The sequence below is a fragment of the Stenotrophomonas sp. 80084_Sma genome, assembly GCF_056481995.1.
In genome coordinates, this window is the sequence record NZ_CM151177.1 from 3,725,307 (window position 1) to 3,782,630 (window position 57,324).

48 protein-coding genes and 2 pseudogenes (1 of these 50 cut by a window edge) are annotated in these 57,324 nt (G+C 65.7%); 23 read left to right on the forward strand and 27 right to left on the reverse strand.

Annotated features, from left to right (window positions below):
* Together ACZK3W_RS17245 and ybaL are read left to right on the forward strand one after the other, a co-directional pair.
* Positions 1 to 1,850, forward strand: partial view of a TonB-dependent receptor plug domain-containing protein gene (locus tag ACZK3W_RS17245; RefSeq protein WP_197615804.1) — the 3' portion only. 538 nt of this gene lie to the left of the window's left edge; the window shows 1,850 of its 2,388 coding nt (coding positions 539-2,388); the start codon falls outside the window, past its left edge; the stop codon is at positions 1,848 to 1,850.
* 256 nt (positions 1,851 to 2,106) lie between these two features.
* Positions 2,107 to 3,804, forward strand: a complete 1,698-nt coding sequence (gene ybaL, locus ACZK3W_RS17250; protein ID WP_049461518.1) for a YbaL family putative K(+) efflux transporter — start codon at positions 2,107 to 2,109, stop codon at positions 3,802 to 3,804.
* Positions 3,805 to 4,207: 403 nt separating this feature from the next.
* Here ybaL and ACZK3W_RS17255 read toward each other — a convergent pair whose 3' ends face one another.
* The gene (locus ACZK3W_RS17255; RefSeq protein ID WP_032128543.1) at positions 4,208 to 5,494 is read right to left on the reverse strand and encodes an O-acetylhomoserine aminocarboxypropyltransferase/cysteine synthase family protein; all 1,287 of its coding nucleotides are present in this window, start codon (positions 5,492 to 5,494) and stop codon (positions 4,208 to 4,210) included.
* Between the two features lie 181 nt (positions 5,495 to 5,675).
* Between ACZK3W_RS17255 and ACZK3W_RS17260 the strand changes: the two genes are divergently transcribed.
* From ACZK3W_RS17260 to ACZK3W_RS17270, 3 genes are all read left to right on the forward strand, one after another.
* Entirely contained in the window at positions 5,676 to 6,413 is a 738-nt protein-coding gene (locus ACZK3W_RS17260; RefSeq protein ID WP_032128544.1) for a winged helix-turn-helix domain-containing protein, read from the forward strand.
* Complete coding sequence (locus ACZK3W_RS17265; RefSeq protein WP_049461521.1) at positions 6,410 to 7,705, forward strand: ATP-binding protein; 1,296 nt, start codon at positions 6,410 to 6,412, stop codon at positions 7,703 to 7,705. The genes ACZK3W_RS17260 and ACZK3W_RS17265 overlap by 4 nt, the downstream gene beginning before the upstream one ends.
* Positions 7,706 to 7,845: 140 nt before the next feature.
* Entirely contained in the window at positions 7,846 to 8,646 is an 801-nt protein-coding gene (locus ACZK3W_RS17270; protein ID WP_197631835.1) for a MipA/OmpV family protein, read from the forward strand.
* Between the two features lie 72 nt (positions 8,647 to 8,718).
* On the opposite strand, the gene clpB is transcribed toward ACZK3W_RS17270, so the two are convergent.
* Together clpB and ACZK3W_RS17280 are read right to left on the reverse strand one after the other, a co-directional pair.
* A complete protein-coding gene (clpB, locus tag ACZK3W_RS17275; protein ID WP_197615806.1) occupies positions 8,719 to 11,304 on the reverse strand; it encodes an ATP-dependent chaperone ClpB in 2,586 nt (861 codons plus the stop codon).
* Between the two features lie 181 nt (positions 11,305 to 11,485).
* Entirely contained in the window at positions 11,486 to 12,307 is an 822-nt protein-coding gene (locus ACZK3W_RS17280) for a DUF3014 domain-containing protein (RefSeq protein ID WP_100443391.1), read from the reverse strand.
* Between the two features lie 154 nt (positions 12,308 to 12,461).
* Between ACZK3W_RS17280 and ACZK3W_RS17285 the strand changes: the two genes are divergently transcribed.
* Entirely contained in the window at positions 12,462 to 12,953 is a 492-nt protein-coding gene (locus tag ACZK3W_RS17285) for a hypothetical protein (protein WP_032128549.1), read from the forward strand.
* 95 nt (positions 12,954 to 13,048) lie between these two features.
* Positions 13,049 to 13,759 carry a glutathione S-transferase gene (locus ACZK3W_RS17290; RefSeq protein WP_032128550.1) on the forward strand — a complete coding sequence of 237 codons (711 nt, stop codon included), beginning with the start codon at positions 13,049 to 13,051 and terminating at the stop codon, positions 13,757 to 13,759.
* Between the two features lie 79 nt (positions 13,760 to 13,838).
* On the opposite strand, the gene ACZK3W_RS17295 is transcribed toward ACZK3W_RS17290, so the two are convergent.
* The 4 genes from ACZK3W_RS17295 to ACZK3W_RS17310 form a co-directional block, all read right to left on the reverse strand.
* Entirely contained in the window at positions 13,839 to 15,443 is a 1,605-nt protein-coding gene (locus tag ACZK3W_RS17295) for a hypothetical protein (RefSeq protein ID WP_197615807.1), read from the reverse strand.
* Positions 15,444 to 16,120: 677 nt separating this feature from the next.
* Entirely contained in the window at positions 16,121 to 17,839 is a 1,719-nt protein-coding gene (locus ACZK3W_RS17300; RefSeq protein ID WP_197615808.1) for a thiamine pyrophosphate-dependent enzyme, read from the reverse strand.
* A 134-nt stretch (positions 17,840 to 17,973) separates the two neighbouring features.
* Entirely contained in the window at positions 17,974 to 18,831 is an 858-nt protein-coding gene (locus tag ACZK3W_RS17305) for an XAC2610-related protein (protein WP_197615809.1), read from the reverse strand.
* A 36-nt stretch (positions 18,832 to 18,867) separates the two neighbouring features.
* Complete coding sequence (locus ACZK3W_RS17310; RefSeq protein WP_197615810.1) at positions 18,868 to 19,350, reverse strand: DUF3574 domain-containing protein; 483 nt, start codon at positions 19,348 to 19,350, stop codon at positions 18,868 to 18,870.
* Positions 19,351 to 19,566: 216 nt separating this feature from the next.
* Here ACZK3W_RS17310 and ACZK3W_RS17315 point away from each other — a divergent pair, with 216 nt between their 5' ends.
* The 4 genes from ACZK3W_RS17315 (at position 19,567) to otsA (ending at position 26,181) form a co-directional block, all read left to right on the forward strand.
* A complete protein-coding gene (locus ACZK3W_RS17315) occupies positions 19,567 to 22,002 on the forward strand; it encodes a TonB-dependent receptor domain-containing protein (protein WP_197615811.1) in 2,436 nt (811 codons plus the stop codon).
* Positions 22,003 to 22,238: 236 nt separating this feature from the next.
* Positions 22,239 to 22,997 carry a trehalose-phosphatase gene (gene otsB / locus ACZK3W_RS17320; protein ID WP_005410783.1) on the forward strand — a complete coding sequence of 253 codons (759 nt, stop codon included), beginning with the start codon at positions 22,239 to 22,241 and terminating at the stop codon, positions 22,995 to 22,997.
* Positions 22,998 to 23,038: 41 nt separating this feature from the next.
* Positions 23,039 to 24,820: a glycoside hydrolase family 15 protein gene (locus ACZK3W_RS17325; RefSeq protein WP_197615812.1), complete on the forward strand. Its 1,782-nt coding sequence runs from the start codon at positions 23,039 to 23,041 to the stop codon at positions 24,818 to 24,820.
* Positions 24,817 to 26,181 carry an alpha,alpha-trehalose-phosphate synthase (UDP-forming) gene (gene otsA, locus ACZK3W_RS17330; protein ID WP_005410785.1) on the forward strand — a complete coding sequence of 455 codons (1,365 nt, stop codon included), beginning with the start codon at positions 24,817 to 24,819 and terminating at the stop codon, positions 26,179 to 26,181. The genes ACZK3W_RS17325 and otsA overlap by 4 nt, the downstream gene beginning before the upstream one ends.
* A gap of 72 nt (positions 26,182 to 26,253) precedes the next feature.
* Here otsA and ACZK3W_RS17335 read toward each other — a convergent pair whose 3' ends face one another.
* The 4 genes and pseudogenes from ACZK3W_RS17335 to rluD all read right to left on the reverse strand — a co-directional run bounded on the left by ACZK3W_RS17335 (position 26,254) and on the right by rluD (position 28,951).
* Positions 26,254 to 26,691: a thiol-disulfide oxidoreductase DCC family protein gene (locus ACZK3W_RS17335; protein ID WP_005410786.1), complete on the reverse strand. Its 438-nt coding sequence runs from the start codon at positions 26,689 to 26,691 to the stop codon at positions 26,254 to 26,256.
* A pseudogene (locus ACZK3W_RS17340) lies at positions 26,666 to 27,189 on the reverse strand (DUF4166 domain-containing protein). Before ACZK3W_RS17340 ends, ACZK3W_RS17335 begins: the two are co-directional and overlap by 26 nt.
* A 2-nt stretch (positions 27,190 to 27,191) precedes the next feature.
* Complete coding sequence (gene pgeF / locus ACZK3W_RS17345) at positions 27,192 to 27,962, reverse strand: peptidoglycan editing factor PgeF (protein WP_012481092.1); 771 nt, start codon at positions 27,960 to 27,962, stop codon at positions 27,192 to 27,194.
* The gene (gene rluD, locus ACZK3W_RS17350; protein ID WP_197615813.1) at positions 27,962 to 28,951 is read right to left on the reverse strand and encodes a 23S rRNA pseudouridine(1911/1915/1917) synthase RluD; all 990 of its coding nucleotides are present in this window, start codon (positions 28,949 to 28,951) and stop codon (positions 27,962 to 27,964) included. The genes pgeF and rluD overlap by 1 nt, the downstream gene beginning before the upstream one ends.
* Before the next feature lie 113 nt (positions 28,952 to 29,064).
* Here rluD and ACZK3W_RS17355 point away from each other — a divergent pair, with 113 nt between their 5' ends.
* Both ACZK3W_RS17355 and ACZK3W_RS17360 read left to right on the forward strand, forming a co-directional pair.
* Complete coding sequence (locus ACZK3W_RS17355; RefSeq protein ID WP_024956778.1) at positions 29,065 to 29,952, forward strand: outer membrane protein assembly factor BamD; 888 nt, start codon at positions 29,065 to 29,067, stop codon at positions 29,950 to 29,952.
* Between the two features lie 190 nt (positions 29,953 to 30,142).
* A complete protein-coding gene (locus ACZK3W_RS17360) occupies positions 30,143 to 31,345 on the forward strand; it encodes a lipase family protein (protein WP_197615814.1) in 1,203 nt (400 codons plus the stop codon).
* A gap of 485 nt (positions 31,346 to 31,830) precedes the next feature.
* Here the strand turns inward: ACZK3W_RS17360 and ACZK3W_RS17365 are convergent, their stop codons facing one another.
* From ACZK3W_RS17365 to sucC, 3 genes are all read right to left on the reverse strand, one after another.
* Positions 31,831 to 33,465: an NAD+ synthase gene (locus tag ACZK3W_RS17365; protein WP_049403035.1), complete on the reverse strand. Its 1,635-nt coding sequence runs from the start codon at positions 33,463 to 33,465 to the stop codon at positions 31,831 to 31,833.
* A gap of 231 nt (positions 33,466 to 33,696) precedes the next feature.
* Complete coding sequence (sucD, locus tag ACZK3W_RS17370; protein ID WP_005410793.1) at positions 33,697 to 34,572, reverse strand: succinate--CoA ligase subunit alpha; 876 nt, start codon at positions 34,570 to 34,572, stop codon at positions 33,697 to 33,699.
* Positions 34,573 to 34,593: 21 nt separating this feature from the next.
* Positions 34,594 to 35,763, reverse strand: coding sequence for an ADP-forming succinate--CoA ligase subunit beta (sucC, locus tag ACZK3W_RS17375; RefSeq protein WP_004154430.1), 1,170 nt, complete (start codon positions 35,761 to 35,763; stop codon positions 34,594 to 34,596).
* Between the two features lie 405 nt (positions 35,764 to 36,168).
* Here sucC and ACZK3W_RS17380 point away from each other — a divergent pair, with 405 nt between their 5' ends.
* Together ACZK3W_RS17380 and ACZK3W_RS17385 are read left to right on the forward strand one after the other, a co-directional pair.
* Positions 36,169 to 37,782: a sensor histidine kinase gene (locus tag ACZK3W_RS17380; protein ID WP_049401617.1), complete on the forward strand. Its 1,614-nt coding sequence runs from the start codon at positions 36,169 to 36,171 to the stop codon at positions 37,780 to 37,782.
* A 60-nt stretch (positions 37,783 to 37,842) separates the two neighbouring features.
* A complete protein-coding gene (locus ACZK3W_RS17385; protein ID WP_032128822.1) occupies positions 37,843 to 39,216 on the forward strand; it encodes a sigma-54-dependent transcriptional regulator in 1,374 nt (457 codons plus the stop codon).
* Between the two features lie 151 nt (positions 39,217 to 39,367).
* On the opposite strand, the gene pilB is transcribed toward ACZK3W_RS17385, so the two are convergent.
* The 3 genes from pilB to ACZK3W_RS17400 form a co-directional block, all read right to left on the reverse strand.
* A complete protein-coding gene (pilB, locus tag ACZK3W_RS17390; RefSeq protein WP_197616791.1) occupies positions 39,368 to 41,095 on the reverse strand; it encodes a type IV-A pilus assembly ATPase PilB in 1,728 nt (575 codons plus the stop codon).
* 128 nt (positions 41,096 to 41,223) lie between these two features.
* The gene (locus tag ACZK3W_RS17395; protein ID WP_080355120.1) at positions 41,224 to 41,634 is read right to left on the reverse strand and encodes a pilin; all 411 of its coding nucleotides are present in this window, start codon (positions 41,632 to 41,634) and stop codon (positions 41,224 to 41,226) included.
* 232 nt (positions 41,635 to 41,866) lie between these two features.
* Complete coding sequence (locus tag ACZK3W_RS17400; protein WP_049472467.1) at positions 41,867 to 42,349, reverse strand: pilin; 483 nt, start codon at positions 42,347 to 42,349, stop codon at positions 41,867 to 41,869.
* Positions 42,350 to 42,688: 339 nt separating this feature from the next.
* Here ACZK3W_RS17400 and ACZK3W_RS17405 point away from each other — a divergent pair, with 339 nt between their 5' ends.
* The 3 genes from ACZK3W_RS17405 to coaE are packed head-to-tail and all read left to right on the forward strand — an operon-like array spanning position 42,689 to position 45,443.
* On the forward strand, positions 42,689 to 43,948 hold the full coding sequence (locus tag ACZK3W_RS17405; RefSeq protein ID WP_049401613.1) for a type II secretion system F family protein: 1,260 nt from the start codon (positions 42,689 to 42,691) through the stop codon (positions 43,946 to 43,948).
* Between the two features lie 8 nt (positions 43,949 to 43,956).
* Entirely contained in the window at positions 43,957 to 44,820 is an 864-nt protein-coding gene (locus ACZK3W_RS17410) for a prepilin peptidase (protein WP_032128827.1), read from the forward strand.
* 11 nt (positions 44,821 to 44,831) lie between these two features.
* Positions 44,832 to 45,443, forward strand: a complete 612-nt coding sequence (gene coaE, locus ACZK3W_RS17415) for a dephospho-CoA kinase (protein WP_043402827.1) — start codon at positions 44,832 to 44,834, stop codon at positions 45,441 to 45,443.
* Positions 45,444 to 45,580: 137 nt separating this feature from the next.
* Here the strand turns inward: coaE and ACZK3W_RS17420 are convergent, their stop codons facing one another.
* The 5 genes from ACZK3W_RS17420 to rimK all read right to left on the reverse strand — a co-directional run bounded on the left by ACZK3W_RS17420 (position 45,581) and on the right by rimK (position 49,760).
* A complete protein-coding gene (locus ACZK3W_RS17420) occupies positions 45,581 to 46,948 on the reverse strand; it encodes a sensor histidine kinase (RefSeq protein ID WP_032128829.1) in 1,368 nt (455 codons plus the stop codon).
* Positions 46,911 to 47,588: a response regulator transcription factor gene (locus ACZK3W_RS17425; protein WP_005410804.1), complete on the reverse strand. Its 678-nt coding sequence runs from the start codon at positions 47,586 to 47,588 to the stop codon at positions 46,911 to 46,913. The genes ACZK3W_RS17420 and ACZK3W_RS17425 overlap by 38 nt, the downstream gene beginning before the upstream one ends.
* 8 nt (positions 47,589 to 47,596) lie before the next feature.
* Positions 47,597 to 48,070: a hypothetical protein gene (locus ACZK3W_RS17430; protein ID WP_032128830.1), complete on the reverse strand. Its 474-nt coding sequence runs from the start codon at positions 48,068 to 48,070 to the stop codon at positions 47,597 to 47,599.
* A gap of 89 nt (positions 48,071 to 48,159) precedes the next feature.
* Positions 48,160 to 48,636: a hypothetical protein gene (locus ACZK3W_RS17435; RefSeq protein WP_197616790.1), complete on the reverse strand. Its 477-nt coding sequence runs from the start codon at positions 48,634 to 48,636 to the stop codon at positions 48,160 to 48,162.
* 245 nt (positions 48,637 to 48,881) lie between these two features.
* A complete protein-coding gene (gene rimK / locus ACZK3W_RS17440) occupies positions 48,882 to 49,760 on the reverse strand; it encodes a 30S ribosomal protein S6--L-glutamate ligase (RefSeq protein WP_005418651.1) in 879 nt (292 codons plus the stop codon).
* A gap of 167 nt (positions 49,761 to 49,927) precedes the next feature.
* Here rimK and ACZK3W_RS17445 point away from each other — a divergent pair, with 167 nt between their 5' ends.
* Entirely contained in the window at positions 49,928 to 50,293 is a 366-nt protein-coding gene (locus ACZK3W_RS17445) for a hypothetical protein (protein ID WP_223224661.1), read from the forward strand.
* A 79-nt stretch (positions 50,294 to 50,372) separates the two neighbouring features.
* On the forward strand, positions 50,373 to 50,795 hold the full coding sequence (locus tag ACZK3W_RS17450; RefSeq protein ID WP_197616788.1) for an acyl-CoA thioesterase: 423 nt from the start codon (positions 50,373 to 50,375) through the stop codon (positions 50,793 to 50,795).
* Between the two features lie 125 nt (positions 50,796 to 50,920).
* Here ACZK3W_RS17450 and ACZK3W_RS17455 read toward each other — a convergent pair whose 3' ends face one another.
* On the reverse strand, positions 50,921 to 52,102 hold the full coding sequence (locus ACZK3W_RS17455; RefSeq protein ID WP_478450129.1) for a hypothetical protein: 1,182 nt from the start codon (positions 52,100 to 52,102) through the stop codon (positions 50,921 to 50,923).
* A gap of 106 nt (positions 52,103 to 52,208) precedes the next feature.
* Here ACZK3W_RS17455 and ACZK3W_RS17460 point away from each other — a divergent pair, with 106 nt between their 5' ends.
* Positions 52,209 to 53,075 (forward strand): PoNe immunity protein domain-containing protein, encoded by an 867-nt coding sequence (locus tag ACZK3W_RS17460; protein ID WP_478450130.1) that lies wholly within the window; start codon positions 52,209 to 52,211, stop codon positions 53,073 to 53,075.
* A 1-nt stretch (position 53,076) separates the two neighbouring features.
* Here the strand turns inward: ACZK3W_RS17460 and ACZK3W_RS17465 are convergent, their stop codons facing one another.
* Positions 53,077 to 53,481, reverse strand: coding sequence for a DUF805 domain-containing protein (locus tag ACZK3W_RS17465; protein WP_189719949.1), 405 nt, complete (start codon positions 53,479 to 53,481; stop codon positions 53,077 to 53,079).
* 296 nt (positions 53,482 to 53,777) lie between these two features.
* On the opposite strand from ACZK3W_RS17465, the gene ACZK3W_RS17470 reads away from it, so the two are divergent.
* On the forward strand, positions 53,778 to 54,512 hold the full coding sequence (locus ACZK3W_RS17470) for a hypothetical protein (protein ID WP_121504702.1): 735 nt from the start codon (positions 53,778 to 53,780) through the stop codon (positions 54,510 to 54,512).
* Between the two features lie 306 nt (positions 54,513 to 54,818).
* Here ACZK3W_RS17470 and ACZK3W_RS17475 read toward each other — a convergent pair whose 3' ends face one another.
* Together ACZK3W_RS17475 and ACZK3W_RS17480 are read right to left on the reverse strand one after the other, a co-directional pair.
* A complete protein-coding gene (locus ACZK3W_RS17475) occupies positions 54,819 to 55,319 on the reverse strand; it encodes a hypothetical protein (RefSeq protein ID WP_197616784.1) in 501 nt (166 codons plus the stop codon).
* 99 nt (positions 55,320 to 55,418) lie between these two features.
* Positions 55,419 to 55,924 (reverse strand): annotated as a pseudogene (locus ACZK3W_RS17480) (hypothetical protein).
* A gap of 211 nt (positions 55,925 to 56,135) precedes the next feature.
* On the opposite strand from ACZK3W_RS17480, the gene ACZK3W_RS17485 reads away from it, so the two are divergent.
* The gene (locus ACZK3W_RS17485) at positions 56,136 to 56,357 is read left to right on the forward strand and encodes a hypothetical protein (protein WP_164080993.1); all 222 of its coding nucleotides are present in this window, start codon (positions 56,136 to 56,138) and stop codon (positions 56,355 to 56,357) included.
* A 237-nt stretch (positions 56,358 to 56,594) separates the two neighbouring features.
* On the opposite strand, the gene ACZK3W_RS17490 is transcribed toward ACZK3W_RS17485, so the two are convergent.
* A complete protein-coding gene (locus ACZK3W_RS17490) occupies positions 56,595 to 57,116 on the reverse strand; it encodes a hypothetical protein (protein ID WP_478450131.1) in 522 nt (173 codons plus the stop codon).
* Positions 57,117 to 57,324 lie beyond the last annotated feature (208 nt).

The following is a 57,324-nucleotide window of genomic DNA, read 5'->3' on the forward strand; positions in this document are numbered from 1 at the left end:
GCAGTGGCGGCAGCCTGGCGGTGGACTACGGCCAGTACTCGGCCGGTGACGGCAACAAGTACCAGCTCTCCGGCGATACCGGCGTCGAGTTCGGCAACGGCCGTGGCCGCGTGCACGTGGCCGGCCAGATCAGCCAGCAGGACGAAAGCAACCGCGCCGGCCCGTACCGCGGCACCACCCCGAACACCGGCAACTTCCCGAGCATCGGCCAGAAGACCTTCATCGTCGGCGACCCGCGCGTGGATGCGACTGCGGCTTCGGTCAACGCCAGTTTCGATTTCAGTGACCGCGTGACCGGCTACGCCAGCGCGCTGCTCAGCAACCGCGACATCACCTCGTTCGCGTTCTACCGCTCGCGCAACCACAGCGGGCAGAGCGCGCTGCTGGCGCAGACCTACCCGGACGGCTTCGTGCCGGAGATCAACCAGTACTCCAAGGACCGCTCGCTGGTGGCCGGGGTCAAGGGCAACACCGGCAACGGCTGGACCTGGGACCTGAGCCTGAACCACGGCGAGAACACCCTCGACTTCCACACCCGCAACAGCATCAACTACAGCCTCGGCGCAACCAGCCCGCGCTCGTTCTACGACGGCACGCTGAAGTACCAGCAGGACATCTTCAATGCCGACCTGACCAAGTCGCTGGACTGGGGCCTGGCCTACCCGGTCACGCTGTCCTTCGGTGGTGAATACCGCAAGGAGAAGTGGGACCAGAAGCCGGGCGAGCTGAACTCGTACACCGGCAGTGGCGCACAGGGCTTCGGTGGCTTCACCCCGACCAATGAAGTGCATGCCGACCGCCACAACTACGCGGTCTATGCGGGTCTGGAAGCGGACCTGACCGAGAAGTTCTCGGCCGGCATCACCGGCCGCTACGAGGATTACTCGGACTTCGGCGACCGCTTCTCCGGCAAGCTGTCGGCGCGCTACGCGTTCACCGACAAGGTCGCGCTGCGGGCCACCGCGTCCAGCGGCTTCCGTGCGCCGTCGCTGGCGCAGCAGGGCTACCAGGCGGTCACCAGCCAGTTCCTCAACGGCGTGTTCGTCGAGCGCGGCACCTTCCCCACCACCAGCCCGGCTGCGCAGGCGCTGGGCGCCTCGCCGCTGAAGGCCGAGACCTCCACCTCCTACAGCCTGGGCCTGGTGCTGCAGCCGGTCGACCGCCTGTACATCACCGTCGACGCCTACCAGATCGACATCGATGACCGCATCGCATTGTCGTCCAGCATCACCACCAACACCGCCACCAGCGCGCTGCTGGGCACGCTGGGCCTGCCGCAGGTGACCGCGTTCTCGTACTTCACCAACGGCCTGGATACGCGCACCCGCGGTGTCGATTTCGTGTCCAGCTACACGGTGCCCTTCAGCGCCAGCAGCCTGGAACTGACCGCCGCGTACAGCTACAACGACACCGAAGTGCGCCGCGTCGGCGGCACCCCGGCGGTGTTCGGCACGCTGGGCCTGACCCAGTCGCTGATCGGCCGCGATGAGATCGGCCGCATCGAGGACAGCTATCCGCGCGACAAGGCGATCCTGAGCGGCACCTGGCGTTCGGACCACTGGGAGCTGGGCCTGGCCGCGACCCGCTACGGTAAGTTCACCGTGCGCAACTCGGCCACCGCACTGCGCGACCAGACCTATGGCGACGCCTGGGTGGTGGATGCCTCGGCCAGCTACAAGCCGAGCAGCAACTGGACCCTGACCGTGGGCGCCGACAACCTGCTGGACAAGTACCCGGACCGCACCGAAGACCTGCAGAACTCCACCTTCGGCATGCTGCCGTACAGCAACTACTCGCCGTTCGGCTTCAACGGCGCGTACGTATACGGCCGGGTCAAGTACACCTGGTAAGCGGTATTGGTAGCGCCGGGCCATACCCAGCACCGCTCTGGTAGTGCCGGCCGCTGGCCGGCATCCCCTCGCCGCATCTGGAGGAGAGCCCCTTCTTGTTGAAGGGGCGCGCCGAAGGCGCGGGATAGAGGAGAAATGCTCCGGCAAACCCAGGGGGCAGGTGCCTTCCCTGCGGGAAGGGATTTGCCCCTGGGTTTGCCGCATTTGGCGCATTAGGTGAAAATCGGGGCATCCCCCCGATTTCCTGCGAGTGCCGATGCACCATGACACCGACCTGATCAACATCGTTGCCGTTGGCCTCGGGCTCGCCTTCATCTTCGGCGCGCTGGCCAACAAGCTCCGCTTGTCTCCCTTGGTCGGTTACCTGGTTGCTGGCATCTGCGTAGGCCCGTTCACCCCCGGCTTCGTCGCCGACCAGGCGCTGGCCAACCAGCTGGCCGAGCTGGGTGTGATGCTGCTGATGTTCGGCGTCGGCCTGCACTTCTCGCTGAAGGACCTGATGGCGGTCAAGGCCATCGCCATCCCCGGTGCCATCGGCCAGATCGCGGTCGCTACCCTGCTCGGCTGGGGCGTGGCCTCGCTGATGGGCTGGCCAGCCCTGCATGGCGTCATCTTCGGTTTCTCGCTGGCCACCGCCAGTACCGTGGTACTGCTGCGGGCGATGGAGGAACGCCGCCTGCTGGAAACCATGCGCGGCAAGATCGCGGTCGGCTGGCTGATCGTGGAAGACCTGGCCTGTGTGCTGGCGCTGGTGATGATGCCGGTGATGGCCGGTGTGTTCGGCCCCGATGCGGCCAAGGAATCGCACTCGCTGGGCAGCGTGCTGGCCGACATCGGCTGGACCTTCGTGCAGCTGGGCCTGTTCGTGGCGGTGATGCTGGTGGTCGGGCGCCGGGTCATCCCGTGGATCCTCGAACGTATCGCCGGCACCGGTTCGCGCGAACTGTTCACCCTGTCGGTGCTGGCGATCGCGCTGGGCGTGGCGTTCGGCTCGGCCATGTTGTTCGGCGTCTCGTTCGCACTGGGCGCGTTCTTCGCCGGCATGCTGCTCAACGAATCGGAACTGAGCCACAAGGCCGCGCATGATTCGCTGCCGCTGCGCGATGCGTTCGCAGTGCTGTTCTTCGTCTCGGTCGGCATGCTGTTCGACCCGAACATCCTCATCCAGCACCCGTGGCAGGTGCTGGCCACGGTGCTGATCATCATGTTCGGCAAATCGGCCGCCGCGTTCTTCATCGTGCGCGCGTTCGGGCACCCGACCAGCACTGCGCTGACCATCTCGGCCAGCCTGGCGCAGATCGGCGAATTCGCCTTCATCATCGCCGGCCTCGGCGTCGCCCTGCAGATCCTGCCGAAGGAAGGCCAGTCGCTGGTGCTGGCCGGTGCGCTGGTGTCGATCATGCTCAACCCGCTGGTGTTCGGGCTGCTTGACCGTTGGCAGGCCAAGCAGGAGCAGTCGCCCCAGGCCGCCGAGCCGGAAGAGGCCACCGGTCCCTCGCGTGACCTGCATGACCATGCCATCGTCATTGGTTACGGCCGGGTCGGCAGCGAGCTGGCGCAGGTGTTGCGCGATCGCGGCGTGCCGGTGCTGGTGATCGATGACAACAAGGAGCACGTCGAACAGGCGCACGCCAAGGGCTTGGCGGCGATCCGTGGTAGTGCTGCTGCCGACCGCGTGCTGGCCGAAGCGCATCCGGAACGCGCGAAGATTGCGGTGCTGGCGATTCCTCAGCCGCTGGAAGCCGGTGAGGCGCTGGCCAAGCTGCGTGCGATCAATCCGGATCTGACCCTGCTGGCGCGAGCACACAGCGATGCGGAGGTGAAGCACCTGCTGGAGCATGGTGCCGATGGCACAGTGATGGCCGAGCGTGAGCTGGCGTACTCGCTGGCCGAGATGGTGATGGCCACGCCGCCGTATCGCGGGCTGGGACAGCACAGTATTCCGGTGGTGTGAGGAGTGTGGGTGCGGCAGGGCTTGCAGCCCTGCACCTGCTGAATCAACTTCAACTGCAACGGCAAAAGCAAAAGCTGACTCTCCGTGGAATGGCGGGGTGGGTCCGGTTGCGGGGGGCGCTGCAAGTACGTCCATGTAAGCTCGGTCGCCGCATCCATGCGGCTCACGCCCCTGCAACCGGGCCCACCCTGCCTTCGACAATTTCCTGCGGCTGTTGGTAGGTGTCGACCTTGGTCGACACGGCGGTGCATCTGACCCCGGAAACAAAAAAATCCCCGGTCGACCCGCATCGACCGGGGATCTGGATCGCCACGTTGCCATGCCTTGGAGAGGCAGTTCCACCGTAGCGCATCGCGGTGCCGGTGGTGATCGCCTGTGGCGATGACGACCAAGCGTGCGGCTATCAGGCGCCAGCCAGGGCCTGCTCCAGGTCGGCACGCAGGTCGCCGATATGCTCGATGCCGATCGACAGCCGCACGGTGTCTTCGCTGACACCGGCCTTGGCCAGTTCGGCGGCGTCCAGCTGGCGATGGGTAGTCGAGGCGGGATGGGTGGCCAGTGACTTCGCGTCGCCCAGGTTGACCAGGCGGGTGAACAGCTTCAGCGCATCGAGGAAACGTGCGCCGGCTTCACGGCCGCCCGGCAGGCCGAAGGTCAGTACGCCCGAGCCGTGCCCGCCCAGGTAGCGCTGCGCGGCGGCGTGCTCGGGGTCGTCGGCCAACCCGGCGTAGCGCACCCAGGCCACCTTTGCGTGTGACTTCAGAAACTGCGCGACAGCCAGCGCGTTGGCGTTGATGCGCTCCATGCGCAGCGCCAGGGTTTCAATGCCCTGCAGGATCAGGAACGCATTGAACGGCGACAGCGCCGCGCCGGTATTGCGCAGCGGCACCACCCGCGCGCGGCCGATGTAGGCCGCCGGCCCCAGCGCTTCGGTATAGACCACGCCGTGATAGCTGGGGTCGGGCTGGTTGAGCCGTGCGAAGCGCTGGGGTTGTGCAGCCCAGTCGAAGCGGCCGGAATCGACGATCGCGCCGCCGAGGCTGTTGCCGTGGCCGCCGAGGTACTTGGTCAGCGAATGCACCACGATGTCGGCGCCGTGCTCGAACGGGCGCAGCAGGAACGGCGTGGCCACGGTGTTGTCGACAATCAGCGGCACGCCGGCGGCATGCGCGACCTCGGCAATCGCCGCGATGTCGGTGACGTTGCCACGCGGGTTGCCGATCGATTCGACGAACACCGCCTTGGTGCGTTCGTCGATCAGCGCGGCGAAGGCGGACGGATCGGCCGGGTCGGCGAAGCGCGCCTGGATGCCGTACTGCGGCAGCGTGTGCGCCAGCAGGTTGAGGCTGCCGCCATACAGCGCACTGGAGGCAACGATGTTGTCACCGGCCTCGGCAATGGTCTGGATGGCATAGGTGATCGCCGCCTGCCCCGAGGCCAGTGCCAGCGCGCCGATGCCCCCCTCCAGCGCGGCCAGGCGCTGTTCCAGCACGTCGGTGGTGGGGTTCATGATGCGGGTGTAGATGTTGCCGGGCACCTTCAGGTCGAACAGATCGGCGCCGTGCTGGGTGTCATCGAAGGCATACGCCACCGTCTGGTAGATCGGCACCGCCACCGCGCGGGTGGTCGGGTCGGGACGGTAGCCGCCATGCACGGCCAGGGTTTCCAGTTGCCACTGCGGGTCGCTCATTGCGCCAGGCTCCATCCGGGGAAACCGCCACCATAGGCCAGCCAGAACCACGCGTTGAAAGCTGCTGGCGATGACGCCAGTACCACCGGTTATCAGGTTGGCCGCGATTCAGGCAGCCGTCATGGGCCGTTGCTAGGCTTCGCCGCCGGGCGCTCCTGCCCGGGCACGGAGGCCCAAGCGCATGCAGTCATCCCCCTGGACACCCGCCGCCAGCGGCTCGCCGACCCCGGTGCTGCTGGTGGAGGACGACCGCCGCCTGGCCGAACTGGTCAGCGACTACCTGCACGAACATGGCTTCGCCGTGCAGCATGTGGCCCGTGGCGACCTCGCCGGTGCGGCCTGCCGCCAGCACGCGCCGGAACTGGTGGTGCTGGACCTGATGCTGCCCGGCCTTGGCGGCATCGATGTGTGCCGGCAGATCCGCAGCTTCTCCGATGTGCCGATCCTGATGCTGACGGCCTGCGAAGACGACATCGAGCAGGTGCTCGGCCTGGAATCAGGCGCCGACGACTATGTGCACAAGCCGATCGAGCCGCGCCTGCTGCTGGCCCGCCTGCGCGCCCTGCTGCGCCGCCGCCATGGCAGCAGCAACACCGGCAGCCCCTGCCGCCTGATGCACGGCGAGCTGCTGATCGACCGCATGCAGCGCGAGGTGCACCTGCACGGCCAGCCGGTGGACATGGGCACCACCGAATTCGAGATCCTGTGGCTGCTGGCCAGCCAGCCGGGGCAGATTCTCTCGCGTGACCAGATCCTGCAGGCGGTGCGCGGCATCGGCTTCGACGGGCTGGACCGCAGTGTCGATGTCAGCATCGGCAAGCTTCGCCGCAAGCTGGGCGATGACGCGCGCGAACCGCGGCGGATCAAGACGGTGTGGGGCCGCGGCTACCAGTTCAATCCCTCGTCCTGGTCGGCATGAAGCGGCTGTTCCTGCGCCTGTGGCTGGTGGTCGGCGCGAGCTTCCTGATCACCCTGCTGCTGATCAACGTGATCTTCGATCGCATCTACCTGCCGTTCCAGCAGCGTGTGTTCGCAGAGCAGGTGCGTGGCCAGTTGTATGCATTGCGGCAGGGGTTGGACGGAAAGGACTCCGCCGCCCAGCAGGATCAGCTGGCGCAATGGCAACCCCACTATGGCATCGCATTGGCTCTGCTGCCGTCAGCACCGGCCCTCGCGGCCGGCGAACAGGAACAGCTGCAGCGCAACGGGCTCATTTCCCGGCAGAAGTTCGAGATCGTACTGGCGCCGCTTGATCCACTGCATCCCGATGGCCCCTGGCTGCGCCTGCATCTGCCAGGCGAGCCGTCGATGACCCTCTATCTCACCCTGATCGCCTATTCGGTGATGCTGGCCCTGTTCGGGCTGTGCCTGTACGCCTGGGTGCGCCTGCTCTGGCGCGATCTGGACGCGCTGCGCGTGCACGCCGATCGCATCGGTGCCGGCGATCTGCAGGCGCGCGCGCAGGTTTCGCCACGCTCGCAGATACGCGTCATCGTCGACCATTCCAACCGCATGGCCGCACGCGTGGCCGAACTGGTCCAGCGCCAGCGCGACCTCACCCATGCCATATCGCACGAACTGCGCACGCCCATCGCGCGCGTAGCCTTCGGCCTGGACCTGATGCAGGACAGCGACGATCACGAACGCCGTACACGGCTGGCACAGGGGCTGCACGGCGACCTGGCCGAACTCAACCGGCTGGTCAGCGAACTGCTGGCCTATGAGCGTCTGGAGCATCCCGGCGAAGGCGAGCCGATGCAGCGCATTGAAGCCAACGACTGGCTGCAGGCCTGCCTGGCCGATGCACGCCGTGATGCCGAACGAGCCGGCGTGGTCCTGCGCGTGCAGCCCAGTGCGTTGCCGCGGGTGGATGCCGAACCGCGGCTGCTGCAGCTGGCGCTGAGCAATCTGGTAGGCAATGCGCTGCGCCACGCGCGTTCGCAGGTGGAAGTGTCGCTGGTCGGTGTCGGCGGCCGCGCGTGCCTGCGCGTGGATGACGACGGCCCGGGCATCGCCGAGGCCGACCACGAAAAAGTGATGCGCCCGTTCACCCGCCTGGATGACAGCCGCAGCCGCGATACCGGCGGCTTCGGGCTGGGCCTGGCCATCGTCAACCGCATTGCAGCCCGCCACGGTGGCGAGCTGCGCATCAGCCGCGCCACGCTGGGTGGCGCGCGTCTGGAAATGCACTGGCCGCTGGCTGCCAGCTGAACGCCCACGGGCGCCATTACAGTTGATTACAACTCCCGCACAACTGCGGAGGGATCGGTCGCCGGCATATCGCCACGCTGGCGACCCTGCAGCACTCGCCGGATGCGCGCGCTGCTTTCCTCCCATTGTCGAGAGATTCCATGTCCCAGCTTCGCCGTTCCCCCACCCTGCTCTGCCTGGCCCTGCTGCCGCTGTTCGCCGCGCCGATCGCCCACGCCAAGGATGACCACTGGACCTTCGAGCTCGCCGCTGGTGGTGGCGTGACGCCGCGCTACAGCGGCAGCGAGGAATACCGCGCGACGCCGTCGCTGTCGTTCGATGTCACCTCGCCGGGGGGATGGTTTCTGGGCACCAGTGGCATCGGTTGGGGCACGTCCATTGGCGAGCACACCCGCGTGCGTGCCTACATCGGCGCCAGCGGCATCCGCCGCGACAAGGACTCCCTGCTCGGCGGTTCGGACTTCCTGCGCGGCATGGGTGATATCGATACCCGTCCCCTGGTCGGTCTCACCGCTGGTTATACGCTGGGCGAAGCCGTGCTGAGCGGCTCCTGGCACTTCACCCGCAAGGACGAGGACAAGGCCGACAACGGCCTGGCTACCCAGCAGATCCATCTGAATCTGAGCATGCCGCTGTTCGACCTGGCCGGTGGCGTGGTCAGCGGCAGTGTTTCCACCGACTACGGCAACCGTGGCTACATGCAGACCTGGTACGGCGTCAGCCCGGAACAGGCGGCGCGCACCGGCTTTGCCCAGCACACGCCGAAGGCCGGCCTGGTCAGTGCCGGTCTTGGCCTGAAATGGAGCCACCGCGTGGGCCGCAACGGCAACTGGTACATCTCGGCTGAGGGCACGCGACTGCTTGGCGACGCCGCCGACAGCCCGATCGTGCAGAAGCCCAACCAGTTCGGCCTGATGAGCGGCTACACGCACCGCTTCTGAGTGAGCGCCGGGCATGGCCCGGCGTACTCCGCAGGAAACGGGGCGCCGCGATCAAGCAGCGCCCCGTGTGAATCACGCCTTGGCGAACACCAGGTGGCCGCCGTCGTTGCCGACTTCAATGGTGTCGCCGTTGACGAAGGCACCGGACAGGATCTTCTGCGCCAGCGGGTTCTCCAGCTGCGCCTGGATCGCACGCTTCAACGGACGTGCGCCGTACACCGGATCGAAACCAACGTTGCCAAGCAGGTCGAACGCTGCATCGGACACCAGCAGCTTCAAACCACGTTCGGCCAGGCGCTTTTCCAGCCCACGCATCTGGATGCGCGCGATCTGCTTGATCTGCTGCTTGTCCAGCGGGTGGAACACCACGATGTCGTCCAGGCGGTTGATGAACTCCGGACGGAAGTGCGCCTGCACCACGCCCATTACCGCCGCCTTCATCTGCGTGTAGGCCTCCGGGCTGTCATCAGCGCTCATGTCCTGGATCTGGTGCGAGCCCAGGTTCGAGGTCATCACGATGACGGTGTTGCGGAAGTCCACGGTGCGGCCCTGGCCATCGGTCAGGCGGCCATCGTCCAGCACCTGCAGCAGGATGTTGAACACATCCGGATGCGCCTTCTCCACTTCGTCCAGCAGGATCAACGAATACGGACGGCGACGCACGGCCTCGGTCAGGTAGCCACCCTCTTCGTAACCGACGTAGCCCGGGGGCGCACCGATCAGGCGGGCGACGCTGTGCTTCTCCATGAACTCGCTCATGTCGATGCGGATCATCGCGTCGGCACTGTCGAACAGGAACTCGGCCAGCGACTTGCACAGTTCGGTCTTGCCGACACCGGTCGGGCCGAGGAACAGGAACGAACCGGCCGGGCGATTCGGATCGGACAGGCCCGCACGCGAACGGCGCACGGCATCGGAGACGACCTTGATCGCTTCCTCCTGGCCGACCACGCGGTTGTGCAGCACCTCTTCCATGCGCAGCAGCTTGTCGCGCTCACCTTCGAGCATCTTGTTGACCGGGATGCCGGTCCAGCGCGACACGACCTCGGCGATCTCCTCGTCGGTGACCCGGTCCTGCACCAGCTTGAAGTCCCTGTGTTCGGCTTCCTGCGCAGCGGCCAGCTGTTTTTCCAGCTGCGGCAGCAGGCCGTACTGGATCTCGCTCATCTTGGCGAAATCCTGGCGGCGCTGCGCGGCTTCCAGCTCCAGCTTGGCCTGCTCGACCTGCTCCTTGATCTTGGTCGCACCCTGCAGCGCGGCCTTCTCCGACTTCCAGATTTCATTGAGGTCGGAGAACTCGCGCTCCAGCGCCTCGATGTCGTTCTCCAGATCGGCCAGGCGCTGCCGCGAGGCCTCGTCCTTTTCCTTCTTCAGCATCTCGCGCTGGATCTTCAGCTGGATCACCCGGCGTTCCAGGCGGTCCAGCTCCTCCGGCTTGGAGTCGATTTCCATGCGCAGGCGCGAGGCCGCCTCGTCCATCAGATCGATGGCCTTGTCCGGCAGCTGGCGGTCGGTGATGTAGCGGTTGGACAGCGTCGCAGCGGCGACGATGGCCGGGTCGGTGATCTCCACGCCGTGGTGCACCGCGTACTTTTCCTTCAGCCCGCGCAGGATGGCAATGGTGTCTTCCACCGACGGCTCACCCACGAAGACCTTCTGGAAGCGGCGCTCCAGCGCGGCATCCTTTTCGATGTACTTGCGGTACTCATCCAGCGTGGTGGCACCGACGCAGTGCAGCTCGCCGCGTGCCAGCGCCGGCTTGAGCATGTTGCCGGCATCCATCGCGCCATCGGCCTTACCCGCACCGACCATGGTGTGCAGCTCATCGATGAACAGGATGATCTGCCCTTCGCTCTTGGCCAGGTCGTTGAGCACGCCCTTCAGGCGTTCCTCGAATTCGCCACGGAACTTGGCGCCGGCAATCAACGCGCCCATGTCCAGCGACAGCACGCGCTTGCCGCGCAGGCCCTCGGGCACTTCGTCGTTGATGATGCGCTGGGCCAGTCCTTCCACGATCGCGGTCTTGCCCACGCCGGGTTCACCGATCAGCACCGGGTTGTTCTTGGTCCGGCGCTGCAGCACCTGGATGGTGCGGCGGATCTCCTCGTCACGGCCGATCACCGGGTCGAGCTTGCCGCTCTCGGCACGCGCGGTCAGGTCGATGGTGTATTTCTCCAGCGCCTGGCGCTGTTCCTCGGCATTCTCCGACTGCACGTTCTCGCCGCCGCGCAGCTTGTCGATGGCCGCCTGCAGGCGGGTCTTGTCGGCACCGGCGGCGCGCAGCGCCATGCCCAGCGTGCCGCCGTCGTCCAGCGCCGCCAGCACGAACCACTCGCTGGCAATGAAGGCATCCCCGTGCTGCTGGGCCAGCTTGTCGGTCTGGTTCAGCAGGCGCCCCAGGTCGTTGCCCATCGAGACGTTGCCGGCCTGGCCGGACACCTTCGGCAGCGCATCCAGCGCCTCGGTCAGGCGCTCGCGCAGTACCGGCACGTTCACCCCGGCCTGGGCCAGCAGCGGACGCGTGCTGCCGCCCTGCTGGTCCAGCAGCGCGCTGAACAGGTGAACCGGTTCGATGATGCTGTTGTCGCGGCCCACGGCCAGCGACTGTGCGTCTGCCAGCGCCTGCTGGAAACGCGAGGTGAGCTTGTCCATCCGCATTGCGAATCCTCATCGGTCATCAGGGCCGGCCCGCGCCGGCGATGCTGGAAAGATGCGGTTGCCCCACCCGGTTTCAAGGGTGGCTGCGACTGCACCTCGAGGCCAGTCAGGCTTCGGCCAGCATGCCGGAACCGGTGTGGTCGGCGTGTTGATCCCGATCAGTTCCACGCAGTGAACGGGCTCAGCGGGTGATCGCGCTGCGGATCGCCCGCAGCTGCTGCTTGACCGCCCGCGCCTGGGCGGCATCCATCCGCAGCAGCGCCTTCTGCCCGATCGAGCGCGACTGCAGGGTGGGATCGACAAAGCGGTAGCGGCCGCGTTCATCGCGCTGTACCACTGGGGACTGGGCCAGTTCCGGGGTGTCCAGCAGGTGGTCGATCACCGCGACCAGGCGGTCGTTGAAGTACCCGTCGGGCCGGCCCAGGTCCACATAGGCCTGCTGGATCAGCGGATAGAAGCGCTTGTAGGCGGTAGCCGTTGCCGCCGGGTCCAGCGCGGTGAAGGCCTGCACGTAGGGTGCATAGCGCGCCGCGTTGCTGGCGGCGATGCGTTCGCCACCCTCGCCCGGCTCGACCTGCAGGTTGCCCGGCAGCGGCCGCGCGGCCAGCGCAGTCGGCGGCACGCTGGGCTTGTCCAGGTTGTCGACCTGGGTGACCAGGCGCTGGATCAGATGATCGCGCAGCAGCAGGGTCAGTGGCCCCTCGCCCTGGAACAACTGGGTCAATGCACCCCAGGCGGCCGTATCGCTGTCAGCCAGCTTCGGCAGCGCCGGATCGGCCGCGGCCTCGGTATCCAGCGGATGCCTGATCGGCGGCGGTGCTGGCGCGGGTTCTGCGGCCGACTGCGGTTGTGGCGGCGCGCTGGTACTGGCGGGGGTTGATTGCACCGGCACCGAAACACCGTCTGCCAGGCGCTTCAGCTGATCGCGGAACAGCCAACCTCCCGCGCCACCGATTACCACCACGCCCAACACCCAGGGCCAAACTGCTTTTCCACTCTGCATGATGCAGCACCTCGTTTTCACACGCATGGAGAAGGTGTGACCCGGCTGATTTCCGTGGGTTCCCCACCCGTTCCGGTAAGGTTCGGGAAACGCGTTGACAGCGCAGTGCGACGGGCGGCCCAATGAGCAGTCCAGCCCCTTCGACGAACGACCCATGGAGCTTCGCCCGGAACCGGTGCCTTTCCGCATCAGCACGCTCGACCTGACACTGGTGTATCGAGAGCAGAACGCGAGCGCACAGGTGAACGTGGAGGCACAGACGCTGGAGGACTATGCAGCGCAGCCGGGCATGCGTTACCGCTCACTGCAGGTGGATTTCGAACTTGTCCATGAAGCGCGTTGCCGGGGCGGAAATTTTCACGAGATGCGCCACGGCGAGATCTTCGAGGAAACCGGACCAGCCGATGAAACCGCGCACTGGCGGCAAACCGGTCTCTGCCCTTTCCCCGGCTTCTACCGGGTCATCCACGATCCTGGCCTGGCGGCACTGCTCGCGCACTACGATCCCCGCAATGTCCACGACCTGCAGCTTTTCATCCTTGCCGCACATGACAGCTACATTGAAGTCCTGGCCAAGGGATATCGCTACACGCTGGCTGGCAGCGTCAATGAGCACGACATCATCACCGTCGCGCCATCGGCCTGAACACTCCGACATCCAACGCCAGGTAGGCATTGCACTCACGCCCGCTTTGCGCGAGCAGCGCGACGCTATGCATCCTGTCCCGTGGAGACACTGCCATGCAATACGCGCTGTATTACTGGACCGGCATCCAGGGCCGTGGCGAGTTCGTGCGGCTGGCGCTGGAAGATGCCGGTGCCGACTACATCGACATGGCGCGGGTGCACGGCGATGCAGTGATGCAGCCGTTTCTCGATGGCAGCAGTGAAGGTGCGCAGCCCTTCGCGCCGCCGTTCCTGAAGGCCGGTCGCCAGGTCATCGCGCAGGTCGCGGCAATCCTGGATTTCCTGGGCCCGACGCTGGACCTGGTGCCACAGGCAGCCTCGCGGCGGATGCAGGCGCTGCAGTTGCAGCTGACCATCGCCGACCTGGTGGCCGAGGTGCATGACACCCACCATCCGATCGCTGCATCGAAGTACTACGAAGAGCAGAAGACCGAGGCCAAGGCACGTGCCGCGTCGCTGCGCAGCGAACGGCTACCGAAGTTCCTCAGCTACTTCGAGCAGGTGCTGGCCGCCAACGGTGGCCGCCATGCACTGCGCGAGCACTCGTATGTGGATCTGTCGCTGTTCCAGCTGCTGAGCGGGCTGAACTACATGTTCCCACGCCGCATGCAGGCACTGGAACCGACCCTGCCCCTGCTGCGCGCGCTGCAGGAGCGGGTGGCGAAACGACCCAACATTGCCTCCTATCTGGACTCGGAACGGCGGTTGCCGTTCAACACCAACGGCATCTTCCGCCACTACCCGGAACTGGATGGAGAGCGGTAGTGCCGGCCGCTGGCCGGCAGCTGCACACTACGTCCGAGGTCCATGAGGATGCCGGCCAGCGGCCGGCACTACTCTGGGGTCAGCTGTTCTCACCCAGCGGCTTCACCGCCTGCTTCTGCAGTGACAGCAGGCCCAGCAGCAGCGCCAATGCCACATAGGCGCCGGCGAACTGCCAGCTGATGATGCGCGCCAGGCCGTCCAGATCCCACGGCAGGTAGATGCCACCGCGCGGGTCCACCGAGTGGATCAGGCCGAACAGGGTCAGCACCGCCGCCACCAGCAGGAAGCCGCAGGCGCGGCGCAGGCGGCCATCCACCATCGCCGCCACCGCCGAGATCCACAGCATCGAGGTGATGATGAAGCCATTGCCGAGGGTGAAGATCACCGCCAGCTCAGGCAATCCGTGGCCATCGAGCTTGGTCAGCAGCTGCGGCAGCTGGTCCGGTGCGATCCAGCCTGGCGCCTTGATCGCCAGCAGGTACGCTACCGACGGCAGGAAACCGAACACCATCGCGCCGGTATGGTGGCGCGGCGTGGCCTGGAAAGCCTGGGTGGTGATGTCGATAGCCACGTACACGATGATCGGTGCCAGCACCGCCAGCGGCAGCCACTGCACCAGCCCCGAGATGATGCCGAGCATGCCGCCGATGCCGACGAACAGGCCGGTCAACAGCGTGTAGCCGCTGCGCGCGCCCATGTGCTTGTAGGCCGGCTGGCCGATGTACGGCGTGGTCTGCGCCACGCCACCGCAGACACCGGCGACCAGCGTGGCCACCGCTTCCACCAGCAGGATGTCACGGGTGCGGTAGTCGTCACCGGCCGCGCGTGCGCTTTCGGAAACGTTGATGCCACCGACCACCATCAGCAGGCCGAACGGCAGCAGCAGCGGCAGGTAGGTCATCGCGCTGGGCAGGCCGTCGAGGAAGCCCAGCGTCGGCAGCGGCAGCACCACCTGTGGCGGCACCCACGCCGGCACATGGAAGCCCGGCGCGCCCAGCCCGGCCAGGCCCAGCCCGTAATACAGCACGGTGCCGAACACGAAGGCCAGCAGCACGCCCGGGCCACGCACCGGCAGCTTGCCCTTGGCGATCAGCACATACAGCAGCAAGCCCAGCGTGGTGAAGCCGACCAGCGGCGAGCGCAGCGTTTCCAGCAGCGGCAGCAGGCCCATCAGCACCAGCGCGATGCCGGCGATGGAGCCCAGCAGCGCGGCCCGCGGCAGCGCGCGCGTGACCGCTTCGCCAAAGAAGGACAGCACGAACTTGAGCACGCCCATGATGACCAGCGCGGCCATGCCCAGCTGCCAGGTGGCGATGCCCGCCGCGTGCGGATCCATGCCCTGCTGCTTGAAGGCGATGAAGGCCGGGCCGAGCACCAGCAGCGCCATGCCGATGCTGGTCGGTGCATCCAGGCCCAGCGGCATGGCGGTGACATCGTCGCGGCCGGTACGCGCGGCCAGCCGGCGGGCCATCAGGGTGTACAGCAGGTTGCCGACCAGCACGCCGAAGGCTGTGCCGGGGAACATGCGGCCGAACACCACGTCGGCGGGGAACTGGAAGATCCCGACCAGGGCCATGGCGATGAAGCCGAGGATGGAGAGGTTGTCGACGACCAGGCCGAAGAAGCCGTTGAAGTCGCCGGCGACGAACCAGCGACGCGGTGCGGCGGAAGCGGGAGCGGACATGGAAGGGGTGGTGGGGGTGGGGACCGCCGATGGTAGGCCCAGCGGGGCCCGGGCGCCAATTCCGTCGTGGAATGATGGGTTCCAGCCAACGGCGGGGCCCCTCGTGGCTGGGGGTTGGCCTCGGACAGCGGACCTCAGGGGGTCGGCCGGGCGGGTAGGCTGCGCAGGGGTCGCTGCAAGTACATCCATGTAAGCTCGGTCGCCGCATCCATGCGGCTCACGCCCCTGCGCAGCCTACCCGCCCAGCCCCTGACAGTTTCCTGCGCGTGCCAGCCACGGAAGAGAATCAAAAGATCAAAAGCAAAGGCAGGCGCTCGTTGTAGAGCCGAGCCCATGCTCGGCTGCTGTACGCGAAGCCTCTCAGCCGAGCATGGCTCGGCCCTACAAGAACAATTCGATCATTTCCACGCTATCCACGCATGGCGTGGATCTACCGTGTCGACCAAGGTCGACACCTACCAACAGCAGCGAAAAACTGTCGAGGGCGGGGTGGGTCCGGTTGCGGGGGCGTGAGCGCCATGGATGGCGCGACCGAGCTTACATGGATGTACTTGCAGCGTCCCCCGCAACCGGACCCACCCCGCCATCCCTCAGTAAACCAGCTTCTGCTGTTGGTGTTGCCGGCCAGCGGCCGGCACTACCGCGGGTGCAGGGCGCAGCCCTGCATCAACCACCCCCTACTTCTTCAGGAAGTTGTCCACCAGCAGATGCTTCACGTCGTCGAAGCGGCCGTTCAACACCGCCTTGGCCGCATACAGCGCGGTACCAGCCACCTGCTTGGCCTCGATCTGCGGCGGCATCACCAGCTCGGCGCGGCTGGTATGCACGTCCAGCAACGCCGGACCGCGCTGGGACAGGAAATCCTGCACCGCCTCCTCCAGATCCTCGCTGCGGGTCACCGTGCGGCCGTGGAAGCCGATCACCTCGGCCAGGCGGCCGAAGTCCGGGTTCTTCAGGTCGGTGTAGTTGTCCAGCAGCCCCTCCACCTTCTGCTCCAGCTCGACGAAATTCAGCGAACCGTTGTTGAACACCACCACCTTGATCGGCAGATTCTCCTGTACCGCCGTCAGCAGGTCGCCCAGCAGCATCGCCAGGCCACCATCGCCGGACAGCGAGATCACCTGCCGACCCGGGAACGCCTTCTGCAGGCCCAGTGCCTGTGGCATCGCGTTGGCCATCGTGCCGTGCAGCAAGCTGGTCAGAGTGCGGCGGCGGCCGTTGACACGGATGTGGCGCAACACCCACACCATCGGCGAGCCTCCGTCGGCGGTGAACAGTGCATCATCGGTGGCGTACTTCGACAGCAGCGCGGTCAGGTGCTGCGGATGGATCAGCTCGCCCTCACCGGGCTGCTCTTCTTTCTCGCGCTTCTTCAGTGCCTTGTCACGGCGCTCGATGCACTCGTCCAGGAAACTGCTGTCCTCGCGCGGCGGCAGCATCGGCAGCAAGGCGTCCAGCGTCGGCGCGATATCACCGACCACGCCAAGGTTCACCGGATGGCGGCGGCCGAGGTGGCCGCCATCGCGGTCGACCTGGATGATGGTGGCCTTGTCCGGGTAGAACTGGCCCCAGGCGAAGTCGGCGCCGAGCAGCAGCAGCGTGTCGCATTCCATCAGCGTGTGGAAGCCGGATTCGATGCCGAAGATGCCGGTCATGCCCATGTTGTACGGGTTGTCCGGCTCGACGAAATCCTTGGCGCGCGAGGTATGCGCGACCGGCGCCTGCAGGCGTCGTGCCAGTTCCAGCAGCTGCGGGTGTGCGCCCTGGCAGCCGGCGCCGGCATAGATGCCGATGCGCTTGCCCTGCCCCAGCAGCTCGGCGATGCGCTGCAGTTCGGCGTCGGACGGGCGCAGCACCGGCTGGGTGTAGTGCACCGAGAACGGCACATCGTGCTTCACCTCGGCCTCGCTGATGTCAGCCGGCAGGATCACTACGGCGACGCCGCGACGGCTGATCGCGGCCTGGCAGGCCAGCGCCACCACGCGTCGCGCCTGCTCGGCACTGTGCACCTGCTCGCAGAACACCGTGCAGCTGCCATACACCGCCTTGAAGTCCACTTCCTGCGGGAACTCCATGCCCAGTTCGCTGGTGACGATCTGGCTGGCGATCAGCACCATCGGCGCCCGGTTGCGATTGCTCTCGAAGATGCCATTGATGAAATGCAGGCCACCGGGCCCGCAGGAACCGGCGCAGGCGGTCAGTTCGCCACTTACCAGCGAATCGGCACCGGCGGCGAATGCGGCCACTTCCTCATGTCGTACGTGCACCCAGGCGATGTCACTGCCATGCATCGCATCGGTCACATGATTGAGCGTATCGCCCACGATGCCGTAGCAACGGCGGACACCAGCCTGCTGCAGGGCGTCCACCACGATTTCGGCCACGCGCTTGCTCATCGGATACATCCTCGAACGGGGGAACGTCCGAGGCTAGACCTGATGAAGTGATGCTTCCGCAAAAAAAAAGGGGACGGAGGGAATTAAGTCGTTAACGGCACAAACGACTTAATTCCCTCCGTCCCCTTTTTCCTTCAATCGTTGACGTTGATCCAACCTTCCACCGCGCCCAGCTTCGGATTGCGGTAGCGCAGCTTCATCCAGCCATCCTGTTCATCCAGCATTTCCGCACGGTCGCCCTGCACCAGATAACGCTTGGTGCTGGATGCACCGGGTCGGTCGAACAGGAACAGGCGCGCTGGCACCACGGTGGCCTGCTGGCCACGCAGCGGCCCATTCGGCGGTGCGCCCAGGCCATCAGCGATGGCGGTCTCCAGCACACGACCGGCGGGATCATAGGTACGCCAGACCGCCAACGGGCCCTGCTCGTCGCTCTGTTCCCATTGCAACGCGGCGTTCACCGTGTCGCCCAGCATCAGCACGCTTTCGCTGCGGTAGAGATAGAGCTTCGCACCTGCAAACCGGTACTGGTCGGCGTACCACATCGGGCCACTGCGGCAGCTGCTGGTCAGGGTTCGAGTGACAGCATCCACGCTCAACCCCATCAGGTCACCGCAACTGTCCTTGCCGTGGGTGTCGGCCTGCAGCGCGCGGAACCCGGCACTGGCCGGGTCGAAGCGGTACACCGCCACCGCCTCGTTGACCATGCCCACCGATGCACGCGCGACCAGTTCCGGGTATCCATCGAAATCGACGTCTTCCAGCGACCAGCGCGAATTGCCATCGGCATCCGCCGCACCCGCCAGCGTCTGGCGCTTGCCTGACGGTGACAGCTGCACTGCGATGCTGCCGTCCTGCTGGGGATCGGCATGCGCCTGCACATGCGCGGCCACCTGGAAGCGTAGCGTTTCGCTATCGTCCCCACGCGCCTGCGCCGTCGGTGCCAGCACACCTGCCAATACCAGGCCCAGCAGGCATTCCCTGTAGTTCATCATCGCTCCCTGCGGCACCGCGGCGGCACCTTCAACTCAGAACGATACCTCGACCGCCTGCCGCGACCACAGCACCGATTGATGCTTGGTCTGCTGCTTCCACGCCAGGCGGATGGCTTCGATATCAGCACGGCGCTGCGGGGTGTCCTCGTGCAGCACCACCAGCACCTTGGTGCGCAGGCGGTTGGGCGCGGCATCACCGCGGAACAGCCATTGGCCATAGGCATCGAACACGGTCAGGCCATCCGGGAAGCGCGGAGTGACTTCCTTGTCCAGGAAGGTGCGCCACTGCGCCTCGCTGATGGTATCGGCCTGCGGGCGGTTGCCGGCGCCCTGCTCCTCGCCCACGCCGAAATACAGCTCGCTGCGCACCCAGCCGTGGCCGGCGGACGGGCGTGCAGCATCGCCCTTCAGTTCGGCGGTGGTGGCCGTGGCATAGGCGCTGGGCGCCTGCGAGGACAGGCTGGCGCAGCCACTGGTGGCCAGCAGCACGGCGAAGACGAGGCCAAGGTGTTTCATCGGTACAGCTCCGGGGAAGGGGGACAAGGCGAGCCGGCAGCGTACAGCGCCACCGGCCCGGCGTGCTGATGCCAGCAGGGCATCAACTCATGCCGGACCGGCAGGGGCTTGCATCGGCACCGGTCATCACGCGAAGATAATATATCGCTTCATCCGGATGGATGTAAGTGAAACCATCTCTCCCCCTTCCCCGTAGTCGTTGTTGCTGGAGCCCCCATGTCCGTCCGCCTGCCCGCGTCGCCGCTCGGCCTCGCCATCGCCCTCGCGCTGTCCTCCGCCGCCGTCCCGGCCCTGGCCCAGGACGCCACCAACCTGGACACGGTGATCGTCACCGGCACCCGTGCCGCCGACCGCACCGTGCTCGAATCCACCTCGCCGGTGGATGTGCTCACCGCCGAGGACATCCGCAAGGCCGGCGTGGTCAACGGCGAGCTGGGCAGCGCGCTGCAGGCGCTGTTGCCGTCGTTCAACTTCCCGCGCCAGTCCAACTCCGGCGGCGCCGACCATGTGCGCGCCGCACAGTTGCGCGGCCTGTCGCCGGACCAGGTGCTGGTGCTGGTCAATGGCAAGCGCCGCCACCACACCGCGCTGGTCAACACCGACAGCAAGATCGGCAAGGGCACCACCCCGGTTGATTTCAATTCGATCCCGGTCAGCGCGATCAAGCGCATCGAAGTACTGCGTGATGGCGCTGGTGCGCTGTATGGCTCGGATGCGGTGGCCGGTGTGATCAACGTGATCCTCGACAACGGCGGCGACGGTGGCGAGATCGAGGCCAGCTACGGCGCCAACCACACCGACCTCAAGCCGATCGGCCGTACCCTCACCGACGGCCAGACCGGCAACATCAGCGCCAAGGTCGGCACCTCGCTGGGCGAGGACGGCGGCTTCCTGCGCGTCGGTCTGGAATACAAGCACCGCAACGGCACCAACCGCGCCGGCTTCGACCAGATTCCGCCGTGGGACCAGACCCCCGGCAACCTGGCGCTGCAGGGCAAGCGCAACTATGTGCTGGGCGATGGCAAGAGCAAGGACATCAACCTGTGGCTGAACACCGAGATCCCGGTGGGCCAGACCTCGACGTTCTACGCGTTCGGCACCTTCAACCAGCGCGATACCGAAGGCGCGAACTACTTCCGCTACCCCGATGGCGATGCCAACTGGAAGGAGGTCTATCCGAACGGTTACCGGCCGATCTCCGAAGGCGAGAACCGCGACGTGCAGGCCGTAGCCGGCGTGCGTGGGCAGTGGGGCGAATGGAGCTACGACGGCAGCCTGGATTACGGCCAGAACGACTTCACCTACCGCCTGCGTGATTCGCTCAACGCCTCGCTGGGCCCGACCAGCCCGACCCGCTTCAAGACCGCCGACTACGAGTACGCACAGACCGTGGGCAACCTCGACCTGAGCCGCGTGTTCACCCAGAGCGAGAGCATCAGCCACACCCTGGGCCTGGGTGTGGAAGCGCGCCACGAGCGCTACCAGACCCGCCCCGGTGACCCGGCCAGCTACGCGGCCGGCCCGTTCACCGACCGCCCGACCGGTTCGCAGGCCGGTGGCGGCCTGACCCCGCAGGATGCAGCCACCCTGTCGCGTGCTGTGGCCAGCGCCTACGCCAGCCTGTCGAGCCAGTTCGGCGAAAAGTTCTCCACCGATCTGGCCGCGCGCTACGAGCACAACGACGATTTCGGCGGTGAACTGACCGGCAAGCTCGGCCTGCGCTATGAATTCACCCCGGCGTTCGCGCTGCGCGGTGCCATCTCCAACAACTTCCGTGCGCCGTCGCTGGCACAGATCGGCTACGAATCCACCTCCACCGGCTACAACGCTGGCGGCCAGCTGGTGCAGGGCCGCCTGTTGTCGGTCAACAACCCGATCGCGCGTGGCCTCGGTGCGCAGAACCTGAAGCCGGAGAAGTCGATCAATACCTCGCTGGGCTTCACCAGCCGAATTGGCGAGCACTTCGACCTGTCACTGGACTTCTTCCAGATCGACATCGACGATCGCATCGCGCTGTCGGAGAGCATCACCGGCGATGCACTGACCGACTACGTGGCCGCCAACTACGGCGTCAGCGGCCTGCAGAGCGCCAGCTTCTTCGTCAACGCCGCCGATACCCGCACCCGCGGCGCCGAGCTGGTGAGCAACTGGCGCCAGTCGCTGGGCGATGGCCAGCTGCTGCTGACCGGCACCTACGCCTACACCAAGACCACGCTGAAGAACGTGCTGGCCACGCCCGCGCAGCTGCGGGCACTGAATCCGGACTACGTGCTGTTCGGCATCGAAGAGACCAACACGCTCACCGACGCCACGCCGCGCACGCGCGGTAGTTTCTCTGCGGCCTGGAGCAACGACCACTGGTCGCTGAGCAGCCGTGTGAACCGCTACGGCAGCGCCACCCGCGTGTTCAACTTCGGTGACGGCTACATCCCGCGCCAGACCTACCAGGCCGAGTGGCAGCTGGATGCGGAGGTCGAATACCGCATCACTCCGCGCTGGAGCGTGGCCATCGGCGGCCAGAACCTGACCGACAACTACCCGGATCGATCCAACAGCGATATCCACTACTTCGGCAACCTGCCGTATGACGTGCTGTCGCCGATCGGCAGCAACGGCGCGTACTACTACGGCCGCGTCCGCTATACGTTCTGATCGCATTGGGTAGGTGCGGACCGTTGGTCCGCACGACACGGTAGTGCCGGCCGCTGGCCGGCAACTTCGTGATCCGGGTGCGGATCTGCTTTGGGTGGGTGCGGACCGTTGGTCCGCACTGTTTGAGCTGGATGCAGGCTGACCTGCCGTGCCGACCAACGGTCGGCACCCACCGAAGCAGGGCCGTAGCCTGCCCTCGACCCCGCGTACACGCCCACGCTGGCAAGCTGGGCGTCATGGCTGAACCGCTCCCCCTGCGTCCGCCACCGCCATTGCTGGACGACGCCTGTGCGTTGTTCCTCGATGTCGATGGCACCCTGATCGAATTCGCTGCACGCCCGGATGCCGTGCAGCTGCTGCCGGATGTGCGTGAAGCCATCGGCCGCATCAGCGACCGCCTGGAAGGTGCCGTGGCACTGGTCAGTGGTCGCCCGCTTGAACAGCTGGATCAACTGTTCGCCCCCCTGCAACTACCCGCCGCCGGCCTGCACGGCCATGAGCTGCGTGGCGAAGACGGTCGTGTGCTGCGCGACGAACACGACGACGACACCGCCGAATGGCTGCACGCGCTGCACCAGCAGGCGATGCGCTTCGCCCATGGGCATCCTGGCGTGCTGGTGGAAGACAAGGGCGTCGGCCTGGCCTTGCACTGGCGCGGTGCGCCGCACGCCGCCAGCGATGTCCGCGCGTTCGCTGACCGCCACGTGCGTGGCCGCACCAGCTACCGCCTGCAGCCTGGCGACCATGTGGTCGAGTTCGTGCCTGTCGGCACCGACAAGGGCCGTGCCGTGCGCCGGATGATGCAGTACCTGCCATTCCGCGGCCGCCTGCCGGTGTTCCTCGGTGATGACCTCACCGACGAATTCGGCTTCGATGCCGCCAACGGCCAGCATGGCTGGAGCGTGCTGGTGGGTGAACGTGAACCCAGTGCGGCCGTGTTCGCGCTGCCCGACATACGCAGCGTGCACGCCTGGCTGCGTGAGAATGCCTATTGACCCGGCCAACCCCCACGGCCGCAACCGAGATGTACCGCGTGATGACCCAACCCGATCTTGATCTGGGCGTGGTCGGCAACGGCAGCTTCGGCGCCCTGGTCGACAAACATGCCCGCGTTGTCTGGAGCTGCCTGCCCACCTTCGACGGCGACCCCACCTTCTGCGCCCTGCTCGACCCCAACCAGCAGACCGGCGGCGACTTCGCCATCGAGCTGGAGGACTTCGCGAGCAGCGAGCAGGAATACCTCACCAACACTGCGATCCTGCGCACCGTGCTGCGTGACACGCAGGGCGGCGCATTGGAAATCCTCGATTTCGCCCCGCGCTGGCGCCAGAACGACCGCTTCTACCGGCCGGTCAGCCTGATCCGCCAGGTGCGTCCACTGGCCGGCAGCCCGCGCATCACCGTGCGTGCGCGCCCGCTGGCCGACTGGGGCGCACGCGTGCCAGAGTCGACCTGGGGCAGTAACCATGTGCGCTGGATCCTGCCCGAGCACGTGCTGCGGCTGACCACCGATGTGCCGGTGCGCTTCGTGCGCGACGGCCTGCCGTTCGTGCTCAACCATCCGATCCACCTGATCCTGGGCGTGGATGAATCGCTCAATCGGTCGATCAGCGGCTACGTGCAGGAAGCCTTCCAGCGCACCCGCGACTACTGGCGCGAGTGGGTGCGCTACCTGTCCATTCCACTGGAATGGCAGGACGCGGTCATCCGCAGTGCGATCACGTTGAAGCTGTGCCAGTACGAGGACAGCGGCGCGATCATCGCGGCGATGACCACTTCCATTCCGGAAGCACCCGGCAGCGTGCGCAACTGGGACTACCGCTACTGCTGGCTGCGCGACGCGGCCTTCGTGGTGCGGGCGCTGAACCGTCTTGGCGCCACGCGCACGATGGAACAGTTCCTCGGCTACATCTTCAACCTGGCCACCACCGACGGCACGCTGCAGCCGCTGTATGGCATCGGCTTCGAGGCCAAGCTGGACGAGGACGAGGTACCCAGCCTGTCCGGTTATCGCGGCATGGGCCCGGTGCGGCGCGGCAACCTGGCCTGGGTGCAGCGCCAGCACGATGTCTACGGCAGCGTGGTACTGGCCTCCACGCAGCTGTTCTTCGACCGGCGCCTGCAGGACCCGGGTGATGCGCACACCTTTGCCCGCCTGGAACCCCTGGGCGAACAGGCCTTCGCCCTGCACGACGTACCCGATGCCGGCCTGTGGGAATTCCGCGGCCGCACCGAAGTGCACACCTACACCAGCGCGATGTGCTGGGCCGCCTGCGACCGCCTGTGCAAGATCGCCGTGCGCCTGAAGCGTGACGACCGCGCGCATTACTGGCGCGAGCGCGCCGACACCATCCACGCGCGCATCATGGCCGAATCCTGGAACGAGGAGCTGGGCCACTTCACCGATACCTTCGGCGGCCATCGGCTGGATGCCTCGCTGCTGCTGCTGGCCGATATCGGTTTCATCGACGCGCTGGACGCCCGCTTCATCGCCACCGTCGATGCCATCGGCCGCGACCTCAAGCATGGCAATTCGCTGTACCGCTATGTCGCGCCGGATGACTTCGGTGAGCCGGAGACCAGCTTCACCATCTGCACCTTCTGGTACATCGACGCGCTGGCCGCGATCGGGCGCATGGATGAAGCACGTGAGATGTTCGAGCTGCTGCTGAAGCAGCGCAACCACCTGGGCCTGCTGTCGGAGGATCTGGCCTTCGACAGCGGCGAGGCCTGGGGTAATTTCCCGCAGACCTATTCGCACGTCGGCCTGATCACCGCCGCAATGCGCCTGTCGCGGTCCTGGCAGGAGGCATCGTGAGTCGTCTGGTCGTGGTTTCAAACCGTGTGGCCGTGCCCGGCGAGAACCGCGCCGGCGGCCTGGCTGTCGGCCTGCTGGCTGCCCTGAAGGAACGCGGTGGCCTGTGGTTCGGCTGGAGTGGCAAGACGGTGAAGGAAGGCAGCGGCACGCTGCACCGGCAGAAAGACGGTGACATCGACTACGTCACCATGGACCTGAGCAAGCGTGAGGTCGATGGCTACTACAACGGCTTCGCCAACCGCACCTTGTGGCCGCTGCTGCACTTCCGCCTGGATCTGGTCGACTACGACCGCGGCACCCGCGAGACCTACCACAAGGTCAACGCGCTGTTCGCCGACAAGCTCGCGCCACTGCTGCGCGAGGACGACATCGTCTGGATCCACGACTACCACCTGATCCCCCTCGGTGCGCTGCTGCGCGAGCGCGGCATCGGTTGTCGCATAGGCTTCTTCCTGCATATCCCGATGCCGTCTGCCGACCTGCTGCAGGCGATGCCCGACCACCTGCGGCTGTTCTCCGCGCTGTACGCCTACGACCTGGTCGGCTTCCAGACCCAGCGCGACGCTGATCGCTTCCAGACCTACCTGCGCCTGTTCGGCGGCGGCCGCGTGCTCGACAACGGCGAGCTGGAAGCACCGGGCGGGCGCCGCTTCCGTGCCGCCGCCTTCCCGATCGGCATCGACACCGAGCTGATCGCACGCCAGGCCGGCACAGCGGCCACCAAGGCCGCCGTGAAGAACCTGCGCGCCAGCCTGCGCGATCGCCAGCTGGCGATCGGCGTGGATCGCCTGGACTATTCCAAGGGCCTGCCCGAACGCTTCCTTGGCTTCGAGCGCTATCTTGAGCGCCACCCCGACCAGCGCGGCTCGCTGACCTACCTGCAGATCGCCCCGGTCTCGCGCGGCGACGTCACCGAGTACCGGCAGCTGCGCAGCCAGCTGGAACAGATCGCCGGCCACATCAACGGTGGCCACGCCGAACCTGACTGGACGCCGCTGCGCTACGTCAACCAGAACTTCACCCATGCCACCCTCACCGGCTTCTACCGGGCGGCGGCGGTCGGCCTGGTCACGCCGTTGCGCGATGGCATGAACCTGGTGGCCAAGGAATACGTGGCGTCGCAGGACCCGGAAGATCCCGGCGTGCTGGTGTTGTCGCTGCTGGCCGGCGCTGCCGACGAACTCAAGCAGGCATTGCTGGTGAACCCGCACGATCTGGACGGCGTGGCCGACGCCATCGCCACGGCAGCAACGATGTCACTGAGCAGGCGCAAGGAACGCTGGCACGCGATGATGGATCACCTGCGCACCTACGACATCAATCACTGGCGCCGCAGCTATCTGGACGCGCTGGAAGGTTGAGGAAAAAAGGGGACGGAGGGGATCAAGGCAGTTGTGCACAGACGCCTTGATCCCCTCCGTCCCCTTTTTCCTTCAATCCAGGAATCGCGCTGCCTGCTCCGGTGCGGGCAGATGACAGGCGTCGTGCCGTCCGAACCAGCGGTAGCGGTTGCGCGCCAGCACGCGGTACGCGGCATCACGCCAGCCGCGCGGCACTGCCCGTAGTACGCCGGTCAGGCGCCAGGCGCCGCCCAGCCCCGCCAGCACGCGGAGGATCGCATCGGTATCGGTCCAGGCACCCTGCGCGTCCAGCAGCAGGAACGACATCGGGTCCTGCGGGTCCAGCCCGTGCGCGCGCAACATCGCGCTGCCCTGCTGCCCCTGCATCGCCGCAAAGCGGTAGCGCCCGGCGCGGTCGAAACGCAGCAGGAAGCGCACCCAGCGGTTGCACAGCGCGCATACGCCATCGAATACGATCACCGCGCTGCCCGCCTCGGCGGCGGCCTCACTGCGGTTCGAGCCAACCTTCATAGCGGATCAGGGCTCCCGCCCAGGGCAGCGTCACATCGACCAGGAAAGTGTACCGCTCACCCTGCCAGGCTTCGCGGCAACGCACGCCACCAAACCAGCGCCTCGGCAACGGCAGCAGCCCGAACGCCCAGACCCGGCGCACCGACCAGTCGATGCCACCCTCGCGGGCCTGCAGATCAAACTCGAAGCGCACCGCGCCCAACTGCTCGCGCAGGCAGCCCTCGTGCGCCCACAGCCGCGACACCATCGGCCAGCGGCCAAACTGCCGCGCCCACTGCTCGCCCTGCCCATGTGCGCTGAACGCCACTTCGGTGGGCAGCGCGTCACCGTCCTTCGGCAGCCGCGCCAACACAGCCAGCAGCGGCACCAGCCAGTGCCGCCCCCTCACGATGCGCGCCTGCCCCACGTAGCGGCAGGCAACGGCGCGGCATGCAGCGCCTGCACCGGCGCGGCCAGGGTGGCGAAGGCCGGCCCCAGCACGCGCGCGAACAGCGGCAAGGTCAGGGCGCGATCCAGGCCAGCGTCGCCATGCGCCCGGTGCGACGGTCGCGCCGGTGCGAATACAGGTCCGGATCGGCCATGGTCGACACCGTGCCGCCATGAACCTGCGCCGGGTCCATGCCCGCCGCCTGCAACCGCTGCCGCGCCAGCGCGAACAGGTCCACCTTCCAGTGGCCCGCGCGGGTGGCAACGAACGCCGCCTCGGCGGCCGGATCATGGCCGACGAAGGCGTGGTAGACCTCCTCGCCGATCTCGTAGTCGGCCGGTCCGGCGGCCGGGCCCAGCCAGGCCCGCAGCTGCGCCGGCGGCGTCTGCATGGCGGCCACGGTGGCCTCCAGCATGCCGTCGGCCAGGCCACGCCAGCCTGCGTGGGCCGCGCCCACCTCACTGCCATCGGCGGCGGCAAACACCACCGGCAGGCAGTCGGCAGTCAGGATCGCCAGCACCACGCCCGGCACCGAAGTCACTGCGGCATCGGCCACCGGCTCGCTTGCGCCGGGCACCGGCGGCGCGGTGAAGCGCAGCACGGTGCTGCTGTGCACCTGGCGCAGCCAGTGCGGTGTCGAGGGCAGCCCCAGCCCCTGCTGCAGCAGCTGGCGGTTGTGCTCTACGTTGGCTGGGGTATCACCGTCGGCCGCGTGCCGGTTGCCCAGGTTGAACTGCGCGAACGGCGCCGGCGAAATGCCCGCACCGTGCCGACGCGTGGTCAACGCATGGACGCCCGGCGGCGCCAGCCAGTCCGCCTGCAGCACGGGCAGCGCGGCGGCCATCACCAGCGGTCCCGCTCGCGCGCGGCGAAGGCCTCGCTGTCTTCGCGCAGCACCTTCATCAGGTGCAGCATGTCCTCCGGCACCGGCGCGGTGTTGCGCACCAGCTCACCGGTGATCGGATGGGTGAACTCCAAGGTCTCGGCGTGCAGGGCCTGGCGCTTGAAGCCACGCAGCGCGGCCACCAGCTCATCGCTGGCCCCCTTGGGCAGCTTCAGCGCACCGCCGTACAGCGGGTCACCGATGATCGGATGGCGCACATGCGCCATGTGCACGCGGATCTGGTGGGTACGGCCGGTTTCCAGGCGGCACTCCAGCGCGGTGTGCGCACGGAAGCGCTCGCGCAGGCGGTAGTGGGTGATCGCTTCCTTGCCGTCCTCGCGCACCGCCATCTTCAGGCGGTCGCGCGGGTGGCGGTCGATCGGGGCATCGGCGGTACCGCCGGCCACCAGCGCACCCATCACGATGGCCAGGTACTGGCGGTGCACGTCGCGTGCGGCCAGCTGCTCGACCAGCGCGGTCTGCGCTTCCAGGGTCTTGGCCACCACCATCACGCCACTGGTGTCCTTGTCCAGGCGGTGCACGATGCCCGCGCGCGGCAGCACCGCCACCGACGGGTCGCGGAACAGCAGGGCGTTGACCAGGGTGCCGCTGTGGTTGCCCGCGCCCGGGTGCACCACCAGGCCGACCGGCTTGTTGATCACCAGCAGGTGCTCGTCCTCGAACAGCACGTCCAGCGGGATGTCCTCCGGCTGGGCGTCGGTCTGGGTTTCCAGCACCACGTTGAGGGTCACCAGCTCGCCACCGCGCAGCGGATCGCGCGGGCGCACCTGGGCGCCGTCCAGCAGGACCTCCCCGGCCTTGATCCACTCGGTCAGGCGCGAACGCGAGTATTCGGGGAACAGTTCGGCCACCACGGCGTCGAAACGGCGGCCGGCAGCGGTGTCGGGGACGATGGCCTGGCGGGCCGATTCAGAGGGTTGTTCAGACATGGCAGGGGGCATTCTTTGAAATTTTGGGGTCCCGGCGGCCGGTTTCAGTCGCTGGACAGGACACTAGGCTATCATCGACCCTTCGTATTCCAGCCGCGTCCCGCCTCGACCCCATGATCCGACGCTCCTCCATGCTCTCCGCGCCCGTCCGCCTCACCGCCCTGCTGCTGGTGCTGGTCATCGCCGCCACCGGCTGCCACCGTGGCGCCAAGAAGGGCGATCGCCCCGATGAAGGGACGCCGGTCGAACAGTTGTACGAGAAGAGCCACAAGCTGATGCAGGGTGGCAACTGGAGCGGGGCTGAAACCAGCTTCCGCCGCCTCGTGGCCCAGTATCCGTACGGCCCGTATACCGAACAGGCGATGATCGAAACCGCCTACGCGCAGTACAAGGCCGGCAAGCACGACGATGCAGTGTCCAGCATCGACCGCTTCATCCGTACCTACCCGACCCATCGCAACATCGCGTACCTGTACTACCTGCGCGGCCTGGCCAACTCCAACCGCAGTACGGTTTTCCTGCGTCGCGTATGGTCGCTGGATGCCAGCCGCCGCGACCTGTCCACGCCGCACCAGGCGTATTCGGACTTCAACATCGTGGTGGACCGTTACCCGAACAGCCGCTACGCCGCCGATGCGCGCCAGCGCATGCTGGAGCTGCGTGACGTGTTCGCCCAGCATGAGCTGGACAACGCCCTGTACTACATGCGCCGCGGCGCCTGGGTCTCGGCCGCCGGCCGCGCCAACTACCTGCTGGAAACCTATCCGCAGAGCGCGTTCCAGTACGATGCCGTCGCCGTCCTGGCCGATTCCTACACCCACCTGGGCAACAAGACCCTGGCCGACGACGCCCGCCGCGTCCTGCAGCTGAACCAGCCGGACCACCCGTGGCTGGAAGGCAAGTGGCCGAAGTACCCGTGGATGATCCGCAAGCTGAACCCGTTCGCTGGCGAAAAGTCCGCCAGCACCGGCCAGCGCAACGCGCGACTGGAAAAGAAGTAAAAGAAGGCCCCGAAAGGGGCCTTTTCTTTGTCGGCAGATCCACGCCATGCGTGGAGGGTTCGCGCGACCATGGACCACGACACTAGGAATTCTACGAATCCCCGGCGGATGCGACGCCGGTCCCAATCGGCGTAGGCGAGGCCCTCCACACTGCGGCGCAACGGCCATCCCGGCCGTGAAGGAGCGCCCCATGACCCCACCACCCCGTCGTTTCCGCCCCCTCGCCTGCCTCCTCGCCACTGCCCTGCTGGCGCTGTCCTCGGGCCCCGTGGCGGCTGCCCCACCCGCACCGGGCGATCTGCTGTCTGCTGCCCCCTATCGCGCGTCATGGGTGCCGTCCAAGGCCGCGCAGGCCTACAAGCTGCACTACCGCACCCCGGATCATCGCGGCCAGCTGGCCGAAGGCACCGGCCTGCTGTACCTGCCCGCCGGCGCGGCGCCTGCAGGCGGCTGGCCGGTGGTGTCCTGGGCACATGGCACCCAGGGCATCGCGGATCGCTGTGCGCCCTCGGTGTCCGGCCCCTACCAACCCGAACGCGACGGCCGCTTCCTCGATCAGTTCCTGGCACAGGGCTATGCGGTGGTTGCTGCGGACTACCAGGGCCTCGGCAGTCCAGGTGACCATGCCTATCTGCATGTGCGCACTGCCGCGCGCAATGCCATCGACCTCGTCAAAGCCAGCCGCCAGTATCTGGGCACCGCAACGCTGTCGCCGCGCTGGGTCTCGGTCGGCCATTCGCAGGGTGGTGCCGCCGCGCTCACTGCCGGGCATCTGGCACCCACCTATGCTGGCCCGTCGCTGCACTACCGCGGCAGCTTCACCACCGGCACGCCCACCGCCGTCGAGCTGACCGCACTGGTGATGAAGCCGGACAACCGCACCGCCAATCCTGGCGCGCTCAACGCGTATCACGCGTATCTGCTCCACGGTCTGCTGCAGGTTGCGCCGCAGATCGACCGCGTCCTCAGCGACACCGGCCGCACCCGCGTGGCAGTGGCACGCGAGCAGTGCCTGGGCGAACTGGCCACCACGCTGGACGGCGCGGATACCGGCAGCATGTTCACCGCACCGCTGACCAGCGTGCCGGGCATCTGGGCCGTGCTGTACGACTATCTCGGCGTACCGCGCCGCGGTTTCAGCCAACCGCTGATGCTGGGCCACGGCAGCGAGGACCGCGACGTCCCCTATCTGACCACCCTGCTGTATGCCGCAGGCCTGGCGCTGCGCGGCGAGCCGGTCGCGTTCCGGCGCTACCCGGTCGACCATCGCGGCACGCTGGACGCTGCGGCGGCGGATGGCCTGGCATTCGTACGAGCCCGGCTGGGGGACGGCCACTTCAACGACGCTGCGGAAACCGCCGACCTCGAACAGCTGCTCGACGACGCCCGGTAGATCCACGCCATGCGTGGATGCGCGGGATACGGGTTGCCGGCCAGCGGCCGGCACTACCAAAGGCAGTAGATCCGCGCCATGCGTGGATGCGCGGGATACGGCGTTGCCGGCCAGCGGCCGGCACTACCGGATGCGGTAGATCCACGCCATGCATGGATGCGCGGGATACGGATTGCCGGCCAGCGGCCGGCACTACCGGAGGCAGTAGATCCACACCATGCGTGGATGCGCGGGATACGGGTTGCCGGCCAGCGGCCGGCACTACCGGAGGCAGTAGATCCACGCCATGCGTGGATGCGCGGGATACGGCGTTGCCGGCCAGCGGCCGGCACTACCGGATGCGGTAGATCCACGCCATGCGTGGATGCGCGGCATACGGCGTTGCCGGCCAGCGGCCGGCACTACCGGATGCAGTAGATCCACGCGTGGATGCACGGCGCATCGGGCTGCCGGCCAGCGGCCGGCACTACCTGCCAACGGCTACCTCAACCCTTGTAGCCGTTGCTGATCGGGTAGCGACGCTCGCGACCGAAAGCGCGGCGCGACACCTTCGGGCCTGGCGCGGCCTGGTGCCGCTTCCACTCGCTGATGCGCACCAGGCGCAGCACGCGGTCGACCACGGCCGCGTCATAACCGGCGGCAACGATCTCCGTGCGCGACTGCTCCTGGTCGATGTAGCGGTACAGGATGCCGTCCAGCACGTCATAGGCCGGCAGCGAGTCCTGGTCCAGCTGGTTCTCGCGCAGTTCGGCCGACGGCGGGCGGCTGATCACCGCCGGCGGGATCACCGGCGCGCCGCCCACGGTATTGCGCCACTTGGACAGGCCGAACACCTCGGTCTTGTACAGGTCCTTCAACGGCGCATAGCCACCGCACATGTCGCCATAGATGGTGGCATACCCGACGGCGTACTCGCTCTTGTTGCCGGTGGTCAGCAGCAGGCCACCGAACTTGTTGGCCAGTGCCATCAGGATCACGCCACGGCTGCGCGACTGCAGGTTCTCTTCGGTCACGTCCGGCGCAGTACCTTCGAACATGGGCGCCAGCGATTCCATCAGGCCCTTGAACGCCGGCTCGATCGAGACCGCTTCCAGCTTCACGCCCAGTGCCTGGCACTGCTCGGCGGCCAGGTCGTTGGACATGCCGGCGGTGTAGCGCGACGGCAGGCGCACAGCGGTGACGTTCTCGGCGCCGAGCGCGTCGACCGCCAGCGCCAGTACCAGCGCCGAATCGATGCCACCGGACAGGCCCAGCCAGACCTTCTTGAAACCGTTCTTGCGGCAGTAATCCTGGATGCCACGGGTCACCGCGCGCCAGGCCAGCGCGTCCATGCTCTCGTCGCCATCGTCCATCCACACGTGCGGCATGAAGCGGCGCGTTTGGCCGTCGTACTCCACCACCAGCCACTGGTCGACGAAGGCGGCAGCGGCGGGGTGCACCGTGCCGTCACCATCGGCCACCACCGAGGCGCCATCAAACACCAGCGCATCCTGGCCACCAACCACATTGAGATAGGCAATCGCTGCCCCGCTCTCGCGGGTGCGTGCGGCCAGCACCGCATCGCGCTGGGCGTGCTTGCCGCGCTCGTACGGCGAGGCATTGGGTACCACCACCAGCTGCGCGCCGGCGCGCACGGTGTCGGCCAGCGGCTCGGCGAACCACAGGTCCTCGCAGATCAGCAAACCCACCGGAATGCCGTTGACCTCGAAGACGCAGCTGCCACCGTCCGGATCAACATCGAAGTAGCGGCGTTCGTCGAACACGGCGTAATTGGGCAGCTCACGCTTGCGGTAGGTCTGCTCGACCAGCCCGTCGCGCAGCACGCTGGCGGCGTTGTAGACCACCGCGCCAGCCGCCTGCGGCCAGCCGACCACCGCCGTGATGCCGCGGCAGGCTGCGGCAATGCGCGTCATTGCCTGCTCGCACTCGTACAGGAAGCCCGGGCGCAGCAGCAGGTCTTCCGGCGGATAACCGCTCACCGCCAGCTCGGGGAACATCACCAGCTCGGCGCCGTACTCGTCGCGCGCCTGGCCGATCATCTCGATGATGCGCTCGGTGTTGCCGGCGACGTCGCCGACCGGGAAGTCGAACTGCGCCATCGCGATGCGGATCGAAGCCATGGGAATCCAGCCTGTGGTTGCAATGCCGCCATTGTAGCGCTGCGCCATGCGCGCGCCGGGCGCGCTCGCTGCGTGGACAGCCCCGGCTCAGTAGACCCACGCCATGCGTGGATGAGCTTGCCGGGATGGCCAGGGCGCCGGACGCAGAAAGGCCGCCCGGAGGCGGCCTTTCTGTTTCAGCAGCCGGCCAGCGGCCGGCTCTACAGCATCGTCTGCCGGAGGCAGTCGATCTTATTTCACCAGCTTGGCGATGGCAGCGCCCAGGTCGCCCGGCGAGCGGACGGTGACAACACCGGCAGCTTCCATCGCGGCGAACTTGCCTTCAGCAGTGCCCTTGCCGCCCGAGGCGATCGCACCGGCGTGGCCCATGCGCTTGCCGGCCGGAGCCGACGCACCGGCGATGAAACCGACGACCGGCTTCTTCACGTGGTTCTTGATGTACTCGGCGCCGGCTTCTTCAGCGTCGCCGCCGATTTCGCCAACCATGATGATGCCTTCGGTCTGCGGGTCTTCGTTGAACAGCTTCAGGCAGTCGACGAAGTTCAGGCCGTTGATCGGGTCACCACCGATGCCGATGCAGGTGGACTGGCCCAGGCCGACTTCGGTGGTCTGCTTGACCGCTTCATAGGTCAGGGTGCCCGAACGCGACACGATGCCGATCTTGCCCGGCTGATGGATGTGGCCCGGCATGATGCCGATCTTGCACTCACCCGGGGTGATGACGCCCGGGCAGTTCGGCCCGATCAGCACGGTGTCCGGATGCGAACGGGTCAGCACGTTCTTGACGCGCAGCATGTCCAGCACCGGGATGCCTTCGGTGATGCAGACAATGACCTTGATGCCGGCAGCAGCGGCTTCCAGGATCGCGTCAGCCGCGTACGGCGGCGGCACGTAGATGACCGAGGCGTTGGCGCCGGTGCTCTGCACGGCGTCGGCAACGGTGTTGAAGACCGGCAGGTCGATATGGGTGGTGCCACCCTTGCCCGGGGTCACGCCGCCGACAACCTGGGTGCCGTACTCGATCATCTGAGTGGCGTGGAAGGTGCCCTGCTGGCCGGTGAAGCCCTGCACGATCACCTTGGTGTTCTTGTTGATCAAAACAGACATTGGAATTCCTTGGTGTCGGTATCAGGCGGCGTTCTTGACAGCTTCAACGATCTTCTTGGCGCCATCGTTGATGTTGTCAGCCGGGATGATGGCCATGCCGCTGTCACGCAGGAGCTGCTTGCCTTCTTCCACGTTGGTGCCTTCCAGGCGCACCACGACCGGAACCTTGACGCCCACTTCCTTCACGGCGGCGATGATGCCTTCGGCAATCATGTCGCAGCGGACGATGCCGCCGAAGATGTTGACGAAGATGCCTTCGACCTTGTCCGAGGACAGGATCAGCTTGAAGGCTTCGATGACGCGCTGCTTGTTGGCACCGCCGCCCACGTCCAGGAAGTTCGCCGGCTCGCCGCCGTTGAGCTTGATGACGTCCATGGTGGCCATGGCCAGGCCGGCGCCGTTCACCATGCAGCCGATGTTGCCGTCCATGGTGACGTAGTTGATGTCCAGTTCCGAAGCGATCACTTCGGTCGGATCTTCCTGGGTCTTGTCGCGCATGGCGACCAGGGCCTTCTGGCGGAACGCGGCGTTGTCGTCGCTGTCGAACTTGCCGTCCAGCGCGTACAGGTTGCCGTCGTCCAGGATGGCCAGCGGGTTGATTTCAACCAGGGCCAGGTCCTTTTCGTTGAACAGGCGGTACAGGTTCACCATGATGCTGGCGAACTGGCCGGCCTGCTTGGCGGTCAGGCCCAGCTTGAAGCCGAAATCACGGCCGTGGTAACCCTGCACGCCTTCGACGAAGTCGACGTTCAGCGAGTGGATCAGCTCCGGGGTTTCAGCGGCGACCTGCTCGATCTCCACGCCGCCTTCCGAAGAGGCGATGTAGGTGATGGTCTTGGTGCCACGGTCGACCAGCACCGACAGGTACAGTTCCTTGACGATCTCGCCGGCGGTGGTCACCAGCACCAGGTTGACCGGCAGTTCAACGCCAGCGGTCTGGTAGGTGGCCATCTTGGTGCCGAGCATCTTGGCCGCAGCGGCCTTCACGTCGTCGGTGGTCTTGCAGAACTTGACGCCGCCAGCCTTGCCGCGGCCGCCAGCGTGGATCTGCGCCTTGACCATCCAGGGGCCCTGGCCCAGGGAGTTGGCAGCGGCAACCGCTTCGTCCGGGGTCGCAGCGACCTTGCCGGCCGGGACCGGGATGCCGTACTCGGCAAGCAGTTGTTTTGACTGGTATTCGTGGAAATTCATGCGTCACCGTGGGAATAGGAACGACCGCACGCAATTCCTCAGGGCCCCGGCGGGGCGCCGGCATGGACCGCGGCGGGCCCACTATTGTGGCCGAGCCGGCGCCGGGGCGCAAAGAAGTCTGTACAAAACGCCACACCCGGCCAGATTTCCACCGCCATTCAGGCAGTTGCGCCCGGGCCGGCGCTGACCACCGGTATCCACGGCAGGCCAAATGCGCGATCCGGGCGGCTCCGGCGGCGTCCTGCCGGGGGCCCTATACTGGTCAACCAAGGTGTGTAGTGTCGGGCTTGCCCGGCGGCTTCCACCGCGGGCCACATAGAAGCGACGAACCCGCCCGGCTTCAGGGGATGCCGGGCAGGGCCGCCGCAGATTCCAGACCCAGGCAGCCAGAAGGGGAGTTCCGGCGTGTCACCCAGTGCTTCATTGATCGACCGCATCGAATCGATTCCGCGGCGTGAGCTGTACTTCTTCGCGCTGTACCGGGTGCTGATCGCCGCGGTCATCGCCGGCCTGCTCTACAGCCCCCTGTCCGGCATGGTCGGCGAGGCCCATCACCCGCGTCTGGCCGATACCGTCGCGGCGATCTATCTGCTGCTGTCGCTGCTGGCCCTGGCGATCGGCCGCAACGAACGCTGGCTGCGCCCGATCGTGGTCAGCAGCGTGCTGGTGGACATCATCGCCGCCACCCTGCTGGCGCATGCCCTGCCCGGTGCCAGCGCCGGCATTTCGATGTCGCTGCTGTTCAACATCGCCGCCGCCGCCACCCTGCTGCCGCTGAGCTGGGGCCTGGGCCTGGCGGTCGCTGCCAGCCTGGCCACCGGTACCGAATACCTCTGGAAGGTGCTCGAAGGCGGTGACCCCACCCGCACGCTGGCCGAGCTGGCCATGTTCGCCACCAGCTACCTGGCGCTGGCCTTCATCAGCTACCAGGTGGGCAACCGCGCGCGCCGCAACCAGCAGCTGGCCAACCAGCGCGGCGACGAAGTGGCCAACCTGTTCCAGATCAACGAACTGATCATCCGCCGCATGCGCACCGGCGTGCTGGTGGTGGACGCCGACAACCGCATCACCCTGGCCAATGAAGCGGCCTCGATGCTGCTCGGCGACAACGACGGCATCGGTGAGACGGGACGCCTGGATCTGGCCAGTGCCGCGCCGGAACTGGCGCGCCGCCTGCAGCGCTGGCGCAACGGCTGGGCGCAGGACGAACTGCCGCTGCAGCTCAACCCCGACCAGCCGGAAGTGCAACCGCGCTTCGCCCGCCTGCTGGCCGGCAGCGAACTGGCGCTGGTATTCCTGGACGACTCCAGCGTGGTCTCGCGGCGCGCCGAATCGCTCACCCTGTCGGCGATGGGCCGCTTCTCGGCCAGCCTCGCCCATGAAATCCGCAATCCGCTGGCGGCGATCAACTACGCCGTGCAGCTGCTGGAGGAAGGCACCGGTTTCAACGAAAGCGACCGCCGCCTGCTGCAGATCATCCGCCAGCAATGCCAGCGCACCAACGGCATCGTCGAGAGCGTGCTGGGGCTGGCACGGCGCGAGCGCGCCACACCCGAGAACGTCGACCTGGTCGCCTTCGTGCGCCGCTTCGTGCTGGAGTACAAGCAGGGCCAGACGCTGGAAACCGACAGCATCGAACCGATCATCAGCGACACGGCGGTGATGGCGCAGGTCGACAGCAAACACCTGTACCAGGTGCTCACCGTGCTGGTGCACAACGCACTGAAATACGGCCGCATCGGCCAGCAACCGGCGCGCGTGCGCCTGCGCGTGGCGCAGCACGAGCGCAGCGCGGTGATCGACGTGATGGACCGCGGCCCGGGCATTCCCGAGAGCGTGGCCGCACAGCTGTTCCGTCCGTTCTTCACTACCTCCGAGCATGGCACCGGGCTGGGCCTGTATATCGCCCGCGAGTTGTGCCGCGCCAACCAGGCACGGCTCGACTACATCCCGGTGCCGGCAGGAGGCTCGTGCTTCCGCCTGGTGCTGCCCGGCCCGCACACGCTGTTGCCCACCTGATTCCAAATCTGTGCGTCAAACATTTGTCGCTTCCAGCCCCCTCGTTTATCTTTCACGCCCATGAACGAAACCCGCAGCGCCCTCGTCGTCGACGATGAACGCGACATCCGCGAACTGCTGGTACTGACCCTCGGCCGCATGGGGCTGCGCATCAGTACTGCCGCCAACCTGGCCGAAGCGCGCGAGCTGCTGGCCAGCAACCCGTACGACCTGTGCATCACCGACATGCGCCTTCCGGATGGCAACGGCATCGAGCTGGTCAGCGAGATCGCCCAGCACTACCCACGCACACCGGTGGCGATGATCACCGCATTCGGCAGCATGGACCTGGCCGTGGAAGCGCTGAAGGCCGGCGCCTTCGACTTCGTCAGCAAGCCGGTGGACATCTCGGTGCTGCGCGGCCTGGTCAAGCACGCGCTGGAACTCAACAACACCGAACGCCCTGCGCCCGGCCCCGCCACCGAACAGGCTGCACGCCTGCTCGGCGCTTCGCCGGCCATGGACGTTCTGCGCACCACCATCGGCAAGGTCGCGCGCAGCCAGGCACCGGTCTACATCCTCGGTGAATCGGGCGTGGGCAAGGAACTGGTCGCGCGCACCATCCACGCCCAGGGCGCGCGTGCGGCTGGTCCGTTCGTGCCGGTCAACTGCGGTGCCATTCCCGGCGAGCTGATGGAGAGCGAGTTCTTCGGCCATCGCAAAGGCAGCTTCAGCGGCGCCCATGCCGACAAGCCGGGCCTGTTCCAGGCTGCACACGGCGGCACCCTGTTCCTGGACGAAGTGGCCGAGCTGCCGCTGCAGATGCAGGTGAAGCTGCTGCGCGCGATCCAGGAAAAGTCGGTGCGTGCGGTCGGTGCGGCCAACGAAGAACCGGTGGACGTGCGCATTCTCTCGGCCACGCACCGTGACCTGGCCGAACTGGTCGAGGACGGGCGCTTCCGCCACGACCTGTACTACCGCATCAACGTGATCGAACTGAAGGTGCCGCCGCTGCGCGAGCGCCGCCAGGACCTGCCGGAGCTGGCAGCCGCCGTGCTGGCACGCTTGGCCCGCAGCCACGGCCGTGCCACCCCGCTGCTGGCGCCGTCGGCGCTGGAAGCGCTGGCCCACTATGCGTTCCCGGGCAATGTGCGCGAGCTGGAGAACATTCTGGAGCGCGCGCTTGCACTGGCCGAAGAAGACCGCATCGGTGCCGACGACCTGCGCCTGCCGCAGCACGCCCCGCGAGCGCCCGGCGGCGCAGCACCAGCAGAAGCCGTGGCCGACCTGCAGCCGGGCGGTGCCGCCCTGCCCTCGTACATCGAGCAGCTGGAGCGCAGCGCCATCCAGCGCGCGCTGGAAGAGAACCGCTGGAACAAGACCCGCACGGCTGCGCAGCTGGGGATTACCTTCCGCGCGCTGCGCTACAAGCTGAAGAAGCTGGGGATGGAGTAAGGGCCGAACGGCCCTGGTAGGCGCCAACCTTGGTTGGCGTGCGCCGCCGCGCCATCCACGCATGGCGTGGATCTACCCACCAACGTGGTAGTGCCGGCCGCTGGCCGGCAACCTCATGCATCGCGTCATCCACGCATGGCGTGGATCTACCTCAATCCTTGGTAACGCGATTGATCTCGGCCAGGCTGGTCACACCCGCTGCCGCCTTCTTCAACGCCGACTGCCGCAGGTCATTCACCCCGATCTGCTGCGCCGCCTCGGCAATCTGCAGTGCGTTGCCACCGGCCAGCACGATCGTGGCGATCTCATCGGTCATCGGCATCACCTGGTAGATACCGGTTCGGCCCTTGTAGCCCTCGGTGCACTCATCGCAGCCCACCGCCTCGTACAACTGGATGCCCGCATCCAGCTGCGCCTGGGTGAAGCCCTCGGCCAGCAGCGCGTGCTCCGGCAGGTTGGCCGGTCGCTTGCAGTTGCCGCACAACCGGCGTGCCAGGCGCTGGGCGATCACCAGCGTCACCGAGCTGGTGATGTTGTATGGCGCGATGCCCATGTTCATCAGACGCGCGATGGTCTGCGGCGCATCGTTGGTATGCAGCGTGGACAGCACCATGTGGCCGGTCTGCGCCGCCTTGATCGCAATCTCGGCCGTCTCCAGGTCGCGGATTTCGCCGACCATGATGATGTCCGGATCCTGTCGCAGGAACGAGCGAAGCGCTGCAGCGAAGGTCATGCCGCGCTTGTTGTTCTGCTGCACCTGGTTGACGCCGGGCAAGCGGATTTCCACCGGGTCTTCGGCGGTGGAGATGTTGCGCGTCTCATCGTTGAGGATGCCCAGCGCGGTATACAGCGACACGGTTTTGCCCGAGCCGGTCGGGCCGGTCACCAGCACCATGCCGTACGGCTTGTGGATGGCGTCGTGGAACAGCTTCTGCTGGTCCGGCTCGTAGCCCAGCTTGTCGATGCCCAGCTTGGCCGCGCTGCCATCCAGGATACGCAGCACCACCTTTTCACCGAACAGGGTCGGCAGCGTGCTGACGCGGAAATCGATCTGCTTGGTCTTGGACAGATTCAGCTTGATGCGCCCGTCCTGCGGCACGCGCTTCTCGGCGATATCCAGCTGCGCCATCACCTTCAGGCGCGCGGCGATGCGCTGGTTCAACTTCACTGGTGCGCGCGCCACCATCTTCAGCAGGCCGTCGATGCGCAGGCGCACGCGGTAGTCGTCTTCGTAGGGTTCGAAGTGGATGTCCGATGCACCCTTGCGGATCGCATCGACCAGCACCTTGTTGACGAACTTCACCACCGGGGTGTCGTCGCCCTTGGCGTCGATGCCGGAGTCGGTACCCGCGCCATCTTCGTCACCCAGGCCGACATCGAGGTTGGCCATGCCCTCGTCGTCGCCGCCCAGCGCATCGCCGATGGTGTCGTGGCTGGCGTGCCACTGCTCCAGCGTGCGGCGGATCTGGTCTTCATCGACCAGGATCGGTTCCACCACCAGATTGGTGTGGAACTTGATCTCGTCCAGCGCATGGGTCGGATTGCTGGTACCCACGAACAGCTTGCCTCCGCGCTTGAACAGCGGCAGCACATTATGTTTGCGCAGCAGTTCCTCGCTGACCAGGCTCATGGCGTTCTGGCTGGCGTCGAACGTGGACACGTCGAACAGCGGCATGCCGAACTCGACCGCGTTGGCGGCGGCGAGCTGCGAGGCACTGACCAGCTTGTTCTGCGCGAACCACGTGGGCAGTGGCTGACGGGCGGCCGTGGCCTTGGCCATGGCGTCGCGGGCGGAAGCCTCGTCCAGCGCGCCGTCCTGGACCAGGCGGCGGGCCAGGCCGGTGATGCCGACGAGGTTGGCTGTGGCAACTGTGTTCATCGCTTTTACTCCTACTCCCCAGCGGAGGTTACCGGAGCGTCTAGCTGGTTGAAAGCACTCGAACGAATGGATCAAACAATTTAACCAAGATCCCACAGGTGCCAACGGACCATGACACTAGACATGTCTCAACGACACTCCGGCGGGATGTACTTCCTCTCCCCGTCGACTGTGCTACACCGCCAGCGGACCACTTCATTGGGATTGTAGGATGGTGCAAGCTGCAAGGTAATCGCGCCTGCTTTCACGGTGGTTCTAACCGTAAGCACCCCATTGCCTGAGCAGCTCATCGAGGCGACATTCTCTGTCCCAGAAGCAAGCGCATCGACACCGAGACAAGCAGATGAATCCAGCGCGTTCTTGTTGTTTACATTTTCGGTGACGGTGACTTTGGCATACGAGGCGAGAACAATGGCCTCGGAAACCCGTGCCTTAACGGTGTAGTTCTGATAGGCCGGCAATGCAATCGCCGCTAGGATTGCAAGAATTGCGACGACTATCATCAACTCAATGAGGGTAAAGCCGCGTTGAACATTCATACCCTGTGCCTCCCCATGGCACGAAACAGAAAAATACTGCCCCCACCCACTCTCGACTGTGAGCGTCGCTCAGAATTGGGCGAACACGCAGTCAACGAACAGGTAGTAGGAAGGTGCTTTCCCGGCCAAGGAGCTCCCCTGTTGGCCATCTTCCACATTGCGAGCCAAGAAATGAAAATGGGGGGCAGCTGCCCCCCATCTTTTTAGTCAAGCTCTGGCATCAAGGCCGATATCAGCCACCCGAACCGCCACCCGAACCGCCACCCGAACCGCCACCACCAGCAGCGGCAGCGCGGCACTCAGCCGGGTAGTACTTCGCTGCACTACCGCTACCAACACACTTCCAGGTGGTACCAACTGCACCGGCCTGCGCAGTCGGGGTGTAGGTCAGCACAGTGCTCTTGCCCTTGTCTGCGGTCATGGTCACCGCAATGGCACCAGAAGCGGCCGTGCAGGTCATTGAGGCAACGTTGGGATTGTTTGCTGGGATAGCAGTATCCACGCCGACGCATGCGTCAGCAGGAACCGCGCCGCCATTGTTTGCAATGTTTTCGGCAACAGTAGTCTTTGCACCGGATGCCAACACGGCCGCCTCTGAAACGCGGGCACGGACGGTGTAGTCCTGGTATGCCGGCAGAGCAATCGCGGCAAGAATGGCGATGATCGCAACAACGATCATCAATTCAATCAGGGTGAAGCCCTTTTGGTTCTTCATGGTGATACATCCCCAAGATAAGTGGTGATTAGATTCGAGTGCCCGGCCGAGCAGGCCGACGGTCCCGCGGGTGGAGCAACGCAGGTTGCATGCCAACTCCCGGCATGCCTCCCCCTGGATTTCCCCGAAGCAATGATGGCAGCAATTCTGCGGATGGGAACCCCCCCCCAGTCGTTTTTGCGATGGACACAACAATGTGACGCTTTGCGTCACCTTCCGCCACAGAGTGCCAAGAACCCTGTGCTGCGTCACGTTGGCAGTCTCCCCTGATCGCTCCGAACCCGCTAACATCCCTAGCCATGGTGCCCGCCTGGGGATGGCGGGCCTTGGGGAGCTAACATGTCTGTCAGTCGCAGTGCGATCAAGAGTGGGTCTGTGGCGCGAGGCGCCATGGAATTGCAGCCGTTTGTCTGGGAGGGGACCGACAAGCGGGGTATCAAGATGAAGGGCGAGCAGCTGGCGAAGAATGCCAACCTGCTACGTGCCGAGCTTCGGCGTCAAGGAATCAACCCAAGCCAAGTAAAACCAAAGCCCAAACCTCTGTTTGGCAGTGCCGGCAAGGCCGTCAGCGCAAAGGACATATCCTTCTTCAGTCGTCAGATGGCGACAATGATGAAGTCGGGCGTTCCGATCGTTTCTGCACTGGAGATCATCGGCAGCGGGCATAAGAACCCGCGAATGAAAAAGATGGTCGACACAATCCGCACGGATATCGAAGGCGGCTCCTCTTTGTACGAGGCCATCAGCAAGCACCCTGTCCAATTTGACGAACTCTACCGCAACCTAGTAAGAGCAGGTGAAGGCGCAGGTGTCTTGGAGACCGTGCTCGACACGGTTGCCACTTACAAAGAGAACATCGAAGCCCTCAAGGGGAAGATAAAGAAAGCCTTGTTCTATCCGGCGATGGTTGTGGCGGTCGCAGTCATAGTATCTGCCATTCTGCTGATGTTCGTTGTTCCCCAGTTCGAAGAAGTCTTCAAGGGATTTGGTGCCGAGCTGCCGGCGTTCACTCAGATGATCGTCGCTGCCTCCCGCCTGATGCTGTCGTGGTGGTGGCTGTTGTTAATCCTGACCGTCGGGTCGGTAATTGGGTTTGTCGTGGCATACAAGCGATCCCCAAAGCTGAAGCATGGCTTGGACCGTACCATCCTCAAAGTTCCGGTGATCGGCCAGATCATGCACAACAGCTCGATCGCCCGTTTCGCCCGCACCACGGCAGTGACATTCAAGGCTGGCGTGCCGCTGGTGGAGGCCCTGGGCATCGTGGCTGGCGCCACAGGTAACAAGGTCTATGAGGAAGCCGTACTGCGAATGAGGGACGACGTCTCGGTGGGCTACCCGGTCAACATGGCCATGAAGCAGCTGAACCTGTTCCCGCACATGGTCATCCAGATGACCGGCATCGGCGAAGAGGCGGGCGCCCTGGACGCCATGCTGTTCAAGGTGGCTGAATACTACGAGCAGGAAGTGAACAATGCCGTGGATGCCTTGAGCAGTCTGCTGGAACCGATGATCATGGTGTTCATTGGTACCATTGTCGGCGGTATGGTCATCGGCATGTACCTGCCCATCTTCAAACTCGGCGCCGTCGTCGGCTAAAGGTATCAATGGCATTTCTCGACCAGCACCCCGGCCTCGGCTACCCCGCCGCGGCCGCCCTGGGACTGCTGCTGGGCAGTTTCCTGAACGTGGTCATCCTGCGCCTGCCCAAGCGGCTGGAGTGGCAGTGGAAGCGCGATGCGCGCGAAGTCCTGGAGGAACCGGACTTCTATGAGCCCCCGCCTCCGGGGATCGTGGTGGAGCCGTCGCACTGCCCGCACTGCAAGCACAAGCTGAGCTGGTACGAGAACATCCCGCTGTTCAGCTGGATCATCCAGGGGGGCAAGTGCCGCCACTGCAAGGCGCCGATCTCGCTGCAGTACCCGCTGGTGGAGGCGCTGACCTCGGTACTGGTGCTGGCCTGCGTCTGGCAGTTCGGCTTCGGCTGGCAGGGCTTCGGCGCCATCGTGCTGACCTGCTTCCTGATCGCCCTGTCCGGCATCGACCTGCGCACCCAGCTGCTGCCCGACCAGCTGACCCTGCCGCTGATGTGGCTGGGGCTGATAGGCAGCATCGACAACCTGTACATGCCGGCCAAGCCCGCCCTGGTGGGTGCGGCGGTGGGTTACCTGTCGCTGTGGACGGTCTGGTGGCTGTTCAAGCAGCTGACCGGCAAGGAAGGCATGGGCCACGGCGACTTCAAGCTGCTGGCGGCGCTGGGCGCCTGGTGCGGGCTGAAGGGCATCCTGCCGATCATCCTGCTGTCGTCGGTGCTGGGCGCCATCATCGGCTCGATCTGGCTGTACAGCCGCGGCCGTGACCGCGCCACGCCCATCCCGTTCGGGCCGTACCTGGCCATCGCCGGCTGGCTGTACTTCATGTGGGGTGCGCCACTGGTGGAGCAGTACCTGGTGATGAGCGGGCTGCGCTGAGGGGAGTCCCCATGAGCCGCTATGTGGTTGGCCTGACCGGAGGCATCGCCTCCGGCAAGAGCGAGGTGACCCGGCGCTTTGAGGCGCTGGGGATCGTGGTGGCCGACGCCGATCTGGCCGCACGGGCCGTGGTGGCTGCCGGCAGCCCGGCGCTGGCCCGTATCGCCGAGCGTTTCGGCGCCGACATGCTGCTGGCCGATGGCAGCCTGGACCGGGGGCGCCTGCGCGCCCACGTGTTTGCCGACCCGGCCGAGCGGACGGCGCTGGAAGCGATCACCCACCCGGCTATCCGCCTGCTGATGCAGCAGCAGTGCGAGCAGGCCACCAGCGCCTATGCGATTGCGGCCATTCCGCTGCTGACCGAGGTGGGCGGGCGGAAGGCCTACCCATGGCTGGACCGGGTGTTGCTGGTGGATGCGCCCGAAGCCGTGCAGCATGCGCGGCTGATGCAGCGCGATGGCATTGATGCCGCGCTGGCCGACCGGATGATTGCTGCGCAGGCCAGCCGCGCACAGCGGTTGGCGCTGGCCGATGACGTGGTGGTCAATGATGGGCAGCCGGAGGACCTGCAGGTGCAGGTGGAACAGCTGCATGCGCGGTATCTGGGGTTGGCCGGGGGTTGAGGCCTGGTTGCCGGCCAGCGGCCGGCACTACAGAAGCGTATCCACGCATGGCGTGGATCTACATGCGCGGGGCGCGGCAGCGATCACGGTGGTGGCACAAGCGACACAGGGCGCGATGCAAGGTCGGCACCTACCGCTTACAACGGCTTCGGCGAGAACGTCAGGGTGGCAATCACGCCACGCTGGCCGCCGGGGCGCACGCTTACCTGCCAGCCGTACAGGTCGCACAGGCGACTGACGATCGACAGGCCGATGCCGCCGCCCTGCGAGTGGCCAGCATGCGTGCCGCGGTAGCCACGCTGGAACAGCTTGGCCGCGTCTTCCTCGCTCAGGCCCGGGCCACTGTCGGTTACCGACACCGAGTTGGTGCCGACGAACACGCGCACCTCGCCGTCCTGCGAGTACTTCACGGCGTTGCCGATCAGGTTGCCCAGTGCCACCGACAACGCCGCCTCGGGCGCGTCGATCACCAGATTGCGCTCACCTTCCAGCAGCAGCTCCAGCGGCTTGCCACCCAGCTGCGCACGGTGTGCGTCCAGCAGCTGCTCGGCCACGCGGGCGACGTTGCTGGTGCCCTGCCCGCGCTCGTTGCGCGACAGCAGCAGCAGCGCGCCGATCAGATCGCTGCACTGCTGTTCGGCGCGCTGGATGCGCTGCAGGCGCTGCAGCACCTTCTCGTCCAGGCCGGGCCGGGTCAGCAGCAGCTCGGTGGCGCCACGGATCACTGCCAGCGGCGTGCGCAGCTCATGGCTGACGTCTGCATTGAATTCACGGTCGCGCTGCACCACTTCGGTCAGCCGCGAGGAATAGTCGTCCAGCGCCTGGGCCAGCTGCCCCACTTCGTCGTCGGGGAAGCGTGGCGCCAACGGCTCGGGATCACTGGTGCCGCCGCGATAGGCACGCAGCCGCGCGGCCAGATCCGACACCGGCTTCATCACCTTCGAGGCCGACCACCAGCCCAGCACCAGCGACAGCACGCTGAACACCAGCACCGACAGCACCAGCGCGCGGTTGAGCTGCTTGCCGCCGCGCACGCTGTCGGTCATGTCATAGGCGAGGAAGAACCAGGCGTCGGGCGTCTTGCGTACGGCCAGCTTGTAGGAGTACGGCTCGCCGTGCTCATCGCCGCTGACGCTGTGGATGCCATCGGAGAAGCCCGCCCACTGCGCGCGCTCTTCGCGCACCCGGTCGAACTTGTCCTTCGAATAGGCATAGGCCTTGATCTGCAGTACCGGTGCGTCCGGGTTATGCCCGGGGTGCTCGTAATAGCGGCGCGCATACTCGTCGATATTGCGGTTCATCAGCTCTTCCACCAGCTGGTTTTCCACGCGCAGGCGGGCCCAGTTGGTGGCGAACGCGAACAGTGTCGTCAGGCAGAAGCCCAACAACACGAACGAAACGATGATGCGGCTGCGCAGGCGCCGCCGATAAGGCGTGCGCCGGCGCTCCCCCTTGGTTGCCACCGAATCAGGCTTCCGGGGTGGCGATGCGGTATCCGATGCCATGGCGGGTCTGGATCAGCGGCACTTCAAACGGCTTGTCGACCACCGCGCGCAGGCCATGGATGTGCACGCGCAGGGAATCCGAATCGGGCAGTTCTTCACCCCACACACGGGTTTCCAGCTCCTGGCGGGTCACCACGGCCGGGGCCGCTTCCATCAGCGCCTGCAGGATCTTCAGTGCGGTCGGGTTGAGCTGCAGCAGCTTGCCCTGGCGGCGCACTTCCAGCGTATCCAGGTTGTATTCCAGATCGCCGGTTTCCAGCACGCGGGTCTGCACGCCCTTGCCGCGTCGCGACAGGGCGTTCAGACGCACTTCCACTTCCTGCAGCGCGAACGGCTTGATCAGGTAGTCGTCCGCGCCGGAATCGAAGCCGGCCAGCTTGTTGTCCAGCGAATCGCGGGCGGTGAGCATCAGTACCGGGGTCTGCTTGCGCGCTTCATTGCGCAACTTGCGGCAGACCTCGATGCCGTCCATGCCTGGCAGATTGAGATCCAGCACGATCGCGTCGAACTCGTGCACCACGGCCAGGTGCAGACCGGTAACCCCGTCAGCCGCGAAGTCCACGGTGTGGCCCCGGTCCTCCAGGTAGTCGCCCAGGTTGGCCGCAATGTCGCTGTTGTCTTCGATTACCAGGATTCTCACTGTCACCTCTAATTTACGAATTTGCCGATGCGCTGGGCCTGGCCCATATCACGCTGTGCCTTGTCCTTCCGCCGGGCGCGCTCGGCAACGGTAGTGCACTGCGTCGTGGACCGGTTCGAACCCGTGGCCTTTTCACGTTGGCATATTAGACGACTATCTTCACGTGCCTGTGTCAAAACCGTGTTCACGATCTGCTGGTCGTTGAAGACATCGGTTCGTACCTGTTCAGGCATGGAATCGCGGTCAGGATGCTGCTCGACGGCCGTACGCATGCGCACCAGCGCCTCGCGTACGCGGCTGCGGTCGGTCTGCTTCAGTTCGCTGTAGGTCTCGCCATCGTTGAGTTCGATTTCGATGCGCTCGATCTGCTGCTGCAGCGGCTTGCCGGGGACAAAGACCTCACCGGACTGGTTCGATGCAGAGGCGGCGGTGGCCAGGGTCAGGCCCGAGATCAGGACCGCCGACATCAGGAGGGACTTCATGACAAACGAATCCTTGTTTGAGTTGAGTGTTGACTGTATTCGCACCACCTTCACGCCAGCAAGTGCCATGCGCAGGGGCATCGGACGGCCTAGTGGTTGGTGGCAGGGTTGAAGTTGTTGAAGGTGCGCTGGTCGTTGAGCAGGGCCTTGCCCTTTTCCTCGATCCGGCGGCGCTCGGCCACGGTCAGGCAGCGGCTTTTAGGCATGTTGCTGCCGGTGGTGCGGGTGTGCTGGCAGATCTGGCGGCTGTCCTCGTGGGCGCGGACAAGAACGGTATTGATCCGCTCCTGGTCGTTGAACACCTCCGCCTGGACCTGCGGCGGGAGCTCCTGAAGCGTGCGGTGGTCGCCCATGCGTTGGGTGATGCGCGCCAGTGCCTGCTGCACCTGGGCGCGGTCATCGGCGGAAATCTCGCTGTACTCGCCGTCATCGAGGGCCTTCTCAACCCGCCGGACCTGCTCGGCCACCGGGGCCTGCCCATCCATCTGTATGGCGGTCTTCTCCGGCTTGGCGAAGACAGCACCAGACAGCCCCAGCAACAACGCGATCATCGTGATGCGGTACATCGCCAGCCTCCGGATCCATCCAGGAACGATGGGCGCCACTCTACGGCCGTCACGCCGCCTCCACAAGGGACTTCCGGCGGCATAAAAAAGACCCAGGCGGTGCCCCGCCTGGGTCTGAAGTCGTATCCCGATACCGATCCTGCTGAGAGGCAGAGCTGCGGTTCGCTGAAGCCTACGCCGGCGCCGATTAAAGGCGCGTTAAAGCTGGCCTCATTTGCCCATGAGAATGTCAAGCCATTGATTAATCATGGCTTTTTGATCTTCTCGACGTGCTCGATGATGCGCGTGGCCACATCCACCCCGCAGGCGGCTTCGATGCCCTCCAGCCCTGGCGTGGAGTTGACCTCCAGCACCAGCGGGCCACGCGCGGAGCGGATCAGGTCCACGCCACAGACCGACAGGCCCAGCGCCTTGGCCGAACGCACCGCCACCTGCTGTTCGGCGCGGCTGGCCTTGGCCGCCACCGCGGTGCCGCCGGCATGCAGGTTGGAGCGGAAGTCACCTTCCGGCGCCTGGCGCTGCATCGACGCCACCACCTGGTCACCGACCACGAAGCAGCGCAGGTCGGCGCCCTTGGCTTCCCCGATGAACTCCTGCATCAGGAAGTTGGCGTACAGGCCCCGCAGGGCCTCGACGATGCCACGCGAAGCGCTGGCCTTCTCGGTGAGGATCACGCCCCGTCCCTGGGTGCCCTCGTTGAGCTTCACCACGTGCGGCGGCGGACCGAGCATCGACAGCAGGTCGACGGTGTCATCGGGGTTGTCGCCGAACACGGTGACCGGCATGTCGATGCCCTTGGCTGCCAGCAACTGGTGCGCGCGCAGCTTGTCGCGCGAACGCAGGATCGCATCGGACGGGTTGGGAGTGCGCGCGCCCATCAGCTCGAACTGGCGCAGCACGGCGGTGCCATAGCGGGTGATCGAGGCGCCGATGCGCGGGATGACCATGTCCACGCCGGTCATCGGCCGGCCCTTGTAGTGCATCGAAAAACCATCGGCGGCGATGCGCATGTAGCAGCGCAGCGGGTCGAGGATGCGAACGGTGTGGCCGCGCGCGCGGGCCGCCTCGACCAGCCGGCGGGTGGAGTACAGGGAGCTGTTGCGGGACAGGATGGCGAGCTTCATCGCGGCAGGATCGGACGGCAGGCGCGCAGCATAGCGCGGGCGTGTGGCGGGCGGATGATGCCCTGCAGGCCGCCGCATCTGCGTGCCTGCCGGGGCTGTGCGAAGATGGCTGTTGCCGGCTACAGGACAGGACACGGCCGGCTTACACAACCCAAGGAGAACCACAGATGCGAATGGGAATTCCGCTGTTGTTGCTGTTTGGCCTGATGGGGAGCGCCGCACACGTACAGGCTGCGCCAACCCACGCAGTCTCCCGACTCTACTTCGATGCCAACAACACCCTGATCGGCCAGGGCCTGCGCTACTGCACGGGCAAGACACAGCACCAGGGCGTTGCCTCACACGCCAATACCCGCTGGATCGATGTTTCCTACGCCTGCCAGGGCGACTCGACCGACGTTTCCTATGGCAGCTGGGTGCCTGCACAACTGCGGCAGGACTTCTGCACGCTGTATGACGCCTGCACGTCACTGATGCCGTGGCCGGAACCCGGCCTGCCCGGCACCCTCGGCAACGGCTTCTACTCAGACTGACAGCCGGTAGTCGCCGCACTGTCTCCGGCGATGGCAGCACCGTCGCCGGAGACCCCACCCACTACACCCCGGAGACTTCATGCCGTTGACGATCCTTCCGCGTTTCTCCGAAGTGGATGTACTCGGCCACGTCACCAACACCGCCCTGCCCGTCTGGTTCGAGGAAGGTCGCCAGGAGATCTTCCGCCATTTCAGCCGCGAGGCCAGCATGCGCGACCTGACGATGATCCTGCGCCGCTACGAGATCGACTTCCTGCAGCAGATACAGCCGGGACACGAAGTGCGCATCGAGACCCGCATCGAGAACATCGGCCGCTCCTCGCTGTCGATCGTGCAGCAGGCGTTCCAGTTCGAGGCCCTGGTGGCCAGCGGGCGCTGCGTGATGGTGCATTTCGACTACACAACCAACGCCTCGCGCGCCATCGATGCAGAGCAGCGCCGGGCATTGTCAGGGCTGTTTACCGAGGAGTATGCGCAACAGGTGCAGGCGGCAGGCGCATGAGCCATACGGAAGTCCGGTCATCCGCACCCGGTACTGCCCGCAGCCCATTTCTTCAGCTTTTCCAGCGCTTTCCCGGCCTGCATCGACGACGCATGCCGGAACCTCCCTGTTTGATTCGACGCAGTCTAACCTGTGACTGAGGGCCGCTGATCCGCGCGGGGCAGGCGCAGCGAGAAGCCCCCATCGCGGACACGCACGGCCAATGCGGTTTCCCGCCATTCCACAGGCAGCGCCAATGCCGTATGTGGCGTGGGGATGCGTGTGATCGCCTCGAACGTCCAGTGTTCCTCATAGGCTTCGCAGCGAAGCGTTCCGTCATCGCCGACCGCGATGACATCGATCCAGGCCCCACTCCGGGTCTTGCCAGTGCCGCCCATCGCACGGCGGCCAATGGCCTGCCAACGCCCCTGCCAGTGGACGAGCCATACGCCCTCGATGGGACGCAGATCCCCATCAAGCACGCTTCCCGCCACCACCACGCATCGACCGGACGGGCTGGCAATGACCGTCTCCAGATCGCAGGCATGACGGTCACTGGGCGTGCCATCAAGACAGAGCGCGTACGGGCAGATGCGCGCGAACAAGGTCGGATGCGCAGTCAGGCGCAGGTCGTCGGGAAGCAGCGGGATGGCCTGCAGCACCCGGGCATCAGGCAGGACATGCCGCAACACCTGCGGCACTCCGGCGGCCAGCGCCGGATGCTCCTGTTCCAGCCATAAACCCCGGCAGGGGCGCAGCGTGGTCGATCGACTGGGAATATCCCGCAACCACATCGCGGCTTCGGCATCCCCGCCAAGCTGCCGGCGCTCGTGCAGTTCCTGCCAGAACAGGCTGGGAACAATCGCCAGCAGGTGCATCACCCTCTTGTCCGCTTCGTCGTAGACGATCACCGCTTCGCTGCGATCACTGTAGCCACTGGCCACACGCAGCGCGCTGCCCGCCAGCGCCAGCCACTCGCCGCTGGCATCGTGGCTGCCTGCGGTGGATACGCCCTCGACAATGGCGCCATCGCGCAGCATCAGGGTGCCGTAGGCCGGCCCGCCCATGCCCAGCTCGCCCCAATCCAACAGCACATCATGCGTGGGCGGCCGGGGGGCGAAGGGCAGCTTCGCCCGCGAGCGCAGCAGTGCGCCCCCTACAGCATCGCCGACCAGATCGAAGTGCTGCAGCACGCCGCCCAGGGCAAGACATGCGACCAGGCCAACGACCACACCCCAAGGCGACCACCACACCACGCAGATCGCTACCCATATCAGGAACGGCAGCCACTGGGTGAAGCGGCGGAGGGCGATTCGATCAACGGTCATGCAGGCTGGGCGGCGGCGACTGTGCACCATTCAAACCCTCAACGCTCTGCCAGGCAATGGGGTTCGAGCCGGCAATGCCGCTAGACTCTCGCTGATGATGGAACCGATGACTGCCGTGAATCACCGGAATCTGCTGCAGGACATGCTGCCGCGATGGAGAGCACTGGCCAAGGCCCCGGGCCTGCCGCGCCGCACGCTTCGCCTGCCGGATTGGCAGGCGGACTGGAACGCAGGCATGGCCTTGCTTGCACGCCATGCGCGCAATGGCGGTGAATCTGCGGAGGAAACGCTGCAGGGACATGCAGCCCTGGAGCATGCCTACGGCTGGGAGACGGTTGCACAGACCGGCAGCAACCTGCTGCTGAAAGGCATCGACCGCGGCTTCGCCCCCGCGGCGTTGCAGCAGATGCATGCCGACGTAGCAGATCTCTGGCTCGAGCATGCGCGTTTGCTGGCCCTTGCCCGGGACAGCCTGCAACAACAAGGCCACGACATCGCGCTGGCTGCGTCGTTGCAATCACGTACAACGCAGCACTACGAGTACGCACTGCAGCTGTTGTCACTGGGCGTGCTGCTGGATGCGCAGGAACGCCTGCCGGCGCTGGTGGAGAAGGTGCTCTGCTTCGAAACCGACCGCGTGCTGGACTACCTCAGCGCGCCGGCACTCGGCCTTGCCGAAGCCAGCGATGCGATATTCCATCCGCGCCCGTTCGCCGAGCTGTTCGCGCCATTGCGCGACGGTGAAGCGTTCGACCCTTCACTGCTGTCCGGCTACCTGCAGGTGCAGTACCGCGACTTCTTCCTGCTGTCGCCCAAAGCCCAGAAGCGGACCCGACGCCTGACCGGACCGAACGCGTGGGGCTACTGGGCATTTGAAGTGGCTGCACTGGTGGTGCTGTATGGCGGTGACGACGCCACGCTGCGCACCTGCCCGCACTACCCTTCCGACCTGGTGGACTTCGCCCGGCGTTGAGTCAGGCGCCCGGCAGGCCGGAAACACCGCCGAATCGATTCTCTTCCTCGTTGCCCGGCAGGAGCATGACCGGGAAGAGGACGAATACGCCCAACGGGATGAAGGCGATCACGACGTACCAGCCAGACTCGTCGATGTCGTGCAGTCGTCGAACGGCCAGGGCCAGCATGGGCGGAAGGAGGACGATGACCGCGCAGACCGTCATGACCCACCCCAGCGTCCGGAATGGCTCGAAGGCCTCCCCGTCGAGCAGCACGGTGCCCGTCAGCCAGTATCCGCCGTCCATCAAGGTGTAGCCCACTGCCACCACAAGGGCAGCAGACAGGGAGTACGACCAGAACTCCTTCCGGTTGGATCGTCCTGAAAAATCAAAGCAACGCCTGAGGGGCAAAAGTGCGGCGATCATTCGCGCTCCGGGCAGCGGACGATGGGAGGCAAGGGTTAACGATCTTTTAGCATCCCCAAGCCCAGCACCAACTGAACCCTGCGACCCGGCGGGCCCGGCAGACAGCGGAGGTTGCAGGAGCCCGCCGCGGCAGCCGCGCAGCCAGAGACGCAGCGCGAACTACCGCACATTTCCATGGGCGTGGGCATTCTGAATCGGATCACTGGCTTGCAGCAGTGGCGGATTGGTCGAATTCCAGTTTTCCAGAATGGCGCCTCTGCTAGCGTCACGACTCACTCATGGATTCGAGGTTTTGAATGGCTGCGATTTCTTTTCCGCTGATGCTGGCACTGCTTTCCACCCAGGCCCCGATGGCCGCAAACGCGGAAGGTGACTACACCAGAGCCGCGGGGGCTTCGATCGGGCCTGGCATCTGCGACCCCGGCATGGACATGCTGCCGAACGGCGGAGGGGTGGTGATCCGGCGCTGCGGCACGAATGGAACGGTCGCTGGCGTTGGCAGCAATATCGATGCTGCGACGGCCAACGCCAATGGCTTCCTTGCCGTCGCCGAGGAAGGACCCGTCTGCAGTGTCTTCGCACGCGATCCCTATGTCAGCATCCCGGCACCGGGTGTTGGCATCAAAGCGGAATGCAGTTCCTCTCCGCTTTCCGCCTACGGCATGACGACCACCACTGCGGGACAGAACGTGCTTGAGCTGGCCATCAACCTGGCGGCGACGCAGGCCTGGTGCAATGTCGACTACTACTATGGGTCGGCGCATGGCTTTAAGTATCCCTACACCTGCAACCGCCCGGGCCAGTCCTGGAGCGTTGCCGGTCTTGGCTCCAGCGTCGACGATTCAAACGCAATGGCAATGCGGCTTGTGAAGAAATCATCCAAGACCGGTACGCACTGCTATTTTGACAACGCCGAGTTGAATGGCGTCGTCTTCCGCGCATACCTGCACTGCAACGGATCGACCTATACCGGTTTCGGGAGTTCCGTCACTGCCGCGGCCAAGGACGCGGCTGCGCAAGCGGGCGCATAAGCCACCCGGGCTGTGGTTCGGAAGAGCCACAGCCCGACGCATTGAAGAATGAGGTTCCGGCGCCGTTGCCACACGCTGGACTGGGGTGTGGTTCAACGATTGCGCCGCGTCTGCCTGGGGTGAATACCCTGGAGACATGGAGCGGGCGATGGGAATCGAACCCACGTCAGTAGCTCGAGAAGATCACAAAGAAATCCTTTCAAATCAAAAGCATGATACGGATTTCCGCTCCGCAATCGGCAAACCATCCGCATCGATTTTCGCAGGATTTTGCGCCTTGTTTCAGCAATTGCGGAGCGCTTTTGGCTACAGAATGCGTGGGAGGTAACCGAGCAATACCATCCAGAATAGGACCGTCAGGATCGCCGCAGCGCTCGCGCAAAACCCACTTACCACCATGAGCCACATTACCTGCCGCCCCCTATTATTGACGCCGAGCCGGCATCCCAACCATTGCCAGGCCCGCACTGGCCATGGGGTGGCCCTAGCTAGTGCCGCATCGAAGGCAAGTGGATCTGGCAATTGATCCAGCTTCACCAGCCGATCCAAGGTAGTCATTGACGACTCAATCGCGCCCGCATAGGTGCAGATCAACCCTCCGAGGAACTTCGAGGCGAGCACGAATCCCAACACCGCCAGGAGCAATGGAAGCGCCGCCTTGGTGCCAGGCAATGTGACCAATCCCTGCAATCGGTCTAGGTTGGCAGCCGCCAAGCCCAGGGCAGCCGCTGTACCAGTCACGAACCATGTAACAAAGACATCCAGCGACCTAAAGCCGCGGTCCGCGCCGCTGGCGAGCAGGGCCATGACGACTACATCGGCATATCTCGCTTTCGCATCATCCGCCACGGTATCCCCCTCCCTTCGCGTTGCCCAACATCCTCGCAGAATGCTACCCCTGAGCCATCAAACGCGCCGTAGCTGCTGCAGCCCTGCCCTCACCCACTCCTTGCGGGTGTCCTTCAGGCGGGGCTTGGTCTCCTTCGGCGGTCGGCGCGGTTCCAGCGCTTCCTTGATTCGCGCCAATTCCACAGCCCGGCCTCGGCCAGACGCCGGACCTGTTGCTGCTGCTCTCGGGTAGGCGGTAAGCCGGGCAGCGGTTCGAGCGGTTCGCTCGGCTTGGCGTCCCAAAGCCGGGCCTCAGCCGCGCGCAGGCGCATCTCCGGGTAGAGCCTGGCCGCGCACCAGCGTTCGGCGTAACGCTTGCCTTGGGCGATGCTGGCGGCGCGCTCGTCCTTGGTCTGCCACATCTTCCGGGCATCGAGGTGAACACGCACGTCACGGTCCTTGGCCGGCATGACCTGGGCAATCTGTCGTCCACTCCACCACAGCACCCAGCTCTCCCCCATCTGGACCCAGCCAGAGGGTGGCGGTGCTGCGCGGAAGCCTTGGTAGCCGTGCGAGGGAAGCATGGCGGAGAGCATACGGCTGGACGCCTCAATCGCTGCGATTCGTTCAATGATCGGCCTTAACCGCTCAGATTCCCCCTGCCACTCCCCTATACGCCGCTCCATAGGTAAATCCCTACATGCCAGCGAGCGGTTTTCCTATTGCGAGCACCCAAGCCCGTTGAGACTTTCCTGCTGCCCACCGGGCATTTATCAACTTGACAATGGAGTGATCATGAAGATCCAAAGTGTCTTGCTTGGTTTGATCGTTGCGGCTGCCGGAGCAGCCAGTGCTGTAGGTGTCACTCCCACTGCCAATGCCGCATCGTTCCACACGTCTTGTGTCCCGATCGGCGGCGGCGTCGCCCAGTGCACTCAGACCTTCTGCCATGAAGGGCAATGCTGGGTCACCGACACCTGGACGCAGCCCGTACGCGAAGCATTGGTCCTGCAGTAAGGCCCTTGGCGCAGCGGCGTCTGCCGCTGCGACCTTTGGCATGGCATGGACCCCATAAGTCCCGTGTCAGAGAACCACGAGATCCTTCACGACCGCTTGCCCCTGCTGGAGGAGCTCAATCAGCAGACGGCCGCCGGCGACCTGCCGCCCATCTGCTCGTTGAGGTAGTTCGCCTGAAGCCTTGCCGCAGCCAAGACGTCCTCCTACGCAAAACTGTCTGGACGGCCTCTTAGAGGTTCACCTGGCGAAGCGAGGCCCCCCATCGAGCTGCTGCACGACCGCGACAATCGCGCTGTCGTTCTTGGCGTAGGCCGTCGCCAGCATCCGTCCACCCTTCGGCGACCAATCGCCAAGCACAAGCTCCGTACCCAAGCTCTGCTTCGGGAGGCCCGCATCTATGGCAGCGCGCTCATAACTCGGCCACAGCTTGTCGATCACAAGCCCTAGCTCTTTCGTCAGCTGCTCCATTGTGAAATCTGCCCGGAAGCTCGCTTGGATGGCGAGTTCGTAGATGCGAAGAAAGAACTGAGTGGACCCGCGTGCCGCCAACACCAAGTTGTGCTGCGGGATCAAGAGCACCTTTGCGCCGGACGAATGGGCCCCGGTTAGCGCGTCTTCTGCGAGGGTATCAACCGCAACAAGGAGCTGGTCAGGGCGCAGCAGAACGTTGAGGATGCTTATAGCGGGCTCGTCTAGGCATCCGCGATCTATCGCCGCCCCCGCCCCACCTGTCGAGACCACAATGAGCGCCGAGATCAATGAAATCCTGGACCGCCTACAAGCATGCGAGGCCGGCCTCGAAATGCACCGCGGTTACCTCAAGGCAATGGAGCATGCACTTCGATGATGCGAAAAGTCACAGCAACCTATTGTTCTTAAAGGAGGTCTAATGGGATTAGTGCCTTCCGTACCAACACCAATACCAGCTATTTCAGGCGCTGCGTACCAACACATTGCGTCGGCAAGC

Coding starts and splice junctions, on each gene's coding strand:
- ACZK3W_RS17465 (WP_189719949.1), bottom strand. CDS start 53,481: ATGATCGCCGCACTTTTGCCCCTCAGGCGTTGCTTTGATTTTTCAGGA.
- ACZK3W_RS17485 (WP_164080993.1), top strand. CDS start 56,136: ATGAAGATCCAAAGTGTCTTGCTTGGTTTGATCGTTGCGGCTGCCGGA.
- ACZK3W_RS17455 (WP_478450129.1), bottom strand. CDS start 52,102: ATGACCGTTGATCGAATCGCCCTCCGCCGCTTCACCCAGTGGCTGCCG.
- ACZK3W_RS17420 (WP_032128829.1), bottom strand. CDS start 46,948: ATGGCATCGGATACCGCATCGCCACCCCGGAAGCCTGATTCGGTGGCA.
- pilB (WP_197616791.1), bottom strand. CDS start 41,095: ATGAACACAGTTGCCACAGCCAACCTCGTCGGCATCACCGGCCTGGCC.
- ACZK3W_RS17410 (WP_032128827.1), top strand. CDS start 43,957: ATGGCATTTCTCGACCAGCACCCCGGCCTCGGCTACCCCGCCGCGGCC.
- ACZK3W_RS17305 (WP_197615809.1), bottom strand. CDS start 18,831: ATGAACTACAGGGAATGCCTGCTGGGCCTGGTATTGGCAGGTGTGCTG.
- ACZK3W_RS17295 (WP_197615807.1), bottom strand. CDS start 15,443: ATGTCCGCTCCCGCTTCCGCCGCACCGCGTCGCTGGTTCGTCGCCGGC.
- ACZK3W_RS17265 (WP_049461521.1), top strand. CDS start 6,410: ATGAAGCGGCTGTTCCTGCGCCTGTGGCTGGTGGTCGGCGCGAGCTTC.
- ACZK3W_RS17325 (WP_197615812.1), top strand. CDS start 23,039: ATGACCCAACCCGATCTTGATCTGGGCGTGGTCGGCAACGGCAGCTTC.
- ACZK3W_RS17300 (WP_197615808.1), bottom strand. CDS start 17,839: ATGAGCAAGCGCGTGGCCGAAATCGTGGTGGACGCCCTGCAGCAGGCT.
- ACZK3W_RS17335 (WP_005410786.1), bottom strand. CDS start 26,691: ATGAAGGTTGGCTCGAACCGCAGTGAGGCCGCCGCCGAGGCGGGCAGC.
- ACZK3W_RS17310 (WP_197615810.1), bottom strand. CDS start 19,350: ATGAAACACCTTGGCCTCGTCTTCGCCGTGCTGCTGGCCACCAGTGGC.
- sucC (WP_004154430.1), bottom strand. CDS start 35,763: ATGAATTTCCACGAATACCAGTCAAAACAACTGCTTGCCGAGTACGGC.
- ACZK3W_RS17365 (WP_049403035.1), bottom strand. CDS start 33,465: ATGGCTTCGATCCGCATCGCGATGGCGCAGTTCGACTTCCCGGTCGGC.
- ACZK3W_RS17280 (WP_100443391.1), bottom strand. CDS start 12,307: ATGCAGAGTGGAAAAGCAGTTTGGCCCTGGGTGTTGGGCGTGGTGGTA.
- pgeF (WP_012481092.1), bottom strand. CDS start 27,962: ATGGCCGCCGCGCTGCCCGTGCTGCAGGCGGACTGGCTGGCGCCGCCG.
- ACZK3W_RS17315 (WP_197615811.1), top strand. CDS start 19,567: ATGTCCGTCCGCCTGCCCGCGTCGCCGCTCGGCCTCGCCATCGCCCTC.
- rluD (WP_197615813.1), bottom strand. CDS start 28,951: ATGTCTGAACAACCCTCTGAATCGGCCCGCCAGGCCATCGTCCCCGAC.
- ACZK3W_RS17290 (WP_032128550.1), top strand. CDS start 13,049: ATGCAATACGCGCTGTATTACTGGACCGGCATCCAGGGCCGTGGCGAG.
- ACZK3W_RS17475 (WP_197616784.1), bottom strand. CDS start 55,319: ATGGCCCTGCTCGCCAGCGGCGCGGACCGCGGCTTTAGGTCGCTGGAT.
- ACZK3W_RS17270 (WP_197631835.1), top strand. CDS start 7,846: ATGTCCCAGCTTCGCCGTTCCCCCACCCTGCTCTGCCTGGCCCTGCTG.
- ACZK3W_RS17405 (WP_049401613.1), top strand. CDS start 42,689: ATGTCTGTCAGTCGCAGTGCGATCAAGAGTGGGTCTGTGGCGCGAGGC.
- ACZK3W_RS17360 (WP_197615814.1), top strand. CDS start 30,143: ATGACCCCACCACCCCGTCGTTTCCGCCCCCTCGCCTGCCTCCTCGCC.
- ACZK3W_RS17445 (WP_223224661.1), top strand. CDS start 49,928: ATGCGAATGGGAATTCCGCTGTTGTTGCTGTTTGGCCTGATGGGGAGC.
- ACZK3W_RS17355 (WP_024956778.1), top strand. CDS start 29,065: ATGATCCGACGCTCCTCCATGCTCTCCGCGCCCGTCCGCCTCACCGCC.
- ACZK3W_RS17450 (WP_197616788.1), top strand. CDS start 50,373: ATGCCGTTGACGATCCTTCCGCGTTTCTCCGAAGTGGATGTACTCGGC.
- ACZK3W_RS17460 (WP_478450130.1), top strand. CDS start 52,209: ATGACTGCCGTGAATCACCGGAATCTGCTGCAGGACATGCTGCCGCGA.
- clpB (WP_197615806.1), bottom strand. CDS start 11,304: ATGCGGATGGACAAGCTCACCTCGCGTTTCCAGCAGGCGCTGGCAGAC.
- ACZK3W_RS17285 (WP_032128549.1), top strand. CDS start 12,462: ATGGAGCTTCGCCCGGAACCGGTGCCTTTCCGCATCAGCACGCTCGAC.
- coaE (WP_043402827.1), top strand. CDS start 44,832: ATGAGCCGCTATGTGGTTGGCCTGACCGGAGGCATCGCCTCCGGCAAG.
- ACZK3W_RS17400 (WP_049472467.1), bottom strand. CDS start 42,349: ATGAAGAACCAAAAGGGCTTCACCCTGATTGAATTGATGATCGTTGTT.
- sucD (WP_005410793.1), bottom strand. CDS start 34,572: ATGTCTGTTTTGATCAACAAGAACACCAAGGTGATCGTGCAGGGCTTC.
- ACZK3W_RS17385 (WP_032128822.1), top strand. CDS start 37,843: ATGAACGAAACCCGCAGCGCCCTCGTCGTCGACGATGAACGCGACATC.
- ACZK3W_RS17260 (WP_032128544.1), top strand. CDS start 5,676: ATGCAGTCATCCCCCTGGACACCCGCCGCCAGCGGCTCGCCGACCCCG.
- ACZK3W_RS17395 (WP_080355120.1), bottom strand. CDS start 41,634: ATGAATGTTCAACGCGGCTTTACCCTCATTGAGTTGATGATAGTCGTC.
- ACZK3W_RS17470 (WP_121504702.1), top strand. CDS start 53,778: ATGGCTGCGATTTCTTTTCCGCTGATGCTGGCACTGCTTTCCACCCAG.
- rimK (WP_005418651.1), bottom strand. CDS start 49,760: ATGAAGCTCGCCATCCTGTCCCGCAACAGCTCCCTGTACTCCACCCGC.
- ACZK3W_RS17255 (WP_032128543.1), bottom strand. CDS start 5,494: ATGAGCGACCCGCAGTGGCAACTGGAAACCCTGGCCGTGCATGGCGGC.
- ACZK3W_RS17430 (WP_032128830.1), bottom strand. CDS start 48,070: ATGAAGTCCCTCCTGATGTCGGCGGTCCTGATCTCGGGCCTGACCCTG.
- otsB (WP_005410783.1), top strand. CDS start 22,239: ATGGCTGAACCGCTCCCCCTGCGTCCGCCACCGCCATTGCTGGACGAC.
- ACZK3W_RS17435 (WP_197616790.1), bottom strand. CDS start 48,636: ATGTACCGCATCACGATGATCGCGTTGTTGCTGGGGCTGTCTGGTGCT.
- ybaL (WP_049461518.1), top strand. CDS start 2,107: ATGCACCATGACACCGACCTGATCAACATCGTTGCCGTTGGCCTCGGG.